The following is a 57,671-nucleotide window of genomic DNA, read 5'->3' as shown; positions in this document are numbered from 1 at the left end:
GACTTCGCGCAGCCATTCCTGGTCGATCGGCTGTGTGCCTTTTTCCGACTCAAAACGGCGGGCGATACCGGATACGGTCAGGTCGCCACTGCTCATTTCGGAAACGATCTTCGTCATCAGGTCGGCGTCGCTCACATTCACCGTGCTGAACAGCTTCTGCTGAATGTGCTGCTCCAGGCGGTTGATGAGCTCCGTCAGGCGGGTCACGTGCTGCCTGATGCGTGGCTGCATGAGCGCCTCTACGGTAGCGGTAAAGATGTGTACAACTGACTTTTCAGAACAGCCCAGGCAGGCGCCATCGCCACTTGCGAAGTTTTGATAGGCATCCTTGTTGAGGAGGAGGGTCTCCAGCGGGCCGATCTTTTCTTCCAGATCGTCAATGCGGTTGTATTCTTCCGGCGTGTTGGGCAGGTCGGTCCAGAGGTCCCAGTTCTGCCGCAGGGTAGCTACGGAGTCTTCGGTCTGTGTGATGGGGCGCAGGGCGTCGTCATCGCAGACTTCGATACATTCCATACAGCCCTTGCAGGTGGTCGGGTTCAGGGTAATGCTGAACAGGCCGCCGCTGCCGGCTTGTTGCTTTTCTTTCAGGTCGTAGTACGGGCGGGTGAGCGCAAACTGGAAGTCGCCCAATTCCTCAAGGAACCAGTCAAATTCCTGCGCCATGCCGTTGGTGTTGCCGCTTTCGCGAACGGTTTTGTCGACCACCTCACGGATCATGGTGTTGACCTTGGCCCGGTCATCGCCCTCGTTGAACAAGGCGCGGATTTCCGGCTCCATCTGACGGACCGCTTTCGGTAGGTAATTGAGCTTGCCGTGGTTGTTTTTCACGCGCTGCACAACGGTGTCGAGCACATCAGACAGTTTGGAAACCAATCCTGGCAGTGCTGTGTCCGGACAGATGGTGTAGCATTTGCCGCAGGCGGTGCAGTTCTCGGCAATCCATTCCGGATGATTGAACCGGATACCGGTCATATCGCGGAACAAAGAGGAGGCCGCAGGCATCACACTCAGCCCGATAAAGGGATCGGTGAGATTATCATTGCCACTGCCCTGCTGGTAGAAGCTGCCCGTCTGCTCCCAGAAGCGGTGGATATCGCTCAGCTTGGATGCACTTTGTGGCGTATCCTTGAGCATAGCGGGAAGCGGGATCGGCTTGACAGCATTCGCTTTGGCATCGTGCCCGGCGCCAACGACCTTGTCCGTCACCTCGCCGACTTCGTCAAAGCCACGGCGTACCACGCGCATGTTGTCATCCACCACGCGCTGCCCTTTACTGCCAAATTTCGACTGCACCTGATCTTCAATGGCCTTGAGCAGGCTGTCTTCGGTCAGGTTGGCTTTCTCCATAAGCGGAGAAGCGGCGAAGAAGGCACCTTGGAAAGCGATACCCTGCATGCGGAGTTGCAGTTCGGGATCGGTTGCTTCCTCGCGGGCAATTTTGAAGCCATCGATGTAGAACAGGCGGATGTTATTATCCACGATGATCTTCTGATACGGCTTGGGGATATCGGCCCAGACTTCCGCCGGGCTGCTCTTGTCGCTCTGTATAATAAAGGTGCCGCCTTTCTTCAGGCCCGCCAGTGCGTTGGTGTGCTTGAAGACGTTGGGATCCGGTGAAAGCACCACATCCACGTATACGTACTCACAGTTGACACGGATGGGCTCCGGAGCAGCAGACAGATAGTAAGTCGTCGGCTGTCCTTTCTTTTCAGAACCATACTTGGGATTGGCTTTGATATCGTACCCGAGCAGGTCGAACAGGGTCATTGCCAGGTTCTTACCTGTGGTAATCGCGCCCCAGCCACCGATGGAGTGGAAACGGACCGTCACGGCCCCCTTCGGCATGAGATTCGGGTTTTCAGAACCCCTCACCGATAGTTCCTTCACATGCGGGTAGGCTTCCTGAATGGATTCCTGATAAGCCCGCTGCTTGGGCGTAAAGGGTACATCGCGGATGAAGTCGATAGACAGGTAAAACTGCTTTTTCTTTTTGCCCGTAGGCAGCATATTCTCTACCGCACCGATAATGCCTTCCGGCTGTAGGTCGCGGCTGCCCATACCAAAGGAACCGGAGTACAGGGGCGGCATATCGCCCGGTCGGTACGCTTCCAGCTCCGGATAGGGGCGGTTGTCTTTGTAGTTGCCGTTTTCCAGGCACTTGGTCAGGCTCGCACGTACTTCCCGCATGAGCGGCAGGTCGGCGGCCAGCGGCTGATCGAGGCGCTCAAGGATAGCAACGCCTTTCTTGCCTTTGAGGATTTTGCCCAGCAGGTCAGCCGGGAAGGGGCGGAACATCACGAGGTCGACCACGCCGACCTTCAGCCCGCGGGTTTCACGCAGGTAGTCGGCTACCACTTCGGCACTCGGTACCACGCTGCCCTGCCCGAGGATGAGGTAGTCGGCATCTTCCACCTTATACGTCATCACGCGCTCGTAGCGGCGGCCGGTGAGCTGATAATACTCGTCCATAGCCTGCTCGGTGAGCTGCCTGATGTGATCGAAGAAGAAGGGGCGCTGTGCCGCAACGGACTGCATGTAGCTGTCCTGATTCTGCACGATGCCCGCCATGACCGGATTATCCACATCCCAGAGCTCGGGTATGCGGCGGCGGGTGTCCCCGTAAATAATGCGTTGGGCTTCGGTCGGCGTTTTGATGATGTCATCGGGCCGGCCGAGGTATTCTTTGATGAGCTCGCGCTCGGGAAGCGTCATGGACTCAATGAGGTGGGTGGTCAGGAAGCCGTCCTGCGCCACAATGCCCGGTGTGAGTGCCAGTTCCGCGATGCGGTGCGCGATGATATTGAGGTCAGCCACGTGTTGCGCCTTTTTGGCAAACAGCTGGAAGAAGCCGGTATCGTCCACGGCGTGGTAATCGTCGTGGCCCGCGTGTACGTTAAGGGTGGACTTGGTCATAGCCCGTGCGCCGATATTCAGCACGTACGTCAGGCGCTTGCCCACCGCCGCGTAGAGGGATTCGTGCATGTAGGCGATGCCCTGCCCGGAGGAGAAATTGGCAGCGCGCAGGCCCGTCATAGACAGGCCGGCGGTGACCGCCGCAGCAGCGTGTTCGCCTTCCGGCTCGATAAAAATGAGGGGCCGGTCGGAGATATTGAGGTGGCCTTTGGCGGCCGCGTCGGCCCAATACTCGCCCATTTGAGTGGAGGGGGTAATCGGATAGGCACCGGCAGCGTCGGAGGACTCCCGCTCGCACATTATCGCAGCGGTGTTCCCGTCCATTGCTACCCGAGTGCCCGGATACTTGGCGGGCTCGGTTTGCTTCTTCATGGTGGATTTTTTTAGTAGGCGGGCGCCTCATCAATAGCGATGGCGCGGGTCTGTTTGGCAATACGCAGGCAGTCAGCCACTTTTTTGACATCCATACAGTAGGCTTCATCCTCTGCATCGTGCTTGCAGCCGATATCGGAAATGTCGATGAGGTTGAAGCGGCCGTCGATATCGCGGCACTTGTCCAACAAGCCTGCCATCGTCATGGGCTCGGGGAGCTCGCTACCATGTTTTTGCAGGTAGGAAGACAAGTAATTGACAATGGATTGGCGGGAGTTGAAACAGACGGCATGGGTGGCAACGTCTTCCTCTGCCCGTTCAATTTCGTGGCTGGCGAATTCAAGGAGCTGGTCAGCTTCCTGAATGAGTAGATCAGCATTTTGCTGGCGCATGGCACTAGGTTTTAATTAAATTGGTGCCCTAAAATTCCAGGTTTACAGTTGGTTTTTAAATGAATATTGTCAGTGGGGATGAGTGATCATTGTCACTTTGCCCGGGATTAAGTGGGTTATGTTTTACTTTTGAGCAACCATAAACAACAAGAGAATGGACGCCATTTTATCCGCCCTGGGAAATTATCATCCGGTTACACAAGCTTTGTTGACCACCTTATTCACCTGGGGAGTGACGGCTCTGGGCGCAGCGGTGGTTTTCTTTTTCCGGCAAATCCGACAGGAGGTACTGGATGCGATGTTAGGCTTCGCGGCGGGGGTAATGATTGCCGCCAGTTTCTGGTCACTGCTGGCTCCGGCCATCGACCTGAGCGAGCGGGTGAGTACTTTGCCCAACTGGCTACCCGCTGCACTGGGTTTCATGGGCGGTGGGTTGTTCATGGCAGGTGTGGACAAAGTGCTGCCCCACCTGCACCCGGGCCTGAAGATGGATCAGGCCGAAGGAATATCAACCAACTGGAGGCGTAGCGTGCTACTGGTACTCGCTATCACGCTGCATAATATCCCGGAAGGGCTGGCGGTGGGTGTTGCCTTTGGTGCGGTGGCCCATGGGCTGCCATCGGCTTCCATTGGGGCAGCGGTGGCACTGGCCGTAGGCATAGGGCTGCAAAATTTTCCGGAAGGGACGGCGGTATCTGTGCCGCTGAGGCGGGAGGGTTTTTCCCGGCGGCGGGCGTTCTGGTACGGGCAGATGTCGGGGGCTGTGGAGCCTGTTGCCGGCATCGTTGGGGCGGCAGCGGTGATGATGATGCAGCCCATCCTGCCCTATGCGCTGAGCTTTGCCGCGGGGGCTATGATTTTTGTGGTGGTGGAAGAGCTTATCCCGGAATCACAGCAAGCGGGCAATACCGACCTGGCAACCATTGCCACCCTGGCAGGCTTTACGCTGATGATGAGTTTGGATGTGGCGCTGGGCTGAGCGCCTACTCCCAAAACTTCCACCAGGCTCCGCCTTTGACCTCGCCCTCTGCACCTTCCGGCAAAAGGGGGCGCAACCGCTTAAGGATAGCCCCTTTGGACACCACACCGGTGCTGCGGTCGACCACTTCCCCATCCTTAAAGTACAGAATCGTGGGCAGGCTGCGGACCTGATACTGCTTGACCAGTTTCTGGTTCTTTTCGGCATCGAGCTTGACGAAACGGGCGTTGTCACCAGCTTCTTCAGCGGCGGCAGCAAAATTGGGGGACAGGGCATGGCAGGGGCCACACCAATCCGCCCAGACATCAACAACAACGGGCGTTTCGGCATTTAGGACCAGAGGGCGGAAGGTTTTACGGTTGACTTGTCGTGGCATAATCGTTCTACATTTTGGGCAAAGGTAAAAGGGCCCGAAAAGAGTTTCAGTGATAAATGCCACTTTGGCTTTTGGGAACAGGTGATGTTCCTTATTTTGGGAAAAAACCAGATAAATGCCCAGGCAAAAACTACCGGACGAACTCAAAGCCGCGATTTCTAAAATGCCCGACAAGGAAAAAGACAAGCTGCTCTTCCGCCTTATCGCCAAAGAGGAAGCCCTGGTCAATCGCCTGACCTTCGAGCTGCTGGAAGGGGCTGGCAGCCGGGAGGAGAGACGCAGCGAACTCGCCATCAGCATCGAGCGGGATGTGACCTACGCCATCCGGGCTTTCTACTCGCCGGGCTTTTTGCTGCTTGACCTGCGCGCCATCAGCGGTGACATCAACCGGCATGTGAAGGCGACCAAAGACAAGTACGGGGAGATCGAGCTCAACCTGCTGATGCTCAATCTGGCTCTGGAAGGCATAGACGGACTGCTCGATCAGTTCCCGGCGGCCAAGGCGCGCACTTTCTCCAATTATGTGGTCAAACGGGCCCTGAAACTGCAAAAGCTGTTGTCGAAAATGCACGACGATATCCGCCTCGATTTTGAAGGTGAAATGGAGCGCCTTGGGCAGTTCATCCGCAACAGCAGCTACCTGAAGAAAACGGCAGAACGGGAGGGGCTGGAGTGGCGGGAGTTGTAAATATCCAATGCTATGAAAGAAGGACAGAAACGCTGGACCCGAGAAGAGCTTATTCTCACCTTTAACCTGTATTGCAAAACGCCTTTCGGCAAACTGCACAGCCGAAACCCGGAGGTTATCGAATTGGCAGCGCTGATCGGCCGGTCTCCAAATGCTGTAGCATTCAAACTGGTAAATTTTGCCAGCCTTGATCCCAGCCTCAAGAAAAGAGGTATAAAAGGGGCTTCCAATCATAGCAAGCTGGACAAACAAGTTTGGGACGCCTTCAATAACAATTGGGAAGAACTGGCTTTCGAAAGTGAGCAGTTGAGGGCTCAATTGTATGGGAAAGGCCAGGGAGCCAACGATTTTGTTCAGGAACCCGGCATCACAGAAGGTAAAGAAGAGCTACGCCTTGTAAAAGCCAGAGTCAACCAACATTTTTTCCGGTCTATGATCATGGCAGCCTATAACCAAACGTGCTGTATAACCGGTATTGGTATCCCTTCGCTCCTGATCGCCGGTCATATCCGGCCATGGGCAGAAGCCCCTAAACTCAGACTGAATCCACATAACGGGCTCGCTCTAAATGCCCTTCACGATAAGGCTTTCGAACTTGGCCTGATTACCATTACGCCAGATTATAAGGTTAGGGTATCTCCCCAGTTGCCCACAGAGGAAGCCAGTACATTCTTCAGCCGTTACGAAGGGCAGCCAATCCGCCTTCCGCAACGTTTTTTACCTGATCCCGAACTCCTAAAATACCACAATGATGAGCGATTCCTTCACTAAAATCGAAGTCCTGTACTTGTACCGGGATGCCGGTAATTACAAGATTTACGACAAGCGGGTTCTGCCCTGCAGCGGACAGTATACGATTGATGAAATGGAACGACGTCTGCGCGATGTACTGATTGATGAGGAATACTTTCTGCCCAGGGCACTGGGAATCTCCCAGTTAGATTTCGGCTACTACGATGCTGAACTGGACCACGATTGGTTAGAGTTCATTGGGCTTTGCCGTACTGATCAGGAGGTGGATACTGACCTAGACTTTTTTAGTTTTGTGGACAACATGAAACGGTTGAAGCAGGAGGTGCTTCCATAACTTACTCAAAGTCTTCTTTTATTTTACTCGCAATAATCTGCGCCAGCCGTACCGGCACCGCATTGCCGATCATTTTGTAGGCCGCGCCGAGGTTCTTGTAGTAAAAGATGAAGTCATCCGGGAAGGTTTGGACGCGGGCTACTTCGCGCACACTGAGCCGGCGGTAGAGGTCTTCCTTGCCGGGCACAAAGCGCTTGGTATCCTTGTCCACGGTTTCCATCTTGGGCGCCTGAGGGTGCAGGGGCGCATGCCGGCCACCCGCCTGAATAGTAAAGGACACCTCGTCCCAACTGCGCACACGGTTGCGCGACATGTAGAGGCTGGAAAAGCCACCGGTAAAGTATTCATGATTAGGCACCCGGCAGGCACTGCCATTGGTGTAATTGCCATCCTTGGCCGGGATAGCCGTATCTGCCAGGTCGCCGATGGCCGACTTCAGGCTGAGTTTCATATCAATTGGGGCAGGGAATTCAAACTTTTTGCCCAGGTCGCGGCGGTAACCGATGAAGAAGACCCGTTTGCGGTCCTGCGGCACGAGGTAATCGCTCGCATTGATTTTTTGGAAAGACAGGTTATAGCCCTCTCCGGCGTTTTTGAACAGCCGCTTGATGCTACTCAGGGCGCGTGCATTGCGGGGCAGCAACATGCCCGCCACATTCTCCGCCAGGAAAAACTTGGGCTGTTTAGCTTCCAGGATACGGATGAAATCGTAGAACAGCTTGCCCCGGTTATCCTTAATGCCCCGCAGCTTGCCCGCGGTGCTCCAGCTTTGGCAGGGCGGCCCGCCAATCATGCCGTCGCAGTCCGGAATGTCCGCAGCGTCCACATCCGTAATACTCCTTTTTTCCAGGTGCGTATGCCCATGGTTTTTGACATAGGTCTCCCAGATGTCCCGGTCGTACTCATTCGCCCAGATCACGTCAAAACCGGCACGCGTAAACCCAAGGTCGAGCCCGCCGGCGCCCGAGAAGAAGGAAACAATTCTCATGATTGATGGACTGCAGCCCAGTAGCGCTGCTCCTGCAAAATTTTATGAGCAAACAAGGTACGGAAATTATGGGAAATCTTTTATCAACTATGTTTTCCACACCCATATGTGGAAAACTATTTTTCCAACCCCTTGTATTCAGGGGTTTACGGGACTTATCCACATTGTGTTGGTAATTATACGCTCGCTTTGCTTGATCGCTCAGCCGGACCTCCGTATCTTGCCCGAACCAACGGTATTGCGTTCAATTCGAGCACACATCAAATGACTTTAAGCGACAGATTAGCCATTCGATATTGAACAGGGAACCGGGTGAAAATCCCGGACAGTACCCGCTGCTGTGAGCCTCATTCACCAGGTTTTGCCAGCAAGCCACTGCCTACAGGCGGGAAGGCGGCAAAGCCGGGGCGAGTCAGAAGACCTGCCGTTGCCAACATATCATTCTTTAACTGCGAGTTTTCGGGAGTTAGGACAGCGCAGTGCCACCGTTCTTGCCCGGGCAAAGCCCGGATGCAGCCTGCCGGTGCGCGCTCCTGCCCTCCCCCACAGCTCGGTAATGCATTAGCCACATGAGCGCGATTTTCAAACCCAGACTAGCGTACAAGCCGTTCGAGTACCCGGAAGTGCTCGACTTTATCAACACCATCAATCAGACCTTCTGGGTACACTCGGAGGTCGATTTCACGGGTGACATACAGGATTTCAAAGTGGAGCTTACGGAAGCCGAGCGCAATGCCATCAAGCGGACGCTCCTGGCCATCGCTCAGGTGGAGGTGGATGTGAAGTCCTTCTGGGGCAACCTCTATCAGCACTTGCCCAAGCCGGAGTTCAACGGGCTGGGCAGTACCTTCGCGGAGTGCGAGTTCCGCCATTCTGAAGCTTACGCCCAACTGCTGACCGTGCTGGGGCTGGCGGATGAATTTGAATCGGCACTTCAGTCTTCTGTCCTTAGCGACCGTATTGCTTTCCTGCGCGACCGCCGGGCAGCTGCACAGCTGGACTCTCCGGAGCAGTCCTTTGGGCTCAACCTCATCCTCTTTTCCATTTTGGTAGAAAATGTATCGCTCTTCAGTCAGTTTGCCACCGTGCTGTCGTTCACCCACTTCAAAGGGCTGCTGAAGAACACGAGCAACATCATCGCCTGGACGAGCAAAGACGAGCAGCTGCATGCCAATGCCGGCATTTACATTTTCAACAAAATCGTTGAGGAAAATCCAGGCTGGCTGACCGACAAGTACCAAAAGGTCATCTACGAGACCGCCCATGCCGCCATCCAACAGGAGGAGCGCATCCTCAACTGGATTTTCGAGATGGGCGAGTTGGAGCACGTCTCCAAGTCTGACCTGCTCAACTTCATGAAGCACCGCATCAATACGAGCCTGAAGCAGATTGGGCTGCAGGACATTTTCGACATCAACGAATCTCAACTCCGCCGCATGAGCTGGTTTGAAGAGGAAATCTACGCCAACACCCTGGACGATTTCTTCGCCAAGCGCCCGGTAGAGTATTCCAAGCATAATCAGTCGTTCACCGCCGACGACCTTTTCTAAATACCCAAAAAACACGCATTGACCATGACCAAGACCATTTATAACAATACCAAGCCCTACCACTGGGTAACGCCTGAGACTGAAACCGTACTGCAGCGGGGCTACCTCCTGCCCGGCGAGACGCCACAAGATGCCGTGCGCCGCGTGACCACCGCCGCCGCTAACCGCCTGGACCGCCCCGATCTGCAACCGAAATTTGAAGCCCTCGTGGCTAACGGCTGGATGTCGCTTTCTTCTCCGGTGTGGGCCAATATGGGCACCGACCGCGGTCTGCCGATCAGTTGCTTCGGCTCCTACGTGGAGGACAGCATGGACGGTATCACCAAGACCCTCTCCGAGTGCATTATGATGACCAAATTCGGGGGCGGCACCTCGGCCTACTTTGGCCATCTGCGCGAGCGGGGCGCGAGCATCCGCAACAACGGCAAGTCTTCCGGGCCGGTTTCCTTCCTGAAGATGTTTGATGCCATGATTGATACTGTGAGTCAGGGCAATGTGCGCCGCGGGGCTTTCGCTGCCTACCTGGATATTGAGCATCCGGATGTGAATGAGTTCCTCAAGATCAAAGACATCGGCAACGCCATTCAGAATATCTTCTTCGGCGTGACCGTGACCAACCAATGGATGGAAGAAATGGTGGCCGGCGACACGGAAAAGCGCGCTACCTGGGCCAAGGTGCTGCACAGCCGTCAGGAGAAAGGCCTACCGTACATCATGTTCAGCGACAACGTCAACGACAACGCGGCGGATGTCTACCGAGACAAAGGCATGCGCATCTACAACTCCAACCTCTGCTCCGAGATCGCCCTGCCGGTGAAGGAAGATGAGAGCTTCGTCTGCTGCCTGTCGTCCATGAACCTCGAGTACTACGAGGACTGGAAAGATACCGATGCGGTGCAGACGGCCATTTGGTTCCTTGATGCCGTGATGGAAGAGTTTGTGCAAAAGTCTGCCAATCAGCCCTACATGGAGCGCACGCACAACTTTGCGAAGCGCCATCGTGCCCTCGGGCTGGGCGTCATGGGCTACCACGCTTACCTGCAGAAAAACAACATCCCGTTTGAGAGCATGGAAGCCAAGCAATTCAACAGCAGCGCCCACGCCCACATCCGCCGGGAAGCCGAGCAGGGCAGCCGCGATTTGGCAGAAGCCTACGGCGAGCCGGAACTGCTCAAAGGCTATGGCCGCCGCAACACCACGCTTATGGCAGTAGCGCCCACCACCTCTTCCTCCTCTATTCTGGGGCAGACTTCACCAGGGATTGAGCCGTACAGCAGCAACTACTACAAGGTGGGCTTGTCTAAGGGCAACTTTATGCGCAAGAACAAGTTCCTGAAAGTGTTATTGCAGGAAAAAGACATGGACCGTGAGGAAATCTGGCAGTCCATCCTCCTCAAAAACGGCTCTGTGCAGCACCTCGATGGGCTGACCGAGCACGAAAAGGCTGTCTTCAAGACCTTCCGGGAAATTAATCCGCGGGAGATCATCATTCAGGCGGCCGGCCGCCAGAAATTCATCGATCAGTCGCAGTCGCTCAACCTCAACATCCCGCCACAGGTGCCGGTGAAAGAGGTCAATGCCCTGATGATCGAAGCCTGGAAGCTGGGCGTGAAGAGCCTGTACTATCAGCGCTCTTCCAGCGTGGCTCAGGAGATGGCGAATAAGTTTAAGGAGTGCGTGAGCTGCGCTTCGTAAGCTGAAGAATTAATTTGCTGATACAAAAGGATGGCCTCGCGGTGATTGCTGCGGGGCTGTTTTAGTTTTCCTCCCTGGTTTGCTGCTTTTGACCTCACGAGGATTCAAATTAAGCGGCCATTTTCCGTCTTCTTTGCAGGATTTTCTGGCTATATTTGCAGTTGAACCTGTGGTTTTGGGCACGTCAGAAAAGAGTGCACTATGCCTCTGGAAAAAAGGCAATTTCGCAGCTCTCTTTTCAGCTCTCCTTTACCGCTCTATACTCGAATATCAAATCTTAATCATCATGTGTAACCTTTACCAAACCAAAGGCTTGCTCTTTGTTTCGCTTTTTATCCTATTGGGTCTTTCTTCCTATGCTCAACCTGTACTCGTGACGGACTTTAACCCCGGTGAGGGAGACGGGCTTGACCAATTCAGCCCAAAGGCTTATCCTTTAGGAGACCTTTATATTATGACGGTCATTGATTCGGCTGCAGGAAAAGAGCTTGGTGCCTTTGAAAACGGCGAGCTTCGCTTGCTGAAGGATATCAATGCAGGCAGTGGAGATGCTAACCTCCGGGACTTTGTTTACTTTAATGACCTATTGTATTTTGTAGCAACGGACGAAAGCGGGCAGACTTCTATCTGGTCTACCGACGGCACTGAAGCGGGCACTGTTTCCGCTCTTTCGGTTAGCGGGAGCCCCAGGCACCTCATCGTTTCTCAGGCTGGTGATTTATTTTTCACTATGGGCGGAAAGCTCTACCGAACCTCTGATGGTAATGAAATTACTGAATTGGCCGACGAAGTAGAATTCGAAGTCCACTCAGGGAATGGGGCAGAAAATTACACCACTTATCAGGACGGGATTGCGTTTTTTCGTAAACCTTCCTCTTCGGTACTACAATTGCTCGCCTATACCGACACCATCGTGCAGCTGGGGTCCGATATGGCGACCGACTTCAGCTCTGAACCTCTTGGCCTGAATGAAATAGAAGGAGGGCTCGTATTTTCGAATTTCAAATCCTTCTCACCTGATCCGGAAATCAACGGCACCTTTGCTTACCGGGCCGCAAATGATGTCATCTCAAAGTACCCTCAATTAGAAAACTGCTCCCGGTACATTGAACTAAGTGAAGATCGAATTATCGGATATGTAAATGCAGATGGGTTTTATACGCTATCCATTTCACCTTTCTCTGCTACTCCATTACTAACGGATGTCAATCCAAGCCCCCTCAGCACGGACCCTATCCCTAATGCCCGTGCAGCAGGAAAGGTAATTTTCCATTCTGATGAAAGCGCTACCAGTTTCTTCGGTGAGCATATTTCCATTACGGACGGAACAACTTCCGGCACCTCTCTGCTTGTCCCAACTGAAGTCCCTTTCATTTCCAACATGATCTCTTCCGGAGATTATGTCTTCTTTGCAGTGGGTACCCAAAATGGGTTTGAACCCCAGATTTTCGGAGTGAATGCAGCAGAAGAATCTATTGATTATACCTACTTTTCACTTGAAGGAGGTTTACCCACAAGTATACAACCACTTTTCTTCCAAGATGGGAAGCTGTACTTCATTGGCCATCTGGACAGCGAAATAGGCCGGGAACTATATTTTGTTGAAACCGGAATTGCCGACCCGCCTCTATCTGCATCAATTATTGAGGTGGCGTCTAATCAATGTGCGGAAGATTCCGATGCCGCCATTGAAGTGGTGACTGCCGGCGGTCTGCCTCCATATATCTATGAATGGTCACAGGCAGGGCTGGAAGGAGCAAACCCTCAGGGGCTTGTTTCCGGGGCTTACAGCGTGACGGTATCAGACCAAAGCATTGCAGCCCCCATTGAGCTTTCCATTGAGATTGGTCCGGAGCCGATTGTTGTCAACTTGGAATCTATAACACCAGAAGTCGACAATCAGCAAGATGGTGCCATAACAATTAGTGCAGAGGGGGGCACGCCCCCTTTTGAATTTGCCTGGGACACTACCCCCAGCCAAAACGGGACCACTCTGAGCAACCTTAGCGCCGGCAACTATACCGTTTCCATAACAGATGCCAATGGCTGCCAAACCGTACAAACGTACACCGTGGAACTGGTTCTGGCACTTAACGAACCTAAAACAGAATGGTTGTCTGGGATTTACCCCAACCCGGTTAATGATATTTTGAATATGGATGTTAAGCCAGGCATTGCTCAACCGGAAGGTCTAAGCCTTTACGATGCGACGGGCAAGATCATCAGGGAGTTACAATTTACTCCTCAACTGGATGTCCGACAGTTACCTGCTGGCAATTACTGGCTGGCCATAACTGGTAAACTAGGTGTTCAAGTTATGCCATTCGTAAAGCGCTAGTACTTGTTCAGCCTCGTATTTTTGTAACCTGTACCCTACTCTCCTCCTGAGTGACCTCATTGAAACAACAGCCCCGTAGCAGTTACTGCGGGGCTGTTTTGGTATACCGTTCTCTCTCGAACCCACCGGATTCAGGTAAAGTATCGGGAAGAAGCTTCCCAACAGGAGCCCGCCCGCTGGTGTAGAGCTTAAGCGTGGTACGTCCGAATAGCTCTGCCCCAGCATTTCCTGGAAGAACCTGCCGCAGAGCAGAAAGCTCAGACGCAAAGCCCGTCACCGAACCACCACCCGTTCCACCCAAGCCTGCCCCTCCATTTCCACGCGCAGGGCATACACGCCCGGCGGCAACTCCGGCAGCTGTAGTGGCACTTCTGGTGCAGATGGCTTTGTCACTGCCCATACCGCCTGCCCCTGCATATTGTAGAGCGTGAAATGCCCGGTGCCCGTGGGCGCTGCCCCCGGCCAGGCGACCGTGAGGTGGCGGGAGGCGGGATTGGGGAAGATGGATAGCTCAGGCTGCGCCGGAGGCGGCAAAAGCTGACCGGCATGCACCAGGTACTCACAGGAATCCTGCCCGATGCAGCCTTCTGAGTTGGTGCGGACGAGCCAGCAGCTGCGGGTGCCATCGCCTTGTGCCCAGCCTCCTACGACTAAATCCCCATTGGGCAGTTCACCAAAGCGGCCAAACTCACCCCGCAGTGCCCAGTTGCCCTCCTGTTCAAAGGGCGGCAGGTAATTGCGGGACCAGAGCGTATCCCCTTCCGGTGTGAACTTGATCAGCCAGCCCGTAAGCTCCTGTTCCCCATTGACTTCGGTAACTATCTGCCCGGAACCGATGATATTGCCATCGGAAACGGGCTTGAGGTCGTGCAGGGTATTAACGCCCCCGTTTGCACGGTACGGATAGCCAATCAAGGTGGACCACTGCAGCAGAAAAGCCGTATCGAGACGGGAGAGCACTGGTTGTACGATCCAGGATCCGTCTTCATTCTGGGATTGAGGCTGCAAGCCATAGGTAATGATACCACCCTCGGGAAGGGTTGTCAACTCTCTTATCCAGCCCATTTCCGGGTCCGTTTCTGAAAGCCATGAGCCAAGAGGGGCGCCATCGGTTATTCTTATTTTGTAAAAAACATTTATGGACTGGTCAAATAGTCTACAGCCCATTATTAGCATGGAATCTCCGACCGTGGCCGCATCACCACAAATTTCAGCCACACCTTCTTCCCCATAGTAGCGCATCCATTCTGTTTCACCGGCGTAGTTTATCCGCCGTACAAAAGGCTCTGCGTAGCCGTCCAGCCCTGTAGCGGTTCCGTACAGCAGATAGCCACCTTCTACCTCAATGGGCTCTACGGCTGAAAAAGAGGAATTAGAGGTGCTGTCCTCGTATTCATACCGGAAAGTTTCCTCCAGCTCACTATCAAGTTTGACCACAATTGCATTAGACCGGCTGGTGACGGCATTAAACAGGTACCCACCGTCTGATGTAGGAATAAGGCCACCGTAAAATTCACCATCTTTAAGCTGATTAAGTATTGTATCAATGTATGATGTATCTGTAAAAACTTGGTGCGCGGTTAGCGCCCCTTCAGGCGTGTACTTCCCAATCAACACCCCAAACTCTGGCCCTTCTCCAAAATTTACCTGGGCGGTACCAAAACCCAGTATTTCGCCTTCATGCCCTACCACAGCATCGTTGTAAAAGTTGAGGATATAGCCAAAGTCATCAACCCGGTTCAGGGGTTGCCCTGTTGTTGTTGTGCAATACATGAAGAAGGTACAAATAAACCCTAAGATGCAGATATATCTATACATAGCAAAATGGTTTTTTAGGAAAGGCATGGAGAAACGCTAAGTGGCTTTACAGATTCACTTAAGCTTTTCGCTGCACACAAAGGAGTCGATTATTGAATGATGATTTTCTGCCAGAAAGGTGCCCCATTAGACGCGGGCTGCACCGCAAACAAGTAAACACCTGATGAGAGGGGTATATCCACTTCAGATAAACGCCCCTGAAGGCTATGCTCCAAAAGCCGCTGCCCCTGAAGGTTGTATACTCGTAAGCATCCTGCTTCCTGTCCGGCAGGGAGCATAATTTGTAAGTGCCTTGTGCCGGATTGGGGAAAATGCGGAATTCAGCCGCCTGTTCCCCCCTTTTAGGCTGTTCTATGGGCGGTTTTATAGTTTGCATATAGGTTCGGAGATTCCACCCTGATAACATCAGATAAATCGGCAAGCGCTTGAAGCCAGGTGTGTGTAAACATGAGGTCCGTTTTTTAGCGGTTAGTGAATAATTGGTAAGATAGGGAATTGAGCGGGCAAACACAATGTCATCGCCAACTATCTATCCCCCTCCTCCCGCAACAACATCAACGGGCTGGCCATAAACCACTGCTCCCGGTCTTTAGTGTAGCCGAAGGTGGCGTGGGGCAGCAGGCCATTAAGGTATTTGGAGACGGCTTTGAGGTCATCGGTGGAGAGGCTGACGGAGATGTCGTCCCCATCGCGCAGCTTGAAGTAGAGGGTGCCGTTGCGCAGGAGCTGAAAGCCGAAGGGCAGCTGCTCGGTGACCACAGAGTAGACCCACACGATCTCTTTGGGGTGGAAGTGCAGGAGGATCATCAGGCGGCTGTTGGCGACATTCCAGTTGCTGATCAGGTGAAAGCAGAAGCGCAAGCCGAGCACAGCACAAATCAGCCCGAATACCGACAGGATAATGCTCTTGGTAAAGAAAGCGTAGATGAAGACCAGCCCCAGCAACAGCAAGGCCACGGCACAGCCCACCTTGAGCCGGTGCTCCCGCCGAAGCCCGCTCAGGATACACTGCATAGCCGGATGCTGATCGGTCTGTTCTGCCTTCATCGTTTTTTTAAGACAACAATTTGTTGTTTCCGTTGTAAATTAATTGTATTTTAGCACAAAAAATTTAAACTCGGTATTCAATTCATGAAATGTGCATAACTTTTGTACGTTTCATTAACAAGGAAAGCGGCTTTTTGCTGACCTTACTTTGTGATTTTTTGCACAATTTCACCCCGAAACCACCCAAGCATTTTAATCCAATGGCAGAAGTTACCTATACTGAAGACAATATCCGCTCGCTCGACTGGAAAGAGCACATCCGCATGCGCCCGGGCATGTACATCGGTAAACTGGGCGATGGCTCGGCGGCCGATGACGGCATCTACATCCTGCTCAAGGAGGTCATCGACAACTCTATTGATGAGTACGTCATGGGCCACGGACGGGACATCGACCTTAAAATTGAAGAGGGCCTGGTGTCCATCCGCGACTACGGGCGGGGCATCCCGCTGGGCAAGGTTGTGGACTGTGTCTCCAAAATCAATACGGGCGGCAAGTACGACTCCAAGGCGTTCAAAAAGTCGGTAGGGCTGAACGGGGTGGGTACCAAAGCCGTGAATGCCCTTTCGGAAAACTTCCGGGTGACATCCATCCGGGACGGCAAAGCCAAAGTGGCGGAATTTGAGCGGGGCGAACTGGTCAAAGACCATAAGCTGAAAAAATCCAGCGAGCCGAATGGCACCCTGATTGAGTTCTTCCCGGATAAAGCGATTTTCAAAAAATTCCGCTTCCGCAGCGACTATGTCGAGAATCAGCTTTGGAACTATGCCTACCTGAATGCCGGGCTCAAGCTCAATTTCAATGGCAAAACCCTGGTTTCCCGCAAAGGCCTGTACGACCTGCTGGAACGCAAAACGGCTTCTGAAAACCTGCGCTACCCCATCATCCATATGAAGGGGGACGACCTTGAAATCGCCCTCAGCCACGGCAACCACTACGGAGAACAGTACCATTCCTTCGTAAACGGGCAGAATACGACACAGGGCGGTACGCACCTTAATGCGCTGCGCGAGGCCATTGTGAAAACCATTCAGGAGCACTTCAATAAAAACTACGACCGGCGGGATATTCTCAGCTCGGTCATTGCCGCAGTCAGCATCCGGGTGGAAGAGCCGGTTTTTGAGTCGCAGACCAAGACCAAGCTGGGCTCAAGCGATATGGGGCCGGAAGGACCAACCGTGCGTACGTTTGTGGTCAACTTTGTCAAGGAAAAGCTCGACAACTACCTGCACCGCCATCCGGATACCGTCAAGGCGCTGGAGAAGCGCATTAAGCAGTCCGAGCGGGAGCGCAAAGAAATCGCCGGCATCAAAAAACTGGCCAACCAGCGCGCGAAGAAAGCTAATCTGCACAACAAAAAGCTGCGCGACTGCCGCCTCCACTTTACCGACAGCAACCGCAAAACGGAAGAGGAACTGCGCAAAGCCACCACCATCTTCATCACAGAGGGGGACTCGGCGAGCGGTTCCATTACCAAAGCCCGGGACGTACAGACGCAGGCCGTCTTCAGCCTCCGCGGTAAACCCCTCAACTGCTATGGCCTGACCAAAAAAGTGGTGTACGAAAACGAGGAGTTCAACCTCCTGCAGCATGCCCTGAATATCGAAGACGGTCTGGACGAACTGCGCTACAACCGCGTGGTCATTGCTACGGATGCCGACGTAGACGGTATGCACATCCGACTGCTGCTGCTTACGTTCTTCCTTCAGTTTTTCCCGGAGCTCGTGCGCAACGGGCATCTTTACATCCTCGATACGCCTCTGTTCCGGGTGCGGGACAAGCAGAAGACTTTCTACTGCTACAGCGAGGAGGAAAAGCAAGAAGCCATCAAGCAGCTGCGGGGCGCGCCGGAAGTGACCCGGTTTAAGGGGCTGGGCGAGATTTCTCCGGGCGAATTCAAGGACTTTATTGGCGATGGCATCCGCCTGGAGCCTGTGATCCTGAATGAGGACACCAATATTGACGATGTGCTGCAATATTACATGGGCAAAAACACCCCTTCCCGTCAGGAATTCATCATTGACAACCTGCGGGTAGAAAAAGATGATGCAGAGGAAGCCCTGGAAGAAGCCGAAGCCGAACTGGAGGAAGAAGCAGTGGCAGCAGAGTAGGAATAAGAACTGCCGAATTGGCAATTCAGCACCGGGCGCGTCAGTTTGTCGGTTCCTTGAATAGTGGCACGAATGTTGGTGCATAGGGAGCACGGTGCGGCTTGGCCCTTTCGCTGCCTTATTGGCATGCGCCCTGGCAGCACGCTGGTGTAAACAAGCACCGCCCGATTAAAAAATACAACAGCTCCGGCTGTAAACATACAAGCATGTTTGACGACTATTATATGCAGCAGCGATTAGATGATGACGGCGACTTTCTCCCTCTATTGTCCATAGAGGAAGAGGAGGGCGAAAACCCCAACGAGCAATTTCCGGAAACCCTGCCCCTCCTGGCCCTGAAGAATACCGTTTTGTTTCCGGGCATTGTCATTCCAATCACAGTAGGCCGTGACAAGTCGATCAAGGCCATCAATCAGGCCCATAATAACGACCGCTTGGTAGCCGTACTTTCTCAGCGGGACAGCGAAGTGGAGGAGCCGGGTGTTGAGGACCTTTTCCGGGTGGGCACGATCGCCCGCATCTTGAAACTGCTGCGCATGCCCGATGGCACCACTACAGCCATCTTGCAGGGCCGGAGGCGCTTTGAGCTCGAAGACCTCATTACCGATGAGCCCTACATGCTGGCTAATGTCCGTACCCTCGAGTACGAGCCCGTGACCGATCCAATGGAGTTTGAAGCATTGATTTCTTCCGTTTTGGAACGGGCGCAACAGATCATAGAGCTTTCGCCCAATATTCCTTCCGAGGCGAATGTGATGCTGAAGAACATTCAAAACCACTCTTTTCTCCTCAATTTTATTGCTTCCAACCTAAGCGCTAAGGTAGGCATCAAGCAGGAATTGCTCCGGGAAGACAACCTTCAGGAGAAGGGGCAGGCGTTGCTGAAGCAACTGAACAGCGAACTCCAACTGCTGGAACTCAAGGACCAAATTGAGAATAAGGTCCGTGTAGATATCGAAAAACAGCAGCGCGACTACTTCCTCAATCAGCAACTGAAGACCATTCAGGAGGAGCTGGGGCAAAACCCGCAGGAAGAGGAGATCAACAATATGGCCAAGCGGGCTAAGGACAAAGACTGGCCCGAAGCCGTTGCCAAAACCTTTGACAAGGAAATCAATCGCCTGCGCCGTATGAACCCGCAGGTAGCAGAATTTTCCATACAACTCACGTACCTGGAGCTGCTCCTCGACCTGCCCTGGGAAGAATTCACACAGGATAACTTCGACCTGAAGAAGGTCAAAAAAGTCTTGGATGAGGACCACTTCGGGCTGGAAAAAGTCAAGGACCGCATTCTCGAACACCTTGCCGTACTCAAGCTCAAGGGTGACATGAAGGCGCCTATTCTTTGCCTGGTGGGCCCTCCCGGTGTGGGCAAGACCTCACTGGGCCGGTCGATTGCCCGGGCTATTCAGCGCAAGTTTGTGCGCATGTCGCTGGGCGGGCTGCACGATGAATCGGAAATCCGCGGCCACCGCAAGACCTACATCGGGGCGATGCCGGGGCGTATCGTACAATCGCTGAAGCGGGCAGGTTCGTCCAATCCGGTCTTTATTCTGGATGAAATTGATAAAGTGGGAAAGGACTTCCGCGGCGATCCCTCCTCTGCCCTCCTGGAAGTGCTGGACCCCGAGCAAAACGGGACTTTTTACGACAATTACCTCGAACTGGAGTACGACCTGAGCAAAGTCATGTTCATCGCTACAGCCAATTCCCTGAACACCATTCAGCCGGCCTTACTGGACCGTATGGAAATCATTCAGGTCAGCGGCTACTCTACAGAAGAAAAAATAGAAATTGCCAAGCGCCACCTCATCCCTGAGCAACGCAAGGAGCATGGCTTGAAGGCGAATCAGGTCAAACTGGGCAAGCGTACGCTGGAAGCCATCATCGAAACCTACACCCGTGAATCCGGCGTACGGTCGCTCAACCGCCAAATTGCCGGCGTCATGCGCAACGTGGCCCGGAAGGTAGCTATGGAGGAGGAATACGAAGTGAGTGTCAAGCCGGAGCACCTGAATGGCATGCTGGGCCCGTCCCGCTTCGATAAAGACCGCTACGCTACGCCCGAAGTGCCCGGCGTAACGGTAGGCCTGGCCTGGACGCAATCCGGAGGCGACATCCTTTTCGTAGAAGCCATTCTCAGCCCGGGCAAAGGCAAACTCACCTTAACCGGCAACCTCGGCGATGTCATGAAGGAATCCGCATCTACCGCATTGAGCTTTATCAAGGCGAACAGTGAAACCCTGGGCATCGACCCCAAAATATTCGAAGAGAAAGATATTCACCTGCATGTACCGGAAGGCGCTATACCTAAAGATGGCCCCTCAGCGGGCATTACCATGCTCACGGCACTGACGTCTGCCTTTACCGGCAAGCGAGCTAAGACTTATGTCGCCATGACCGGAGAGATCACCCTGCGGGGCAAAGTCCTGCCGGTGGGTGGCATCAAGGAAAAGATACTGGCGGCCAAACGGGCGGGCATGAAGGAAATCATCCTTTGTCAGGAAAATGAAAAGCACGTCGCGGAAATCAACCCGGATTACATCAAGGGGATTGAATTTCACTACGTCAGCCGTATGGAGAAAGTCCTGAAAATAACGCTCGGCATCCGGTAGCACCGCCGCAACTGACCTGCTACTTGCCCGTGCCGTAGTTTTCGGCCCAGCTCATCATACCGCCGAGCAGGTTGCGGACATTCTTAAAGCCAGCCCGCTCCATGAATTCCTTTGCGAGCCCGGAGCGGTTGCCAGAGCGGCAGTAGACGATGACCTCGTCTTCCTTATGCTGTTCCAACTCGCCCATACGGCCCATCAGGCTGCCTAATGGAATAAATTCACCGCCGATATTAAAGGCTGCCCGCTCATTGGGCTCCCGTACATCGAGCAGTACAAAATCTTCGTTACCGTCCATTTTGGACTTGAGTTCCTGAACGCGGATATCTTCTGCCATTTTTGTTTTAGTTATTCAGTGATGACGAGCTTGCGGTGCAGGGACCGGTTCGTCGCTGGGTCATAGACCTTTACTATATACATTCCAGGCCGGAATTCGTTCAGCCCGAGCTCTCTGACCAGCATTTGATCCAATACAACCTGCCCCAACGGGTTCACGAGCTGCATACGGTAGTCTTCTGGCCAGCGTACGCCTTCTATGCGTATGTAGGCGCGCTCCTGAGCTGGATTAGGGTACAGACGAAGATCGAGGTCCAGCGCTTCCGCAGAAGAGGTGCCAGAGCTCAGTGGCCGTTCATTGCCCATAACCGGGCGCAGCATTAAAGACCCCGACAGGAAGCCCTCCGGGAAAGGCTGCCAACCTTCATCGTCGTTATTGAAAAACAAGGCAGAGCCGCCAGCGGGCGAGTTGCGGTCAAAGCCTACCGGTATGCAATCGAGGTAGTCGCAGGGCGATACCTGCTCCCAGCCGATATAGAAATCACCAGCCGGGATAAACACCGCCGTCGGCCCGTTATCCCCAAACAGGGGATAGGTAGTGAACGCCTGCAGGCTATCGTAGTAAGAAGAGGGATAGAACGGCCGCTCAAAGGTCATCCGGATTTCCGGCTCATCATCAAGCTCGCCCACCCAAACCTGCAGATGGAATTCCTGTCCGGATACATTGCTGATGATGCGTGGGAAATTGAACTGAACCGCTTGCAAAGAGTCATCGACCGTTGTCGTATACTTTACGGCGACCTGATCACCTTCCTGCACCACTACCCCGTTTTCTGCCGTGCCGTCGTCGTAGGCAAAGTAGTTATCAAAAACAGTGGTCCTCACCGCGCGGTTATTGTTCGCCACAGCTTCGTACCCCTGCCCGTCCTGCTCATTGGTCACATCCGTGAGGTTGTACTCCACCTCAAACTCCAGGCGGGGCTCGGCATCAAAGACCGCATTCCCAAGGGCATCAATAGCATTGCCCAGCCCTTCAAACTCTTGTGCATATCCAATGCTCTCGTTAGCAAAAACCGTACGGCAACAGGCATCCAGCAAGTTGGACTGCAGAACCTGAATGCCGGTGTTTGCTTCGGCAATCCGCAGTACGCCGGCACCTGCGTTGAGCGCCTGATCATTGTCCAGATTGAACAGGAAAGTATTATAGCTTTCCGGCAGGAAGTCAGCTGCACGGCCATCAAAGTGCCTCCAGGGCATGCTCGTATAAGGAATGGTGAAGGCAGCGGGCACCCGGGTGAGGGCCACATCAGTGATATTAGACTGGAAAGTCACGAATTCATTGCTCAGCCAAACGTAGTCGAGGTTCCAGATGTCATCAATCCCATTCCCGCTATTGTAGGCAGAAAAGCGGAACTGAAAAGCGCTATGCTTAAAATTATTCGGTACTTCAAAGGGGAAGAAAAACCCGGCAGGTACGGTATCCAGGTTCATCTCCTCCGGGAAAAACTCATGGATCACCTCCCAGTCGCCACCTTGCTGCTTGAACTCAAGCACCATGTAGTCATCCTCTTCAGGAGACTGCCCCAAGCCTTTTGGCTGCAGCCAGAAAGTGAGGTAGACATTCCCGCTGAGCTGTGTCAGGTCTAAATAAGTGGAGGTAAGGCGGTCGTTTACCCCTTCTGAGCTGTAGGGCCGGCCGTTGCGGTCCAACCCATCAAAAGTGGCTACTCCAAGGCTGGGCTGATCCGTAGCGAACGTACGGTTGATGTATACATCTTCATCCAGCCATAACTCCGTGGGAGGTACGATGGCATCGTAGGCAAAGTCATCCAGAAAGGCTTCCTGCCCTGCACTGCCGCCCAGCTTCAGCGTATCGTGCTGAATACGGAAGGTGAAGTGGTAGACATCGCAAACGGTAAAGGAGTCACAAACGGTGATGTCGATTTTATCTTCTCCGGCATAGCGGCTGGCTACATAGACAAAGCTGCTGTCCGGTGCACTGTAGTTGTTAAAGTAGACCAGCTTATCGCGCCCCTCGTAATCATCGGGGACATCCGTAATCTTATTGCAGGCCAGCGGGCCCGGCAGCTGTGAAGCCTGCACATCAAGAGCGATGGATTCTTCTGACTGAAGGGTGATAGGCGCTATATCGTATTCCTGTGCCACCCGCCGCCCCACCACATCAAAGGAGGTGCTGGCACAGCCGTTCGGGTTACAAAATTCGACAATAAAGAGGTATTCTGCCCCAAGCAGGTCATCAGCTCCGGTAATGACCAGGGTTGCCTGCCCATCTTCCACCTGTAGCTCAGCATCGCCAATGGGATTGCCTTCGCACTCAATGCATTCAAACGCACCGGCCACCTGCCCCAGGCCAAAGGTGTCAATATCCACGGACAGCTCTACGGTCTCACTGGCGTCGATGTAGGTGACATCGGTCTCTTCGAGCTGACAGTTCCGGCTACGAAGTGGACTGTTTGCCCGGTCGTAGCCTTTTGGCAATTGAAGGCCTTCCTGTGCCCGGTAGTGCTCCAGTAGCGCGTTGCCACCGATGGGTACCAGCTGCTGAGCATTGGCGGAACAGGCAATAAAAAGTATGATAGAAAGGTAGAGTAATCGCTGCATGTCTGTAAGTTAATTCGCCTGCCGCGTTTGAGTGGGCAGTATTGGCACCGGTTGCTCCGGCATATTTTGAAAACGGCAAAGTTATTTATTTGTTGCTCGTTTGGGAAACGCCCATTGCAGGAAATCCGGCATTATTTGGCCCCAGGTTTGTGGATTGTGCTCGCCCCCCTTCACTTCAACGTAGCGAATGGCTTTCTTTCGGTCATAACCAATGGTTTCCAAAGCCTTGATCAGGTCCAGCGTATCGTCTATGGCGTCAATAATGCCGTTGTTGTTGCGGTCGGCCTGTTCGTCATCCGTCCCGGCCTGTAGCCAGAAACGGAGTGGCGGAAAGGCTTTGCTTTTTTCCACATAAGTTTGCACAATACGATCGGCATCCGGAGCATCCTTACGGAATGGCTTGGAGCGCCACCAAAGGGAGCCCGAGAACACCCCAACCTGCCCGAAAACCTCAGGGTGGTGCCAGGCGATATCAAAAGCGGAAAGTCCGCCCAGTGAAAAGCCCGCTATGGCGTTGGCCTTCGGGCCTTCAGCAATCCGGTACTGCTGCCTGAGCAACGGCACCAACTCCCGAAGCAAAAACCGGGTATAAGCCCCGGCTTTGCGGCCCCGGTTCATGTAGTCTGCCCGGCCGGCCGTGCCGTATTCCTGCATGCGGTCACCGGCATCTACGGCAACTGTAATAAAATGGCTTACCTTTCTCTTTCGGTATAACCGCTCCAATACCCTGACGAAGCGCAGCGCTTCGAGGTCCTGCCCATCATTCAGGCAAAGCAAGGGGTAGCTACGCTCGGACTCCAAATACCCGGGCGGCAACAGTACGCGCACCCTGACTTCCCGTTTCAGCCAGGCAGACCGCAAGCCAGGCAGTTCCTCCACCTCTACCCTACCCGCATCCGGCGAAAAAAATTGAAAAAAATTCCGAATGGCTTCCCTTTTGAACAACCGCATGAATTTCAAGGATTTATTTTGACATCAGCTCCGCAGGCGCACAAAAATACCACCGATTAATTCGTGTACGAAGTATTAAACATTCAACTATTGCCCTGCTACCTGATAAGCATTTGAACATCAGCAATTTAAAACTTTGAAAAACCGGAAAAGCCCGTATTTTTGCAGAACTTATTGTCAAAAGTACAATTACTCTGCCTTTCGGGGCGGCATCAAGACGAAAAACGTGAGAGAGACTTATCACAAGTGGTACTCCCAGAGCCTTAGCCGGGAGATCGAAATGCTCATCTACGGACATCAGGGCTATCCGGTGATCCTGTTCCCTTCCAGTCAGGGCCGGTATTACGAGGGCAAGGACTTCGGTTTGGTACAGACCGCGCACTGGTACGTGGAGCGGGGCTTTATTCAGATTTTCTGCCCCGACAGCGTGGACGCACTGAGCTGGTACAACAAGGGTATCCATCCGGCAGACCGGGTCAGGAACCATGTCTGGTATGATCAGATGCTCCTTCACGAGCTGGTGCCGAGCATCCGGTGGAATACAGCAGGGGGCAAGGTAGCCGTTGCAGGTGCGAGTTTTGGCGGCTACCATGCGGCCAATTTCGCTTTTAAGCACCCGGAACTGGTCAGCCACATGTTTTCCATGAGCGGCGCCTTTGACATAAAAATGTTTATGGATGGTTATTACGACGATAATGTCTATTTTAACAACCCGGTAGATTTCCTTCCGGGCAACAACCATCCGGCGCTCTGGCAGATGAACATCGTCCTGGGCACCTCTGAATGGGATATTTGCCTGGATGCCAACAAGCACCTTTCGCACCTGCTCAACCAAAAAGGCATCAACCACTGGTTGGACATCCGGGGCTGGAAGGAGCATGACTGGCCGCTTTGGCAGGAAATGTTCCCGCATTATTTATCTCTGATCTAGAACATCCATTTACGCAAGCACTTGTCTAAAAACCATAAACTCCATGAAAAAAATTGGCATTCTCTTCGGTCAGGAACGTTCTTTCCCGCACGCGCTGATCGACCGTATCAACTCCAAGAAGGTGAAAGGGATCCAAGCCGAGCCCGTTTCCATCGACAAAGTGGTACAAGCAGCCCACTCGGGCTACGCGGTGATCATCGACCGTATCTCACAGGATGTCCCCTTCTACCGGGCTTTCCTGAAAAATACAGCGGCCAGTGGCACCGCCGTGATCAACAACCCCTTCTGGTGGAGTGCGGACGAAAAGTTCTTCAACAACACCCTGTCTGAGAAAATCGGAGTGCCTGTCCCTAAAACTGTGCTTCTGCCTTCCAAGGACCACCCGGCGGATACTTCTGCAGAGTCCTTTTCCAACCTGGCTTTCCCATTGGACTGGGAAGGTATTTTTGAGTACGTGGGCTTCCCGGCTTTCATGAAGCCGTTCGCAGGCGGTGGATGGAAGAATGTGTACAAACTGGATAATGCTGATGACTTCTTCCGCGCCTACAACGAAACCCATCAGCTGGTGATGATGCTGCAGGAGGCTATTGATTTCAGCGCTTACTTCCGTTGTTACTGCATTGGCGGCAAGCACGTCCGTATCATGCCCTATGAGCCGCGCAACCCGCATCACCTGCGCTACGCTGCGCACTTTGACGTGGGCGAAGAGATGATGAAAACACTGGAAGACTACGTGCTGCGCCTCAATCAGGCCCTGGGCTACGACTTCAACACCGTAGAGCTGGCCATCCGTGATGGCGTGCCTTACGCTATCGACTTTTGCAACCCGGCACCGGATGCCGATCTACACTCAGTCGGGCAAGCCAACTTTGACTGGGTGGTGGAAACCGCTGCCAGCTACGCTATTGAGCGTGCACAGGCACAGGTAGACGGACAGGACAACCTGACCTGGGGCACCTTTATGAAAGGTGCAGTCAACGGTGCAAAACTTTAAAATAGTCAGCTGACGGCAGGTTTTCTTCCAAAGGCTTGCCGTCAAAATCCTTAGCTTTGCCGCTGTAACAAGCAATTGATATGTCTTCATTACGATTAGCGATCCTGGACATGTACGACAATACGCCCAATCAGGGCATGCGCTGCATTCAGGATATCGTGCGCCGCTTTGAGGCGCACTACGAATGGAAAATCTTCGACGTGCGTGGCAAAGCTGAGGTGCCTGGCATGGACTACGATATTTATATTTCCACCGGCGGCCCTGGCAGCCCCTTTGAAGGAGACGGCATCTGGGATGCCCGCTACTTCGACTGGATGCAGCAGGTCTGGGACTGGAATCAGATTCCCGGCAACCGGAAGAAGCATGTCTTTTTCATTTGCCACTCCTTTCAGATGGCGGTGCGGCATTTCGAACTGGCAGAAGTAACGGAGCGTAAGTCCATGTCTTTTGGGACGTTCCGCTGCCACATGACAGATGCAGGTGCAAGCGACCCCAATTTCCAGGGGCTGCCCAATCCTTTTTTCATCGCGGACTTCCGTCACTGGCAGTGCATACAGCCTAATGAGAAAAGGCTGGCGGAATTAGGCGCGGACCTACTTGCCCTGGAGAAAATCAGGCCTCATGTCCCGCTGGAGCGAGCTGTAATGGCCATTCGGTTTTCACCGGAAATCATTGGCACGCAGTTCCACCCGGAAGCGGACCCCGATGGTATGCGGGAGCACTTTATGGACCCGGCCCGGCAAAAGGCGGTTGTGGAAGAACATGGAGAAGAGAAGTACCTTCGCATGATCAAGCACCTGCGGGATTCCGATAAAATCGGGCTGACGCATGAGATCGTCCTGCCGCTCTTCCTGCACCGCGCCATCAATGCTTTAGAAGAGGCTCCGGCCGCTGTTTGACCAAACGATCCGGAGCCATGACCGCGCATGCCTTTGGCATTGCCGGCGACACATACACCCTTGTTTGACCGATGCCGATGCGGCACGCCGCCGGCACAAAACGCTAAACCTATGGTTCCCGATCTGCGGAAACAATTCAACGATGCGTTCACATCTGAGCGCTATCAGGCGCTGCTCGAATGGGTAGAAAAGCAGTACAACCACCGACCGCCCTTTCGCATTGCCGAGACACCCGTTTTTATACCGGATGACCTGAAAGCTAAACTCTTTGAAGCCTGCGATCAGATTACGGATGTGATCGTCGCTCCCGACTTTGAGGAGCGTTCCCGTAGTGCGCTGCTCGCCGGGCAGGAAGTCCCTAACGAAACGCCGCACACCACTTTCTTACAAATGGACTTTGGCATTTGCCAGGAAGCAGACGGGACACTGACTCCTCAGCTTATTGAAGTGCAGGGCTTCCCCTCCCTTTACTTTTTCCAGGACTTGGTGGCTCGGGGATACCAGGAAATTTACGATCTTCCGGAAGGCTACTCTCACCTCTTTGGTGGCCTGACTTCTGAAACGTACCTCGAAAAGCTGCGGCAGGTCATCATTGGCGACCACGACCCGGAAGAAGTCATCCTGCTGGAAGTCGAGCCGGACACTCAGGTGACCAGAATTGACTTCATTGCAGCTAAGCATATGATTGGCATTGAGTCCGTTTGTGTGTCTGAAGTCAAAGTGGAAGGCAGAAAAGTGTTCTACTTCAAGGAGGGCCGCAAGATACAGGTGAGGCGCATTTTCAACCGTGTTATTTTTGATGAGCTGATCCGCCGCGACGACCTCAAGCGGGAGTTTTATTTCATCCAAGAGCACGACGTGGAATATGTAGGTCATCCAAACTGGTTCTTCCGCATCAGCAAACATACCCTGCCGCTGATTGACAGCCCGTATGTACCCAAATCTTACTTCCTCAACGAGCTGGAGACACTGCCGGAAGACCTGCACAATTACGTGCTCAAACCATTGTACTCCTTCGCTGGTACCGGAGTCATCATCAACATCAATCAGCACGATGTGGATGCAATCAAAGACCCTGAGAATTACATTCTGCAGCGCAAGGTAACGTACGCGCCGGTGGTAGAGACGCCCGGCGAACCTTCGAAGTGTGAAATCCGGATGCTCATGCTTTGGGAACGCGGCGCCCCCCGTCCGGTGATGGTCAACAACCTGGCCCGGCTAAGCAAAGGCCTGATGGTCGGCGTACGCTACAACCGGGACAAGGATTGGGTAGGCGGCAGCGTAGGGCTGTTTAAGGTTTAGACCTTATTGCCAAGATAATTGAGGATTTCCTCCACGTATTTGCGGTGATTGGCCAGGCGGGGCACTTTATGCTGCCCTCCAAACTTCCCTCGGGAACGCATCCAGTCGTGGAAAGTTCCTGGAGGGAGTGCATGCAGGCGCAGTTGCTCCAGGGCGAGGCTTTTGGAGCGCTTCGCTTCGTAGTCTGAATTGGCGGCCTGCAAAGCTTTGTCCAGCATATGAGCAAACTGCGCTTCGTCAGCGGGTTCCCGCTCGAACTCAACCAGCCATTCGTGGCCGCCTTTGCTGTTGCCATTGAAATAAACCGGAGCTACAGTGTACTCGGAGACGATCGCTCCCGTACGGCGGCAGGCCACATCCAATGCCTGATCGGTATTCTCCACCATGACTTCCTCGCCAAAAGCATTGACAAACTGCTTGGTGCGCCCCGTGATCTTGATGCGGTAGGGCTCCGTTGAGGTAAAGGTTACGGTATCTCCAGGCGTGTAGCGCCAAAGACCTGCATTCGTAGTGACCACAAGGGCATAATTTCGACCCGCCTGTACTTCATGCAGGGGCACCGCAACGGGATTGGGCTTATCCCACTCTGTCATGGGCAGGAATTCATAGTACACGCCGTTATTGAGCAGCAGCAGCATATCGTCCCGGCTGAAGTCGTCCTGAGCCGCAAAATATCCCTCAGAAGCATTATAAATTTCCTGATAGCTGATGTCTTCCGAAGGGAAGAAGGCCTCAAACTGCTTGCGGTAAGGGGTAAAGCTGACCCCACCGTGCACATAACCCTGAAAATTAGGCCAGACTTCCAACATATTGCTTTTTCCGGTAAGTTCCAGAATGCGCCGGAACAGCACCACCGTCCAGGTTGGCACCCCGCCAATCATGACCATATCGGGTTCGTTGGCTCCGATTTGGGCCAGTTTTTCCAGCTTCACCTCCCAGTCGTGCAGCAACGCTGTTTTAAAGTCCGGTGTAAAGAACGGGCGCCCCACCGCAGGCATATTCTGAATCATAATGGCAGACACATCGCCATAGGTAGTCTTGGGATAAGGCTCGAAGGGAAATAAGCTCCCACCCATAATCATACTTTTGCACTCAAACTGACGGGCATCGGGGCGGTTGTGGTAAAAAAGCGCCATTGTGTCCCAAGTACCGCGGATGTGGCATTTGCGGAGGTTCTGAGCAGGTACGGGGATGAATTTGCTGCGATCGCTTGTCGTACCGGAAGACTTGGAGAACCAACGGACCTGACCACTCCAGAGCACATCTTTCTCGCCATACATCATCCGCTTGATGAAGGGCTTGAGGCCATCGTAATCATTGACCGGTATCCGGCGGGCAAATTGTGCCGCATCACGGATATCGCGGTAGCCATATCGCCGCCCCCATTCGGTATGTTTGGTAAACTGCAGCAGCTGCTTCAGCAATTGCTCCTGAACCTGATGGGGGTGCTCCATAAAATGCCGAATACCTTTATACCGTTGCTGATAATACCATTTAAAGGCCCGGTTGATCGACTTCCTCATAGAGGCGATGGTGTTGTTGGCGATGTATGTGTTCAAATATAAGGATTATGCGGTGCTTTTGCACCACTGCCTAAGTATTAATCCATGCGCAGCCCCTTACCTTTCGAGAAAAGCTACTTGACCGGTTATTAAAGCTCCAGCTTCAGGAACTGCCCGGTGTAGCTGTCTTTTTTCTTTGCGACCTGCTCGGGGGTGCCTGTACAGACCACCGTGCCGCCCCGGTGACCACCTTCAGGCCCCATGTCAATGATGTGGTCGGCTACCTTGATCACATCCATATTGTGCTCAATGATGATCACGGTATTGCCTTTATCCACCAGCTTATTGATGACGCGCAGCAGATGTCGGATGTCTTCAAAGTGCAGGCCGGTGGTGGGCTCATCCAGAATATAAATGGTATTGCCTGTGTCGCGTTTGGCCAGCTCTTCTGCCAGCTTCACCCGCTGTGCTTCGCCTCCCGACAGGGTCGTAGCCTGCTGCCCCAGCGTGATGTATCCAAGCCCCACTTCCCGAAGCGTGCGCAGCTTTCGGAAAATGTTGGGTACCGGCTCGAAGAACTCGGCGGCTTCTTCCACCGTCATATTCAGCACATCGTTGATCGACTTGCCTTTGTACAGCACCTCCAGAGTTTCCCGGTTGTAGCGGCGCCCCATACAGGTCTCACATTCGACATGTACATCGGGCAAAAAGTTCATTTCAATGACCCGCATTCCGGAACCTTTGCAGGTTTCGCACCGGCCGCCCTTCACATTGAAGGAAAAGCGCCCCGGTTTGTACCCGCGGATTTTTGACTCCGGCAGTTCGGAAAAGATCTTGCGGATATCTGTAAAAACCCCGGTATAGGTCGCCGGGTTCGAACGGGGTGTCCGCCCAATCGGCGACTGATCAATTTCAATGACTTTATCCAGCTTATCCAGTCCCTTAATGCTTTTGTAAGGCATAGGCGGCTTCAGGCTTTTGTAGAAATGCTGCCGCAAAATCGGGTACAGCGTTTCGTTGATGAGCGTGGACTTGCCGCTGCCCGACACGCCGGTTACGCAGGTCAGGGTGCCCAGCGGTATTTTGACATTTACTTTTTTCAGGTTGTTGCCTTCCGCCCCTTTGAGCTCAAAGACTTCTCCGGTGCCTTTACGGCGGGCCTTCGGCACTTCGATCTGCCGGGTGTTGTTCAGGTAGTCGGAAGTCAGGGTATGCCCTTTGATAAATTCCTCCGGGGTGCCTGCACCAACGAGTTCTCCCCCGTGCTTGCCCGCACCAGGACCCAAATCAATAACATAGTCCGCCGCCAGCATGATGTCCTTATCGTGCTCCACTACAATGACGGTATTGCCGATGTCAGACAGCTCACGCAGGGCTTCGATCAGGCGTTGGTTATCGCGTTGGTGCAGACCGATGCTGGGCTCGTCCAAAATGTAGGTGATGCCTGTCAGCTGGGAGCCAATTTGGGTAGCCAGGCGAATGCGCTGTGCCTCCCCTCCAGACAGGGTGCGCGCCGGGCGGTTGAGCGAGAGATAATCCAGCCCTACGTGGAGCAAAAAACCCAGTCGTAGGCGGATTTCCTTCAGGATATCCCGGGCGATCAGGGCCTGACGTTCCGACATTTGGGATTCCAGGCCTTCCATCCAGTCGCGGAGCATGGTGAGGTCCATTTCCGCCAGCTCACCGATGTGCTTGTCGTTGATTTTGAAGTGGAGCGACTCCTGCTTCAGGCGATAGCCGTTGCAGTCCGGGCACGTATCAATGGTCATGAACTCCTCTGCCCAGCGCCGGATTTTCTCCGAGCTCGTGTCTTCGTACCAGCGAGACAGCATATTAACGATGCCCTCCTGCGCCAGGTCGTAAGAATAGTCGTTGTAGTCATTGACCTTGACCTTAAAGGATTTGTCGCCGCCGTGCAGGATGACTTCCAGGGCTTCCTTCGGAATGTCTTTTACGGGGGTGGTAAAACTGAACTTATATTTTTTGGCAATGGCCCGCAGCTGTTTGAAGGTCATATTTTTTCGGGGCTCTCCCAGTGGAGCGATACCGCCCTCGTTGATGCTCCGCTCCTCATCTGGCATGACCTTATCCAGGTCCACCCGGTTGATTTTACCCAGTCCATTGCAGTTGGGGCAGGCACCGTAAGGGGAGTTGAAGGAAAAGCTGTTGGGCGAAGGTTCCTCATAGGAAATGCCAGCATCGGGGTCCATCAGGTTGCGGCTGAAAGTCCGGACCTCCTCCTTATTGTGCTCCATGATAAAGACCAGCCCGTTGCCCATCTTCAGGGCAGCCTGCAGAGATGTATTCAGGCGGGCCGCCCGGTCTTCGGATACTTTGATGCGGTCAATGACCACCTCAATATCATGTACCTTGTAGCGGTCTACTTTGAGGCCGGGGACCAGGTCGAGTATTTCGCCATCCACCCGGACTTTGGCGTACCCCTGTTTGCGGGTCTGCTCAAAGAGCTCGCGGTAGTGCCCCTTCCGCCCCCGGACTAGCGGAGCCAGAAGAAGGATTTTCTTACCATCATACTCCCCCATGATCTGCTCCTTCATCTGCTCCTCGGTGTACTTCACCATGCGCTTGCCCGTGGCATAGGAGTAAGCTTCACTTGCCCGGGCGTAGAGCAGCCGCATAAAGTCATAGACTTCCGTGATGGTGCCTACTGTGGAGCGGGGATTGCGTCCGGTCGTCTTTTGCTCAATGGAAATAACCGGGCTGAGCCCGTTGATTTTTTCCACTTCCGGGCGCTCCATCTCCCCGATAAACTGCCGGGCATAGGAGGTAAAAGTCTCCATGTAACGGCGCTGCCCTTCGGCGTAGATGGTATCAAAAGCCAGGGAAGATTTCCCGCTTCCACTAATGCCCGTAATGACGACCATTTTGTTGCGTGGAATCTGCAAGTCGATATCCTTGAGATTGTGCTCCCGGGCACCAATCACTTCGATATAGTCCTTCTCTTTAATCTGCTCATAGGCGGCTAGCCCGCTCGCTGGGTACTCTGTCATAAGGTGTGAATTATTCGGCACCCTTGTATAACTGAATGGGGGGCGGTAGTGTTGAGGCTTATCCTGAATTATGCGCACCTTTTGCGGGTTGCCATTGCTTCACTATATCCCAGTGCCCGCAGTCCAGCAATTTTAAATGTACCTGAGGCATACCTTCCAGGGCGGCAGTAAGCTTTCGGGCGGGGACCAGGATGTCTTTATTCCCCATCCCAACTTCCACGGGACAGTCCGCGCCGGCCAAAATCTGCTGTGCCCGATTTTTACCAAGCTTAAAGGCCAACAGGCTTTGCCAGGTACCGAATAGCCGTTGCCGGGTGGCTTCGGTAGCGAGTTGCGTTTGCAAATACCGAAGTGCAAACCGGTCGATCACGCCCCAGTCCCGGAGCAGGCTGGCCAATTGCAGGAACCGCATAGGGCGCTTTAGCCAACGGGCTGTCCGGTAGCGCATTCCTGCCGGCGTATGATCGATCAGCCCGCCCCAGCTGCTGCCTAATCCATCAGGTGCCAGCAGGTAGAGGCGTTCGGGCCGCTGCTTCAGCTCCGGCAACAGGCTGATCCAGAGCCGCCCACCCAGGCTGTGCCCCAGCCCTTCCCAGGGCCGGCCCGCCGTAAGCTTCCGGATGACCTGCATTAAATCGCCAGGTGAAAAAACCGGGTCTTCCCACTTCGTTTGTCCATGAAAGGGCAGGTCGATGAAATAACAGGTGTACGCCGCTTCCGGAAAAGCACGCATCAGGGGCAACAGCACTGAGCCGTCCTGTCCAAAACCATGGAAGGCCAACAGGCACTTTGGGCCATAGCCCAGCTCACGGTAAGCTACCCGCCCGTTCAGCAACTCCAGAAAGCGGACCGTTCCCTGCATTATTTTTCACCTATGACCGTGCCGTCAGGGATGTGGACGCCTTTTTTCAGTACGATGATACCATCCCGGACCACATAAGTCTCGGTCTCTGTGTCTTCCATATCGGGGCTGCCCTTGATTACCACATTATCACCTACCCGGCAGTTTTTATCCACAATAGCCCGGTGGATGACGCACTCGTTGCCGATCCCCATTGGCTGTATCGCCTTCTCCATTTCGTGCAGGGTCTCGTAGTAGTCGTTACCCATTACAATGGCCTCTGAAATTTCAGTGCCTTCACCGATACGCGAGCGGATACCGACCACAGAACGTTCAATCTTCTTGGCATGAATGATGCAGCCTTCTGCGATCAGTGCTTTATTGAACCAAGTACCGTACACCTTGGAAGGTGCCAGCAGTCGGGGCCGGGTGTAGACCAGCTTTTGATTGTCGAATAGATTGAAGTCGGGGATGTTGTCCGTCAGTGCAATATTGGCTTCAAAGAAGGAGCGGATAGTCCCGATATCGGACCAGTACTCATCAAAAGCGTAGCTGGCCACTTTGTAGCCTCCGGTAATGGCGTTAGGAATGATCTCTTTGCCAAAATCAGTCGCATCCGGGTGGTCGTCGAAAAGCTTAGCCAGGAACTCGCGCTTGAAGATGTAAATACCCATAGAGGCCAGGTAGTGCTTCTCCTGGGAAGCATACTCCTCCGGCACGGCTGATTTCCAATCCGGTAAGAGGTCAGGGCCGGGCTTTTCTGTGAAGTCCTCGATAAAGCCCTCTGCATTGACCTTCATAATGCCAAAAGCCGGTGCGTCTCTGGCAGTGACAGGAATAGTAGCGATGGTAAGGTCGGCCTCCTGATCAATATGGTAGTTCGCCAAGACACCAAAGTCCATTTGGTACAACTGATCGCCTGATAGGACCAGCACGTAATCGTGCTCATGCGCACGCAGATGGTGCATGGTTTGCCTTACGGCATCGGCTGTTCCCTGGAACCAATTGCTGCTCGACGGAGTCTGCTCTGCTGCCAGGATGTCTACAAACCCATGGGAAAACATATCAAAGTGATAGGTATTCTTGATATGCTGATTGAGGGAAGCTGAGTTGAATTGGGTAAGTACAAACATGCGACGCACCCCGGAATTCAGGCAGTTCGAAATCGGAATGTCAATCAGGCGGTACTTACCGGCAATCGGCACAGCGGGCTTGGAGCGCTCACTTGTAAGTGGGTAAAGGCGGGAGCCTGCGCCGCCCCCCAGGATCAGGCTTATCATTCGGATCATAGTGCAAAGTGGTTAGGTGGTTTATATCATTTGTTCATACACTTCCTGGTAATCCGCAGCGGAGCGCTCCCAGGAAAAGTCAATTTCGGTAATTCGCTGCCGGATATCTTCAAACACAGCACGGTTATGAAACAACTCTACAGCCCGGTAGATCGCGATATGCCCATCATCCAGATTGAAGTGGGTAAAGCGGATGCCACGCCCTTCGTTATTCGGTACTCCGATATCAGGCACGGTGTCTTTCAGCCCGCCCACTGATCGTACTATGGGCAGGGTTCCGTAGCGCATAGCGTACATTTGGTTCAACCCACAGGGCTCCACGCGGGAAGGCATCATCAGGAAGTCAGAACCGGCATACAGTTGATGCGCTAACCCTTCATTATATTCCAGCACCACGTCAAAGCGCCCAGGGTAGCGGTTGGCCAGATTTCGGAAAGCATCGTGTATCCAATGTTGCCCGGTGCCCAGCACAGCAAAAGCGACCTGCATGCCTGACTGCAGGACGCGGTCGATGAGGTCCGGCAGTAAGTCTGCGCCTTTCTCACCCACCAGCCGGCCGATGAAAGTCACCAGCGGCAGCTTAAGGTCGATGCGAAAACGAGGGCCCAGTGCTTCTTTGCTGGACTGCTTAAACTCCGCAAGGCTACCGGTCCAGTTGTACAGCAGGAAGGGGTCTTCTTTTGGGGACCACACCTGCGTATCAATCCCGTTGATGATGCCCAGGCATTTGTGGCGTTCATGCTGTAACAGCGCCTCCATGCCGTTGGAATCTTCACGCAGCTCTTCCAAGTAGGAAGGCGATACCGTGGTCACCCGCCACGCACACTTGATCGCTGTTGCCAGCGGATTGATGGTATGCCTCCAGTCGAGTAAGCCCCGGGCTTCGGCATCAAAAAACGGCAGCAGGTACATTTTGTCCCAACCGTAGTTGCCATGGTAAGCACCGTTGTGAATGGTAAAAACGGTAGGAATATGTTGCAGGCTCCGGTACTCCGGGCAATGCTTCACCATGAAAGGGATCAGCCCGGTGTGGTGGTCATGGCAGTGCAGGAGGGCCGGCTTGCCCGGGCTGTTGACGATCCATTGCAGCACCGCCTGCTGAAAGGCCAGGTAGCGCTCCACTTCATCACTATACCCTTGCCCGCCCGGGTCTGCATAGACGCCCGGCCGGTCAAACAAGCCTGGGATGTCCGCAACAAAGAAAGGGAACCCAAGGCTGTCGCCTGTAAATTGTTGTATGCTGAATGGGATGTGGCGGTTGTGCAGACGCACGACGCCCTGGTAAACCGGCTGAAAGGTTTTGCCCTCAAACCACTTGAGGCGGTATTTGGGGATGACGACGCCCGTAGACAAACCTGCCTGATTGAGATACTTAGGCAGTGCACCTACTACGTCGCCCAGCCCGCCTGCTTTGGCGGCCGGGTAGCACTCTGCGCTAATGTGTAATACCTTCATAGTTGGTTATCGTTGCTGATACCCGCATTAACGCAACACGGGACGCCCGGAAAATAAGAAAATTTCCAGCAGCGGAGGGCATAACAGAAGGATGTTTCTGTAAAAATGAAGCGCGCCTTGCGGGACATGTCCTGCAAGGCGCGTATTGAAGTTTAGCTATTTTTCTGCTTCTCTTCTTTCTTCTTCTTTTCGTCTTCTGGCTTTGGACGGCTGTTGCCGTAGGAGCCACTCCAGCGCTTGCCTTTTTTCGTGCGCTTATCACCTTTTCCCATCTTTATATGAGTTGATGTTAATAAATATCAATTATCGCCGCAAAGATAAAAAATCCTTTGAAGGAGAAGAAACTGCGCTACGGCCTATTTTCAGGGCGTGTGCAGCACGCGGCGGACCAGGATTCGCCCATCGTCCAATCTTGCCCGTAGCAAGAATAGCCCCGGTCCAAAGCGGCTGAGGTCTACATAAGGCAATTCCTGCACAGCAGGGGATGCCCAAACCAGCCTGCCCTGAGCATCCAACACTTCCAGTGTGGTGCCGTTGCTGCCGCCCTGTGGCAGCTGAAGGTAGACTTTTCCGGTGGTGGGATTGGGGAAAGCGCCCAATTCACCAACCGGGCCCGGCAAGACTTCGTCATTAGCCAACGTTTGGTCGAAAATGACGAGCGTATCTCCACCTGGCAGGTCATAATCAAGCGTATCGCCCGCTGCATCAATAAGGTACACGCCGTTTACCTGAGTGGGGAATGGGGTTTCGGGCACGGAGCGTCCCATGATGATATCGGCACTCACGATGAAGTTCACCGTGGCCAGGCGGCTGTAGCCACTACTCCCCGGCCCACTCTTCTGACTCCAGGCCAGATCGTACCGCCCCTGCCCAAACTCTACCAGGTCCCGGCGGACGGTCAGCAGGTCTTCAGAATGCCCCAGAAAGGCATCATCGTTATAGTCCACTGTGATGGAATGCGGTACCGTCAGCCCGATTGGATAATCAAAGTTCAAACTGATGCTATGGAGGTTTTCTGCCAAATGATCCGCATCCCCTACATAAAGCCCTGCACTAAAGGAGAAGTACTCCGGTGTATTGTTGTCAATAGTGAAGCTTTCCTGATCAAACTCCAGATAGACCGGTACAGCCCCGGGGGTAGGGGCGCTGACCACGGCATTATCGGGCATATAGTTAAAGTTGATTGCGTCGACGTCCCATTCATCAATAAAGCCATCCCCGTCACAGTCCAGGTGCTTGAAATCAACCGCACCAGCGTACTCCTGCCAATCGTCGCTAAAATTAGGCGCCCAGGCAATTGGATTGTTGGGATCAGGGAAGACCGTCCGCTCCGGGCCGGCACTACCGTAGCCCAGCCCGATATTGACCAGGTCATATATGTTAGGCAGGCGGTCCCCGTTTGCATCACCGGGCCAGACACAGTCGGTTTGGGCACAGAGGTCGTTCGGGGAATCAGCGAAAATAGCCTCACAGTAAGTATCCGTACAGCCATCGGCCGTCCAGATGGTCAGGCAAACGGTTGCCGTATCGCCAGGCAGCTCAAGGAAGGCACTATTGCCCATTGGAAAGTTAGAAGCATCGAGTACGCCATTAATGGTCACGATGGCGCTATCGAAAGCCGTTGAAGTATTGAACAGGTAAACATTAGCGTCCGACACAAAGCTAAACAGGAAGCTGGCCTGGCAGGAGGTTGGCGGACAGGCACCTGGCGTCCAGGAAGTCACGCCATGCCAGGTCTCTGCCACACACGAATTAACATAGGTCTGCCCATTGCACCCACAGACCGGGTCTGCAATCGTAGGACAGATGACAGTTTCGTCAATTTGAAGGGAATCAATACAATTTTCCTGGCCCGATAGATCGCTGCCAATGAAAAAAATAAATCCCCCCAAGACCAACCAAAAACGTAAGCGTTGCATGTGAATCATTTTATCTAGACCATCCATGTTTCAAAAATGCACATAATTGTACTTGCGCCAAAGGACAAAAATTGTATTTTGTCAGCCACTTGATTACCCTAAAATAACATAAACACTTGATTTAAAGCAATATACAAAATCAAGGCGTCAAAATTGTTCGGACCCAAAATGATCAGCCCTAAGCTCATCTCCTTTCTTTCCGCTCTTTCAGCCAGAGACCGGCTGCAATTTGAGCGATTTCTGCGCTCTCCGTACTTCAATGAAAGCGAGACTTTGCTTTTGCTTTTTCGATACCTAAATGACCAGTTGAGCAGCGACAGGATGCACGAGCTTCAACGAGACAAACAATTAGACAAAGCGGTTGTTTGGAAAAGTTTGTATGGAAAGGCGCCTTACAAAGATGGTACCCTGAGGCGGATTTGCTCCGAGTTATTACAGCTAGCCTACCGCTTCACCTACATAAACACCTGTGCTTCAAAGGAAAAGGAAGAGGTATTAAAAACACTGGGAACAGTGGTGGAACCTCATCAGGACAAGCACTTCAGAGGGCTTTCCAAGAAGTTTAACACCCTTCAACAAAACGCTGAGCGCCCGGAACAGGACCATTACCGCCAGCTTTACGACTACCACCTGGCCTGCCATCAGCAACTGGAAGCCCGTGCCGAAAAACAGACCGATTTCTCTCATCTGGAGCGAGCCGACTATTACCTGAATTGCTCTTACTACCTGCATAAGCTACGACACTACTGCGATGCACTGGGCTATGGCTTGTTCTCCGCGCAAAAACCAGACATCCGGCTGCCGGGCCACCTTTTTCAGGAAATGGAGCAGGGCGGTTATGCCAGGCAGGAACCCTGGCTGCGCGCCTACCTCTTGGTTGCGAGGCTCTTTGAGGCTGAAGACGGAGAGGAATTATTCTACCAGCTCAAATCTGCTTTCTTTGAGGATATTGTCCAGCAAGTCCCCGAGCCCGATGCCAACGCGCTGTGCATCCACCTGAGCAACTACTGCATCATCAAAAAAATCAATGCCGGAGAAGCCCGGTTTTTCCATGAGCTGTTTGATGTCTACCGTCAGGCGATCGAAGCGGGCCTGCTGATGAAAAACGGGGTACTCAGCTATCAGGATTACAAGAACATCATCACCGTGGGGCTGCACATCAAAGAGCTGGACTGGGTGGAGTACTTCATCCAAAACTACACTGAAAAGCTACCCGAAGAGCACCGGCGCAATGCCCTGACTTATAACCTCGCAAAAGTTTATTTCCACCAGGAAAAGTACGATGAGGTGATTGCCCAATTGCGGGAGGTGGAGTATGAGTCCATTGTTTACACACTGGGCAGTAAGCTGCTCCTGTTGCTGACCTACTTTGAGATGGGCGAATTTCTGGCGCTGGATTCTTTGCTCGATAGCTTCCGCATTTACCTGAGGCGCAACCGGGAAATTGCCCGCGACGTCAAGGAGCAGTATGTGAATGTCATCCGGTTTACCCGCCGGCTGTCGAGAGTCAATCCGGGCGACGACAAAGCGCTCGACAAAATTGAACAGCAGGTTCAGGCTTGTGAAGCCCTCGCTTCCCGACAGTGGCTGCAGGAAAAAATTGCGGACATGCGGAATTGAGCCCTACTCCACCGCCTTCAACCGCCAGGCCAGGGCTACTGCGAGCAAACTCATGACAATAGCGATATAGCCAACGTATTCATAATCAACGAGCGAACCATCCGTATTTTCTTGTACAATCAGGCCCGCCACAAAAGAGGAAAGCCCCATCGCCATTTGGTTGATGGAAGTCCGCACACTCATGAAACTGCCCCGGCTCTCGGGCCGCACCACTGAAGTCACCATCGTTGTAGCCGGCACATTCCGGCCGCTGGCCACCACAAAGAAGCTGGACGTCACGCACAAGGCCAGTGCAATGGAAGCCGTATCCAGATTGGTAATGGCATAAATAGACGCCAACGCGCCTAAACTGGCAAAGGTGAACACGCGCGCATGCCCAAACCGGTCTGCCAGCCGCCCGAAGAACGGCAACAGAAATATAGTGAGCGCCCCGCCAACCGCATAAATATAGGTCACCTGATGATCCGAAAACCCGATATTGAGCTGCATATACGGGGCAATGAAAGGGATGATGGTGAAATGCCCCAACATCAGGATAGTCGTAAACAACAGCGCCATTCGCTGATTGCCGTCCTTGAAAATATTGCCCATAACCCGAAAGGGGTTGCGCTGTATACCTTCTCCCCGCAGGTGCCGGTTGAGGGCCGGAATGAAAAAGAAAATCAGTACCAGGACGACCGCAGCGATGCCGCCAATCACGAAGAAGGTGGCCCTCCAGCTAAAAGATGCCGCCAGGTAAAGCCCCGCCGGCACGCCCACAACAGAGGCCGCAGAAAAGGCGGTCATTACCACCCCCATTGCCTGCCCGCGCCGCTTGAGCGGAATGGCATCGCCAATGATAGAGAGGACCAGAGCGGAAAGCACCCCACCGAAAGCGCCAGTGATGCTACGCGCTGCCAGGAAGATGTAGTAATCATCGGCCAGCCCACAGGCAAACGTCCCCAGGGTGAAGCCCAGATAGGTAAAAGCGAGTGCCTTTTTCCGGTCAAACCGATCGATGTACATTGCACTCAGAAAACCTACAGCGAAAGCACTTAGCGCATAGGCCGATACAATGACGCTAAACTGCTGCGGGCTAATATCAAACAGCTGCATAAACTGTTTGCCAAGCGGCATGATGATCATGAAGTCGATAATGTGGGTAAATTGCACCATGGCCAGGAGGAAAAGCAGCAGCTTCTCGTTCATGACGGGTGTTTCGGGGGCATTCAGTGCAGGTTTAACCATTTTTAGCAGCTTTCGAGTTCCAACACAAACCCTTAACGGCGGGCAATAGTTTCACCCGGGCTGCTAAAGATCAGAACTTAATCTTGGGGTAACAGATATAGTGTTTGCGCACCGCTTTGGACTGTATGTTGTAATCCGTACTTTCTGACATCGGCCGCACTTGCCCGTTTTTGCGGAGGATTTTGATCTCGTCTTTGCTTTTGCGGTAGGCGGCATTGGCTTCTTCACCCTGTATAAAAAGGTAGTCCAGCGCACTTGGGTCCAGCTCGCTCCAGTCCAGCACGGCCTGTTTGACCCGCTCCAGATAAGCGGCATCAAAGGGCTCGTGACTGAACTCCAGGCGGAACAAGCGGCGGTTGATGAGGCACTGCGACAGGTAAGCCAGCACTTTGTCTGAATGGTGCTGCCAGTACTTGAAAGCGGTCATGACATCGTAATCGTCCAGGGCAGCAAAGCGTTGGAGCAGGGCACTGCGGTTTTCCGCAAAATCAGCAGCAGCAGGGGCGCCGTTGAGGAAAAAACTTAGCGCCGGGGGCGCTTCCACTGCTTCCCCCTGTTTGACCAGGTCTTTGGCGCGCTTCAGCGCAACGATCATCATTTGTTCGGCCGAGAGGACCGTTTTGTGAAGGTACACCTGCCAGTACATGATGCGGCGGGCAATGAGAAATTTCTCTATGGAATAAATGCCTTTTTCCTCTACCACCAGCTCACCATCCCGTACCGCCAGCATCTTGATGATGCGGTCATACCCGATCACGCCCTCATGCACCCCGGTGAAAAAGCTGTCCCGGTTGAGGTAATCCATGCGGTCCATATCCAATTGGCCCGAAACCAGTTGATGCAGAAAAGGCTTTGGATATTCATCTTTGAAAATGGACATGGCCAGCTCCAGCCTTCCCTGAAAAGCTTCGTTGAGCTCTTCCATAAAGTAGAGGGACAGGTCTTCGTGCGTGACCTGCATGAGCGTATGCTCCAGGGTGTGGGAAAAGGGGCCATGCCCGATATCGTGGAGCAGAATGGCGATGCAAACGCCCTCGGCTTCTTCCTGCGTGATGTGCACATCTTTGGAGCGCAGCACTTCTATAGCCTGCTGCATCAGGTGCAGAGCGCCCAGGGCATGATGAAAGCGGGTGTGCAAGGCGCCGGGGTAAACCAAGTGCGTAAGGCTCGTCTGCTTGATGCGCCGCAAACGCTGAAAGTAGGGATGCTCTACCAGATTGAAGATGATGCCGTAGGGAATCCCAACGAAGCCATAGACCGGATCGTTGAGGATTTTTTTGTTCTTCATTTGAGGTCTTTCTGCTGTTTGTCAGGTGAAACGGCTGGTTTTGGATAAAGTTAATATTTTAAACCCACTCCGGGGAAAGGCTGTGCCAATCAGTGCCCTTTTTCCGAATAACACCCGTTAGCAGATAATAAACTTACCGCTATACAACGTTTTCCTTCAATATGCGCTTATTACAATAGACCAAGGCGAAGAAACAGTCAAAAAAGCAATATGGAAAACATCACCATTCTCTGGGCAGATGACGAAATCGATCTGCTCAAACCTCAGCTTATGTTTTTGGAAAAGAAAGGCTACGAGGTCATTACCGTTACCAACGGGTACGACGCGCTGGAAGAGTGCGACGAACGCAATGACATCGACGTTGTCTTTCTCGATGAAAGCATGCCGGGCATTACCGGGCTGGAAACCCTCGCAAAAATCAAAGCGAAACGGCAGCACCTGCCCGTCGTGATGATTACCAAAAATGAGGCAGAGAATGTGATGGAGGAAGCCCTCGGCGCTCAGATTACCGACTACCTCATCAAGCCGGTCAATCCCAACCAAATCCTGCTGACCCTCAAGAAAATTGTAGACAACAAACGCCTGGTGCGGGAAAAGACCTCCTCTGATTACCAGCAGGAGTTCCGGCAGATTTTCATGGAAATCAACAGCGGGCTCAACTACGAGGAGTGGGTGGACATCTACCGCAAAATCATCAACTGGGAGATCAAGCTCGACGAATCCAACTCAAGCGGCATGTGGGACATCCTCTCTGATCAGAAGAGCGAAGCCAATGCGGCCTTCTCCAAATACATTGAAAAGAACTACCTGGGCTGGATCCGCGATAAGGACGGCCCGGTAATGTCCAACGATTTGCTACGTTCTAAGGTGTTTCCGAAAATGGATAGCGATGCCCCTACCATTTTGCTGCTGCTCGACAACCTGCGCTATGATCAGTGGCGTATGCTCGAGCCCATCTTCAACGAATTTTACCGCACCGAAGAGGAGGACTACTTTTACAGTATCCTTCCTACCTCTACGCAGTACAGCCGCAATGCGATCTTTGCCGGGCTTATGCCTTCCGAAATCGAGCAATACTATCCTACCTGGTGGAAAAATGATATCGATGATGGCGGTAAAAACTTACATGAGCATGATTTCCTCACGGAGCTGATTGGGCGAACCATCCGCAAAGAGATCAAGTTTGACTATGTCAAGGTCACCAATGCCAACCACGCCAAACAGCTCAACGATAACATCCTTAACCACCTGAATAACGACTTCACAGTCATCGTCTACAACTTCATTGACATGCTGTCCCACGCTCGTACGGAGATGGAGGTCCTCAAGGAACTGGCGGGTGATGAGAAGGCCTATCGTTCCCTCACTCGCTCTTGGTTCCGCAATTCTCAACTTTGGGAGGCTTTGCAGCAGGCCGCTGAAAAAGGAGCGCAGCTTTTCGTGACTACCGACCATGGCACCATCCGGGTCAAAACACCGAGCCGGGTGATCGGCGACCGGGACACCACGACCAACCTGCGCTACAAAGTGGGCAAGAACCTGCAGTACGACCGTAAGGATGTCCTCGATGTGCGCGACCCCAAACACGCCAAGCTTCCGCGGCCGAACGTTAGCTCTACCTTCATCTTTGCGAAGGAGGACAAATACTTCCTCTACCCCAACAACTACAATTACTACAACAACTACTACCGCAATACTTTCCAGCACGGCGGCATCAGCCTGGAGGAGATCATCTGCCCGGTTGTAAGGATGAGCCCCCGGTAATCAAAAATTGGCGGCCACCTGCGCCCGGCCAGTGTGGACGACATTCGCCTCCCCCGTCTTCCGCCCTTCGTAGCTGAGGCGGAGCTGTATGTTTTTGGCCAGCTGCTGGTCAAGGGTCAGGCTCCATAGGAAATTGCGCCCATCCTGCAGGCCATTGAGAATGGCAAAACCCACCGGAGAATTTGCCGGTCCGTCAAAATCCACAGCGACCAGAGAGGTACGGAGCTGAATGGACGTCTGAGTGGATTGATTGTACCGGGCTTCCGCTTCAAAGCTGTGCCGCTGGGCAAAGGCATTCCCATCCGGTAGCTGGTCATCATCCTGACGGAACTCATACGATAGCGTGGCCCGAAAAGCCCGGGAGGGGATCAGCGTCACTTCGGGCCCCGCCTCGTAATAGCGGATATCGAAATCCTTATTATTGAAAAACTCAGAGTCATTGGTGCGGCGGCCCTGGGACAGCGCAAACTCAGTGCTCACCGCCCTGGAGATATTCCAGCGGCCCCGCAGGTACTGCTCGCTGTTGCGGCGGCTTTCGAAGCCTGAAGTCTGTACAAATTTGTTCCGCACATCGCTCATGCCGACCTGCAAGTCATACGTAGGGTCCGCCTGATTAAAAAAAAGCACGTTCCGGATATTAGAACTAACGGCCACCAGGGAGGAATCCGCTACATCCAGCTGAAACGGGTTCCAGGCCGACACACTTTCCGTGGCCTGGGTCTTCCGGTTGATGGTTAGGTTGGACAGCGTGGAAAAGCGGGCCAGCGTCGCCTTCCAACCCTCTTCGTTGTACCACACGGCTTTGGGGGTAATGCGCAGGCTTTGGTTCAGGCGCACATCATCGGTGCGGATAAACTCATCCGTCACAGCCGTCACCCGTACATAATCAGCCAGGTCCTGAAAGGGGGCAATTTCCATTTCATTTTGCTGAATGACACCATCATTATTATAGAGCGAATCCAGCCAGATGTAGGTACCCTCGCCCGGCCGCACTTTCACGTAGGTGAATTCCACCTTGGCCTCCTGCCCTGAACCAATCTCATAGGTGTTTGACGATTGCACCACCCCCTTCAGGATGGTAAAGTTAAGGTCGCCCCGCCCCAGGAAGGTCTCCCCGGCTTCCTGATTGGTCGTTTCTGGCCGGCTGATGCCCAGGCGGCGGTAGGTAAAATTGCCAGCCAGTTGCAGCCGGTTTCGGGCTTTTTGGTAGCGCCATTTGCCATTGATATTCGCCTCGCTTGCCCGGGCGCTTTGCAGAAAGCGCTCCCCTACCGGCGCATAATCGATCCGCTCACTAAAGCTGCTGCCCCACTGCCAGTTGTCCTGCTCCGGCGATTCCAGGAAAAACCGGTAGCGGTTGTAGTAAAAACTGCTCGCATCGAGGGTGTCTATGCCGGTGGCAAAGCGTTCATTGCGCTCCTGTTCGCCATACGCCCCCAGGCGGGTACGCCCCAGCCAGGGAATGGCGTAAGCAATGGTCCCTCGCGGGCGCAGAAAGCGGGTACTTTGCGTAGTGCTCTCCGTGCTAAGCAGGCTGCCATCCAGTTCCACCTGCCAGTCTTCGAGCTGTTCCCGCACCTGCAAGCGGTGTTGCCATCCCTGATAGAGGGTATCTCTGCGAAAGCCGCTCAGTTCGTAGCTCAGCTCCCCAACGCCTCGCTTGCGCAGATCAAAACCACCTCTTCCAATTTGCTCTTCTGCTTCCGGCACACTGCCCTGCCCCTGTACATTTGCCAGGCTCCAGTCTCGAAGGAACTCGGGGTTGCGGTAGGGGTTGAGGGGTTCGAAATCGGCCTGTACCCACTCATAGCTCAATCGGGTATCCAGCTGCCATCCACTGCTGTCGCCCCCCGGGAGCAACCGGTGCTGCAACTCGGTGTAGGCCGAAAACCCTAAGTCGTCTTCGCTGTCCAGGTCCGAAAAGCGGTTGAGGTCATTGCGGCTCATACCTACCTCTGCCCTTACTTTGGTATATTCAGAAAAATCATAGCTGCCTCCCAGGGTATAGAGCTGCTGCTGCCGGGGGGGCGTCAGCTGAATTACCGGTGCAAAGTCCCCGGCAGGTTGACAATTCTCATCCAGCCCCACCCAGCGATAGACGCGCTCATTGGCGGGCTGACTGGCATCAAGGATGTACTGCCCGTTGCCCTGCCCCACAAAAGAAAAGCGGGCCGTAAGCAGGCTGTCCTGAGGCTCAGTGGTAAAGACCAGGTATTGCAGCAACGTATCCTGCAGCCCGCAACTAATCAGTGTGTCGACCTGCCGGTAAGCCACTCGTGACGGAGAAAACTCCCCAAGTGTATCCAGACTCGGCAGCAAAGCTCCACCCTCCCGGTCGCCCGCCTCACTGAGCAAGCGTTTGTCCTCATCGGTAAGCTGCAATTCCCCGGTGGCATTTCTACTGTCCTGCTGATTGAAGAGATTGAAATTGAGCTTAAAGCGGTCCTTTTCATAGGCGGAGCTGACCGCATAAAGGGAGCGCACATAGTTTTGATCGGCGTACTCAAACTCCACGACAATCCGGCTGTCCTTAGTGATCAGGCGCTTATTGGTGAAGGTGAGCTCGCCCCGGTTGTAATCTATGATGTAGTCTTCCTCCAGCCCCCGCACCAATTGTTCGCCATCCAGGAAAACCCGTTCCGTACCGGAAAGGACAATGATGAAGCGCTCCCCTTCCCCACCCCGTAGTTTGTAGGGCCCCTGATTCCCTTCGATGGCATCAATGAAATTGCGGGTAAACTGCCCCCGGCTGATGGCCACACTTGCCTGAGACGATAGCTGCCCGCCATTTTCAAAGTTGGATACGTTGGAAAAAGTCGCGCCCTGCAGTTTTTTGAAATAATTCATAAAATAGCTGTCCGGCCGCTGCAATTCATAGTCTCCAGCTGTGAGCTGATTCTGCCCTTTACGCAACTGAATAAAAATGCGATCGAACTCCCGAAGCTGTTGTGTATTGCCTTCCGGCTGAATGGGGATGTTCTCGTCTGTAATGGCCGCCACGATCTCCACCCCGTCGCCAAGTTCGCCCGCGAGTTGCAGGTTGAAACTGGAGTTGAGGACCAGGTCCTGATTGTTGCCGAAGGAAATGCCCCGGGTGAAGTTGCCGTTGTAGTTGAGCCCCCGGAAGTCGAGTAGCTGCTCATCGCGCTCATAGGGATTGTACGCCAGGCCGATGCCTCCGTCATCCAAAGGCTTGGCCAGGCTGGTATCCAGGCGTTGCTGCTCGGCACCCAGCGCAAAGGGCAGCACACGATAGGAAAGCTGCACTTTGGGGTACTGCAAAATGGCAGTATCAAACCTAATCTGTCGGTCCGCCACCTTAAACCAGGCTTTGGGAAGCGGTTCTCCAAGGGTATCCCTAACCAAAAGGCTGCCCGGCACGATAGTCAGCGAATCCGACCATAATAAGGAAGACTCCGGAGTATAGTCCACTGTGCGCAAATTGTTGGCAGGTGCCACCTGAGCGGACAGACTGGTAAACAGGGACAGGAACCAGCAGAAGGCTATCGCCCGGCAGGCCATACCTCCCCATGCTTCAATCCATTCCCATATCCTGAATGCCTTTGGCATGCGTGTTTACTTGCGTTGCGTTTCCCGAAATAACGAAATAAAAGCAGTTGGCGTACACCGGGACGGAGAGGATGTCCGGGTAAAGTCAAAAACGAAAGGGCAACCAAAGCTGCCCTTTCTTCAAGAAATCACCCGACTGTTGTATGGCTATTGAGTGTAAGGCACTCTTGCCATACCACTCATTAGCCGTAGCGGTTGTTAAACCGATTCAGGCTAGGATTTATTCGCTAAGTAGGAAATTTGGATGTGTAAATTAATACAATTTAACATTTCAGTGAAAAATCAGGGCAAAAAAGCCGCTGTGAATCGCAACAGAGTTTAGCCAAAGCTGGTTTTAAGTGGGTCTGGACAGACAAACTGAATGCAAGGAGTAGAAAAATCTAAAATATTTAGTTATTTTCGCCTCAGATTGCAACAGTCTAAAATCCCCCCTCGTAAACTATGTTGAAAGAGCCTTGCCAAAAGGCTAATTTAGGTACAGCGTAAAAGAATCGGGTTACGCTGACTCGTCTGCATACCAAAACAAATAAGTCTGGTCATCTACCCAAAACAGGCTACGGCTCCCTTAAATTTTGGCAGTAGCTTAAATTTTGTGTTATTGGTTTATTGTTACTTTGACCGAGGTATAAGTCATAAATACCCATGAGCTAAATTATCGCACTATGCAAAGACGATCTTTACAATTAATGCTACTTGGAGTCCTGGTCTCAACGGCACTATTCGCGCAGCCGCTGAACGTAGACCTTTATCGGACCTACGATGGCTCCTTCAACAACCCGAACCATCCGGATTGGGGGCAGGCACACACCAATCTGCTTATTTCCGGCGATCAGGTTGCCTATGAAAACCTCATTGACGAGCCAGCTGGGCCCAACCGCCCTAATCCACGGCGGGTCAGCAATTCGCTATTCTCTCAGGGCGCTCCCCTCTTTGACCCTTTTGAACTGAGCGATTTTGTCTGGGCATTCGGACAGTTTCTTGACCACGACTTTGGCCTCACCCCTGATGGGACAGAGCCTATGAACATAAGCGTGCCTCAAGGCGACCCTATGTTTGACCCGTTCAATACTGGTCAGGCGATTATCCCTATGGTCCGGAATACATTTGATCCTTCCACCGGAACTAATACGTTCAACCCACGCCGCCATCCAAACGAAATCACTGCGTTCATTGATGGTTCTGGTGTTTACGGTTCTGATGAATTCCGGGCCAATTGGCTACGGAGCTTTGAAGGGGGCAAACTGAAGGTATCTGCGGGCAACCTTCCGCCCTTTAATACTTTCAACGGCGAATATGATGCCCCCATCGACCCGAATACGCCACACATGGACAACCCTGTCGGCCTGACGGAGAAAGTCTTCGTATGCGGCGACCCCCGTGCCGGGGAGAACCCTTTGCTCCTCGCCTTCCATGCGCTCTTTGTACGGGAGCACAACCGACTGTGCGACGAACTGGCACAGGAATATCCGGACTGGAACGATGAACAGCTTTATCAGCATGCCCGCAAGCTGGTGGGCGGCTTGATTCAGTCTATCGTTTATGACGAATGGCTGCCTGCTATGGGCGTTCAACTGGAACCTTATCAGGGCTATGATGAAACCGTGCACCCACAGTTGTTCAACGTCTTCACCGCTGCTGCTTTCCGCCTCGGTCATACCCTGCTCAACAGTCAGCTGCTGCGCGTAGATGAGAATGGCAACGAGATCCCTGAAGGGCACATGTTGCTGCGCGATGCCTTCTTCAACCCTTATCCGGTTATGGAGGTGGGCCTGGAGCCTTTCTTCCAGGGCATGGGAGAGCAGATGATGCAAACTTTTGATTCCAAGGTAGTCGATGATGTCCGTAACTTCCTCTTTGGCCCTCCGGGCTCAGGCGGGCTTGACCTGGTGTCTATCAACATTCAGCGGGCACGGGAGCGTGGTGTGGCAGACTTCAACACCATCCGCCAAAACTTTGGGCTCAACCGCTACTCTTTCTTCCAGCAGATCAACAACGATCAGGAGGTGTATGCCCGGTTAATTGGTCTGTATGGAAATATTGATGAGCTTGATCCATGGGTGGGCATGCTGGCCGAAGAGCCTGCACCAGGATCCATTCTCGGGCAAACGCTCAACCGTATTCTTCAGGTTCAATTTACAAACCTGCGGGACGGAGACCGTTTTTACTACGAAAACGACCCCGTACTGACCGATGCCGAAAAGGACTGGATCAAGAATACGACCCTGCACGATGTGCTGATGAAGAATACTACCATCAAGCTCATGCAGGATAAAGTATTTGATGCCATGAGCCACGATGAGATTTGTGACCACATGACTTCTGATATTACCGGCGAGGTAGTCACAGAGTCCGGCGAGGCTGTTCCTTCCGTGATGGTGAATGTCATCAACACCACCGGCCCGATGAACCTGATGACCAATGACGAAGGCCGCTTTGACTTCTGGGGCGTACCGGCATGTGATGTAACGATGATCGGCATGGAACGGGACGATGACCTTACCAACGGCGTGTCTACGGCTGACCTGATACGTATTCAGCAGCACATCCTTGGTGTCATTAACCTGGACAGCCCCTACAAGCAAATTGCCGCAGACGTTAACCGCAGCGGCACTATTACAGTACTGGACCAAATTTACATCCGCCGGGTCATCCTGGGGCAGGCAGACTTCTTTCCCAACAACTTCTCCTGGCGTTTTGTAGATGCTAAATACGAATTCCAGACGGACGAGCCGCAGGGGGAAGACTTCCCGGAAACCATTACGGTGGATGACGTCCTATCTGAAGATATGGACCTGCAGTTTATTGCGGTTAAAGTTGCGGACGTTACCGGCGATGCCATTCCTAATGGTTTCCACTCCGGTGAAGTCGGTGAGCGTAGCCTGACCCTCTTCCAAATGCAAAATATGAAGCTTGAGGCCGGGCAGGTTTATGACATCCCGGTCACCTCAGCCGCTATTGCCAATCTGGAAGGCTACCAGTTCGGATTCAACTTCGATACGGACATGCTGGACTTCCAGGGCATGAAACCCGGCAGCCTGACTAACCTGACCGAAGACCACTTTGGCATCTTCGAAGAGGAAGGTCAAATCACCAACAGCTGGGTAAAACCTTCCGGCTTTGAAGCAGAAGCGGATGAACCTTTGTTCTTCCTCACCTTCCAGGCCAAGCGCCCGGTACAGTTGAGCGAAGCACTGGCACTGAGCGAGCAGAAAGTAAAGGCAGAAGCTTACAGCAATGGCTTGCAGGTATCTAACCTTGGCTTGGTATTTGAGCAAGGCACCGGCGCTGATGCGAGCGGCTTTGCCCTTCAGCAAAACCAGCCCAATCCGTTCCGGGAGTCCACCCTCATCAACTTCCGCATGCCGGAGGCTGGATGGGCGCGCCTGACCGTGACGGACATCAGCGGCAAGGTCCTCCTGGTACAGGAAAACGACTACGATGCCGGCGAGCAGCAGTGGCAGCTCAACCGCAGTGACCTGAAGGGCAGCGGCGTCCTCTTCTACACCGTGGAAACAGCTAACGACCGCGCCACGCAGCGCATGATTGTGGTGGATTAAAAGTCTACCTGCTAAAATAAAAAATGACAGGAGCGGATTCGCGTGGGCGGGTCCGCTTTTGTTGTTTTCAGGAGGAGAGGTTTGGAGAGGGGAAGGCAGGTGGCTTTGTAGAGAAATTAATATGGTGTGTTAAACTATCATCTTAAGTCAAATTTCGACTTTGGGGTTGCCACCTGACAGGATATTACACCTCCCGTCCTAATTCCATGATCACTACCTCCTGAGTTTTTTATACAAGCCATCCATCTACCCCGTGTAAACAAGCAAAGCAGTTGGGCATCAACTCAACCCAACTGCTCCGTTAACTAGGCCGAAAAACCATCGCCAATCCTTACGAGCTAACCGTGTAGGGAGGGTTACTCGATTTCCAGGATCATAGCCGATTTACCGGGCACATTGATGGTTCCCGAAGTTTTGTACGCTTTTCCGGTCATTATGTCCTTGCCTTGCTTGGTACCGCCCAGCATTTCTGCAAAGCGGTCGAGCTGCAGGGGCGTGGCTTCCTCGTTTTTATTAAGAATGGTCATGACTTTGCTGGTATCGGTATAGCGGAAGGTGACGTAGAAGCCGCCGTCCGGCACAAACTGCATAAGCTTGCCATGGTGAATCGCCTCGCTGGTTTTGCGCCAGTTGAGCAGCTTTTTAATGTAGGCTTTGGCTTCTTTCTGGTCCTCGGTGAGGCCTTTGCCGGTGAAGCCGTTGACCTCATCGCCTGCCCAGCCACCGGGGAAGTCGGTGCGGATGATACCATGGTCGCCCGGATAGCCTTCATTGTCCATTAGTATCTCGGTGCCGTAGTACAGCTGAGGCGTTCCGCGCAGGGTCAGGATGTAGGCAACGCCCATTTTGAAGAGGCCGAGGTCTTCGTTCACCTGCGTGTAAAAGCGGTCCATGTCGTGGTTGTCCGGGAAGGTCACAAGGCTGTAGGGGTCCGCGTAAAGGAAGTCCTGCGTCAGCATTTTATACAGCTCGATGAGCCCGCTGCCGTATTGCTTTTCCTCCTGTACCAGCCCCTGCGTAAGCGCAAACTGAATGGGGAAGTCCATCAGGCTCGGCAGGCAGGAGGTGTAGTCATCGTGGTTGTCTTTGCCTTCCTGCCAGTAGGATACGATCGCCGGATTGGTCACCCACTCTTCGCCTACGGTATTGAAATTGGGGTATTCGGCACGCAAGGCACAGGTCCATTCTGTCATAAAATCTTTATCCGGATAAGGGTAGGTGTCCATCCGGATACCGGCAAGGCCGGAGTATTCAATCCACCAAATGGTATTCTGTATCAGATAGGTGGCCAGTAGTGGATTACGCTGATTCATATCCGGCATGGTTTCCACAAACCAGCCATCGGAGAACATGCGCTTGTCGTACTCGGAAGCGTGGATGTCCTGCACGGTATTCCGGCGGTGGGAGGTGTTGACGTATTCCCCTCCGAAGTTGATCCAGTCATCCGTGGGCATATCCTTTACGAACCAATGCTCGGAGCCGCAGTGGTTGAGGATCATATCCATGATGATCTTGATATCCTTATCTTTTGCCCGCTGAATGAGGTCGAGGTACTCTTCATTGCTGCCAAAGCGCTGGTCCACTTTGTAAAAGTCCGTGGCGGCGTAGCCGTGGTAGGAGTAGTCAGGCATATCATTCTCCAAAACCGGATTGAGCCAGATCGCCGTGAAGCCCATATCGTCAATATAATCCAGCTGATCGATGATGCCCTGAATATCGCCCCCGTGGCGCCCGCCTTTGAAGTCGCGGTTGGGCTTTTCCATCATGCCCGCCACCGCGTCATTATCCGGATTGCCGTTGGCGAAGCGGTCCGGGGTAATGAGGTACATGACGTCCGCCGGCGTGAAGCTCTCGCGCAGGGCAGATCCCGGTTCGCGCTCCTGCAGTTCATAGTCGTAGGAAGCCACGACATCCTTACCATCCAACAGCTGCACCTGAAAAGTGCCCGGTTCCACGCTCTCCGCCAACTCCAGATTGACAAAGAGGTAGTTGGGGTTTTGCACCCGCACCGTGGAGGTGATTTTCACGCCCTTGTAGTCGCTCAGGGCAGCTTTGTACTGCGCCAGGTTGTCTCCGTAGAGCAGGAGTTCGAGCTCAGGGTTATGCATACCAGCCCACCAGTTGGGCGGCTCTACGCGCTGCAGGGGAGATTGGGCGAAAAGAGCGGCACTCCAAAGAGTCAGGAGCGCCAGGATTGTCAGACGTTGCATGTAATCGGTCATTAGTTTGATTTCGGGAAAAATAGGCATTTTTTGCAGAATTTCACTCCTGAATAACCCCACGCAACCCCAAATGCACCCGCTCCCGCCAGTAGCGCTCATTATGGTCGTGGCCAGGGTAAGCCTGTGTCATCCAGTTTTGCCCCGCCTGATAGCCCTGCGCCTGCAAGATGGAGTCTACCTGTTGCTGATAGGGTGCATAGAATTGGTCCAGTCCCTCTGTGCCGTAGTCGAAGTACAAGCGCTTGCCTTTCGGCAAATTGGCGGCAAAGTAATCAATGATGGCCTGAGCTGCTTCCGGAGTGTCATTCTGAAGGGAAACCGGCCAATGCGTAGACAGGCAGAGGGCACCGGCGAAGACATCCGGGTACTCGCAAACTGCATACATGGATATCAGCCCGCCCATACTTGAGCCACCGATGTAGGTATGCCCCTTACCTGGTTTGGTATGGTAAGTGCGATCGATGAAAGGCTTCAGCTCGCGGGTGAGAAACTTCAGGTAAGCATCAGAAAAGGCAGTGCCGCCCACCCGGGCCTCAAGCAAGCTGTCGAAGCGAGCGGTAGGCTTTTCAGGCAGGTATTCCTGAAACCGCTTTTCGCTGGCATGGTTGACCCCAACGATAATGACTTCAGGCATTAGCCCTGCAGTGGAGAGGCTGTCTGTAGTACGGTGGATCTGCCAGGCGGCACCACCGTAGGCCAGGCTGTCAAAGAAGAGGTTCTGCTGGTCCATCATATAGAGCACGGGGTACTGCCGCAGCGTATCCGTGAAGTAGGAAGGAGGCAGGTAGACCTGCCCGCTTTTCGGCCCGATAAACTCAGAGTTTTCATAAGTAAAAGGCTGAAAGCGGGACGGTTCAGCGGAAGGCTTCTCCTCCTGACAGCCCAAGATAAAAAGCAGTAAAACAGGAAGAATGAAGTATCGCATAACAGGCGTTTTACATATTTTTCAACCGCCCGCCGTCTACCGCCAGGGCCACACCTGTGATATAGGCGGCGGCAGGTGTAGCCAAAAAAGCAATGGCAGCGCCGATTTCTCCAGGCTCTGCGAAGCGCTGAAGGGGGATGCTGCTCTGCATGGCAGTCGTCACATCTTCTATTGACTTTCCGGTTGCAGAAGCCTTTTTCTCAATGATTTCCTGTAGGCGGCCAGTGTTGGTCGCACCGGGAAGGATGTTATTGACAGTGATGCCATCTGCCCCCACTTCATTGGCGAGGGTCTTAGCCCAGTTGCCAACGGCTCCACGTACTGTATTGCTTACGCCCAGGCCAGGCAATGGTGCCTTTACGGAAGTGGAAATGACGTTGATGATGCGGCCATAGCCTTCCTTGCGCATGCCAGGGAGTACAGCTTTCGCCAAAAGGTGGTTGCAGATGAGGTGTGTGGTGAAGGCTTTGGTAAATTCCTCCAGTTCAGCCTCAGTAATCGGTCCGCCGGGAGGGCCGCCAGTATTGTTGACCAAAATGTGGATAGGCTTGGTAGCAGTGAGCCCCCGGACCTTCTTACGCAGATCAGCGGTATCGGTAAAGTCAGCAGCAAGAAAGTCATGCTGCTGCCCTTTGACCCGTGCCATTTCCTTGGTGATGGCTGCCATCTTATCAGCAGAACGGGAAACCAAGGTTACGTTAGCGCCCAACTCTGCCAGTTCAAAGGCGGCAGCCTTTCCAATACCTTTGCTGCTGCCGCAGACGAGCGCATTTTTTCCTTTCAAGTCTAAGTTCATGGAGTGTGTTTTGTATATTCCGGCTAAATTTAAAGAATTTCATACAAACCTTAATTTATGCCACTAGCCAAACCTTTCAACCTTCAGCAATGGGTAGATGACAACCGCCACCTTCTTAAGCCCCCCGTGGGCAATCAGCAAGTCTACAAAGGCAACGATGACTACATTGTCATGGTTGTAGGCGGGCCAAACGGGCGTAAGGATTATCACTGGGAAGAGGGGGAAGAGCTCTTCTACCAAATTGAAGGCGACATTACCCTCAAAATCATCAATGAAGCCGGAGCGCCGGAAGATATCCCAATCAAAGAGGGCGAAATGTTCCTATTGCCACCGCGTATTCCACATTCACCGCAACGCCCTGCAAATACCATTGGGCTCGTCATTGAGCGCTACCGCCGGGAGGGTGAGATGGACAAGCTGATGTGGTTCTGTGAAAATTGCAACCATAAATTGCACGAGGAGGCTTTCCCGCTGGAGGATATCGTTGTGCAGTTGAAGGCGGCTATTCAGAACTTCATGGGCTCGGAGGAGCTGCGTACTTGTGATCGTTGTGGGACGGTTATGGAGGGGGAGTAGGGGAGTTCTTGAGTGGGGAGTTCTTGAGTGGGCAGTTCTTGAGTGGGGAGTGGGCAGTTCTTGAGTCGGCAGTTGGCAGTTCTTGAGTCGGCAGTTGGCAGTTCTTGAGTCGGCAGTTGGCAGTTCTTGAGTGGGGAGTGGGCAGTTCTTGAGTCGGCAGTTGGCAGTTCTTGAGTCGGCAGTTCTTGAGTCGGCAGTTCTTGAGTCGGCAGTGGGCAGTGGGGCAGTTGGGGAGTTTTATTACTTTTGTGGGGGTAGATGATAGCCTATGCAAAAAGTATACTTTGCTTCTGATTTTCACTTGGGGATTGATGGCCGTTTGACGAGTGGTGAGCGGGAAAAGCAGATTGTCCGCTGGCTGGAGCATATCCGGGGGGATGCGGCGGCGATTTACCTGGTGGGGGATGTATTTGATTTTTGGTTTGAGTACACGACTGTAGTGCCTAAAGGGCATGTGCGGCTGTTGGGAAAATTGGCGGAGCTGCGCGATCAGGGTATTCCCATTTATTTTTTTACCGGCAACCATGATATGTGGGTTTTCCGCTACTTTGAAGAAGAGCTGGATATTCCGACCTATCGCAAGCCGATCCGCCGGGAGATCATGGGCAAGCAGTTCCTGATTGGGCATGGTGACGGGTTGGGACCGGGCGATTATGGCTACAAGCGCATTAAGAAAGTCTTTGCCAATCCGGCATGCCAATGGCTGTTTGAGCGGCTTCATCCAAACTTTGGGATCGGGCTGGCTAACTTTTGGTCACAGCGTAGCCGGGCTGCGGACCATCCTGAAGAAAAGGACTTCCTGGGTGAGGACCGGGAATGGCTAATCACTTACGCTAACCGCAAGCTGGAAACGGAGCCTATCGACTACTTCGTGTTCGGACACCGGCATCTTCCTATCGAATACACGCTAAAGAACGGGTACAGTCGTTATGTTAATCTGGGGGAATGGCTCTTTAGTAATTCTTACGCTGTCTTCGATGGCGATTCTGTCAATTTAGCTTTTTTTGAAAATGAAGAAGGTCGGGTTTTTGGTGGTGGGTAGTTTTTTGGTGGGGAGTTTGGGCGTGGGGAGTTTTGGAGTGGGCAGTGGGGGAGTCGGCAGTGGGGCAGTGGGCAGTTTTGCAGTCGGCAGTTCTTCAGTGGGCAGTTTTGCAGTGGGCAGTTTTGCAGT

The 57,671-nt window shown here is 53.3% G+C and carries 41 protein-coding genes and 1 riboswitch (1 of these 42 running past the window's edge); of the genes, 18 read left to right on the top strand and 23 right to left on the bottom strand.

Annotated features, from left to right (window positions below; genetic code table 11):
* Both MRY86_RS21960 and MRY86_RS21955 read right to left on the bottom strand, forming a co-directional pair.
* On the bottom strand, positions 1-3,285 hold the 5' portion of the coding sequence (locus MRY86_RS21960) for a 2-oxoacid:acceptor oxidoreductase family protein (RefSeq protein ID WP_293563208.1). Its footprint begins 1,644 nt before the window's first position; 3,285 of the gene's 4,929 nt are visible here — the first part of the coding sequence; the start codon lies at positions 3,283-3,285; its stop codon lies beyond the left edge, outside the window.
* An 11-nt stretch (positions 3,286-3,296) separates the two neighbouring features.
* Entirely contained in the window at positions 3,297-3,677 is a 381-nt protein-coding gene (locus MRY86_RS21955) for a hypothetical protein (protein ID WP_293563209.1), read from the bottom strand.
* Between the two features lie 154 nt (positions 3,678-3,831).
* Between MRY86_RS21955 and MRY86_RS21950 the strand changes: the two genes are divergently transcribed.
* Complete coding sequence (locus MRY86_RS21950) at positions 3,832-4,656, top strand: ZIP family metal transporter (protein WP_293563210.1); 825 nt, start codon at positions 3,832-3,834, stop codon at positions 4,654-4,656.
* Positions 4,657-4,660: 4 nt separating this feature from the next.
* Here MRY86_RS21950 and trxA read toward each other — a convergent pair whose 3' ends face one another.
* On the bottom strand, positions 4,661-5,032 hold the full coding sequence (trxA, locus tag MRY86_RS21945; RefSeq protein WP_293563211.1) for a thioredoxin: 372 nt from the start codon (positions 5,030-5,032) through the stop codon (positions 4,661-4,663).
* Positions 5,033-5,147: 115 nt separating this feature from the next.
* Here trxA and MRY86_RS21940 point away from each other — a divergent pair, with 115 nt between their 5' ends.
* From MRY86_RS21940 to MRY86_RS21930, 3 genes are read left to right on the top strand one after another with little or no spacing between them, the layout of a single operon-like run.
* Positions 5,148-5,720, top strand: a complete 573-nt coding sequence (locus tag MRY86_RS21940; RefSeq protein ID WP_044216985.1) for a hypothetical protein — start codon at positions 5,148-5,150, stop codon at positions 5,718-5,720.
* A 12-nt stretch (positions 5,721-5,732) separates the two neighbouring features.
* Positions 5,733-6,491, top strand: coding sequence for an HNH endonuclease (locus MRY86_RS21935; protein ID WP_293563212.1), 759 nt, complete (start codon positions 5,733-5,735; stop codon positions 6,489-6,491).
* Positions 6,472-6,807 (top strand): hypothetical protein, encoded by a 336-nt coding sequence (locus tag MRY86_RS21930; RefSeq protein WP_293563213.1) that lies wholly within the window; start codon positions 6,472-6,474, stop codon positions 6,805-6,807. The genes MRY86_RS21935 and MRY86_RS21930 overlap by 20 nt, the downstream gene beginning before the upstream one ends.
* A gap of 1 nt (position 6,808) precedes the next feature.
* Here the strand turns inward: MRY86_RS21930 and MRY86_RS21925 are convergent, their stop codons facing one another.
* Complete coding sequence (locus tag MRY86_RS21925) at positions 6,809-7,795, bottom strand: DNA cytosine methyltransferase (RefSeq protein WP_293563214.1); 987 nt, start codon at positions 7,793-7,795, stop codon at positions 6,809-6,811.
* Positions 7,796-8,053: 258 nt separating this feature from the next.
* Positions 8,054-8,239: riboswitch (cobalamin riboswitch) on the top strand.
* A 125-nt stretch (positions 8,240-8,364) separates the two neighbouring features.
* Between MRY86_RS21925 and MRY86_RS21920 the strand changes: the two genes are divergently transcribed.
* From MRY86_RS21920 to MRY86_RS21910, 3 genes are all read left to right on the top strand, one after another.
* Complete coding sequence (locus MRY86_RS21920) at positions 8,365-9,345, top strand: ribonucleotide-diphosphate reductase subunit beta (RefSeq protein ID WP_044216996.1); 981 nt, start codon at positions 8,365-8,367, stop codon at positions 9,343-9,345.
* Positions 9,346-9,369: 24 nt separating this feature from the next.
* Positions 9,370-11,040, top strand: coding sequence for a ribonucleoside-diphosphate reductase subunit alpha (locus MRY86_RS21915; RefSeq protein WP_293563215.1), 1,671 nt, complete (start codon positions 9,370-9,372; stop codon positions 11,038-11,040).
* A 286-nt stretch (positions 11,041-11,326) separates the two neighbouring features.
* Positions 11,327-13,378 (top strand): T9SS type A sorting domain-containing protein, encoded by a 2,052-nt coding sequence (locus MRY86_RS21910; protein WP_293563216.1) that lies wholly within the window; start codon positions 11,327-11,329, stop codon positions 13,376-13,378.
* A 273-nt stretch (positions 13,379-13,651) separates the two neighbouring features.
* On the opposite strand, the gene MRY86_RS21905 is transcribed toward MRY86_RS21910, so the two are convergent.
* The 3 genes from MRY86_RS21905 to MRY86_RS21895 all read right to left on the bottom strand — a co-directional run bounded on the left by MRY86_RS21905 (position 13,652) and on the right by MRY86_RS21895 (position 16,243).
* On the bottom strand, positions 13,652-15,196 hold the full coding sequence (locus MRY86_RS21905; protein ID WP_293563217.1) for a T9SS type A sorting domain-containing protein: 1,545 nt from the start codon (positions 15,194-15,196) through the stop codon (positions 13,652-13,654).
* An 89-nt stretch (positions 15,197-15,285) separates the two neighbouring features.
* A complete protein-coding gene (locus MRY86_RS21900) occupies positions 15,286-15,474 on the bottom strand; it encodes a T9SS type A sorting domain-containing protein (RefSeq protein ID WP_293563218.1) in 189 nt (62 codons plus the stop codon).
* A gap of 247 nt (positions 15,475-15,721) precedes the next feature.
* Entirely contained in the window at positions 15,722-16,243 is a 522-nt protein-coding gene (locus tag MRY86_RS21895) for a hypothetical protein (protein ID WP_293563219.1), read from the bottom strand.
* 200 nt (positions 16,244-16,443) lie between these two features.
* Here MRY86_RS21895 and MRY86_RS21890 point away from each other — a divergent pair, with 200 nt between their 5' ends.
* Together MRY86_RS21890 and lon are read left to right on the top strand one after the other, a co-directional pair.
* Positions 16,444-18,354 carry a DNA topoisomerase IV subunit B gene (locus MRY86_RS21890; protein WP_293563220.1) on the top strand — a complete coding sequence of 637 codons (1,911 nt, stop codon included), beginning with the start codon at positions 16,444-16,446 and terminating at the stop codon, positions 18,352-18,354.
* Between the two features lie 206 nt (positions 18,355-18,560).
* Complete coding sequence (gene lon / locus MRY86_RS21885) at positions 18,561-20,969, top strand: endopeptidase La (protein ID WP_293571936.1); 2,409 nt, start codon at positions 18,561-18,563, stop codon at positions 20,967-20,969.
* 19 nt (positions 20,970-20,988) lie between these two features.
* On the opposite strand, the gene MRY86_RS21880 is transcribed toward lon, so the two are convergent.
* The 3 genes from MRY86_RS21880 to MRY86_RS21870 form a co-directional block, all read right to left on the bottom strand.
* Positions 20,989-21,303, bottom strand: a complete 315-nt coding sequence (locus tag MRY86_RS21880; RefSeq protein WP_293566718.1) for a rhodanese-like domain-containing protein — start codon at positions 21,301-21,303, stop codon at positions 20,989-20,991.
* Positions 21,304-21,314: 11 nt separating this feature from the next.
* Positions 21,315-23,864 carry a T9SS type A sorting domain-containing protein gene (locus tag MRY86_RS21875; protein WP_293566719.1) on the bottom strand — a complete coding sequence of 850 codons (2,550 nt, stop codon included), beginning with the start codon at positions 23,862-23,864 and terminating at the stop codon, positions 21,315-21,317.
* Positions 23,865-23,945: 81 nt separating this feature from the next.
* Complete coding sequence (locus MRY86_RS21870) at positions 23,946-24,815, bottom strand: alpha/beta hydrolase-fold protein (protein ID WP_293566720.1); 870 nt, start codon at positions 24,813-24,815, stop codon at positions 23,946-23,948.
* A 226-nt stretch (positions 24,816-25,041) separates the two neighbouring features.
* Between MRY86_RS21870 and MRY86_RS21865 the strand changes: the two genes are divergently transcribed.
* The 4 genes from MRY86_RS21865 to MRY86_RS21850 all read left to right on the top strand — a co-directional run bounded on the left by MRY86_RS21865 (position 25,042) and on the right by MRY86_RS21850 (position 28,941).
* Complete coding sequence (locus MRY86_RS21865; protein ID WP_293566721.1) at positions 25,042-25,746, top strand: alpha/beta hydrolase-fold protein; 705 nt, start codon at positions 25,042-25,044, stop codon at positions 25,744-25,746.
* 43 nt (positions 25,747-25,789) lie between these two features.
* Positions 25,790-26,740 carry a hypothetical protein gene (locus MRY86_RS21860; protein ID WP_293566722.1) on the top strand — a complete coding sequence of 317 codons (951 nt, stop codon included), beginning with the start codon at positions 25,790-25,792 and terminating at the stop codon, positions 26,738-26,740.
* An 80-nt stretch (positions 26,741-26,820) separates the two neighbouring features.
* Positions 26,821-27,639 (top strand): GMP synthase, encoded by an 819-nt coding sequence (locus tag MRY86_RS21855; protein WP_293566723.1) that lies wholly within the window; start codon positions 26,821-26,823, stop codon positions 27,637-27,639.
* Positions 27,640-27,750: 111 nt separating this feature from the next.
* The gene (locus MRY86_RS21850; protein ID WP_293566724.1) at positions 27,751-28,941 is read left to right on the top strand and encodes a hypothetical protein; all 1,191 of its coding nucleotides are present in this window, start codon (positions 27,751-27,753) and stop codon (positions 28,939-28,941) included.
* On the opposite strand, the gene MRY86_RS21845 is transcribed toward MRY86_RS21850, so the two are convergent.
* The 7 genes from MRY86_RS21845 to MRY86_RS21815 form a co-directional block, all read right to left on the bottom strand.
* Complete coding sequence (locus MRY86_RS21845; protein ID WP_293566725.1) at positions 28,938-30,500, bottom strand: GH3 auxin-responsive promoter family protein; 1,563 nt, start codon at positions 30,498-30,500, stop codon at positions 28,938-28,940. The two genes, MRY86_RS21850 and MRY86_RS21845, sit on opposite strands and share 4 nt — an antisense overlap.
* A 92-nt stretch (positions 30,501-30,592) precedes the next feature.
* Positions 30,593-33,451 (bottom strand): excinuclease ABC subunit UvrA, encoded by a 2,859-nt coding sequence (uvrA, locus tag MRY86_RS21840; protein ID WP_293566726.1) that lies wholly within the window; start codon positions 33,449-33,451, stop codon positions 30,593-30,595.
* 58 nt (positions 33,452-33,509) lie between these two features.
* Entirely contained in the window at positions 33,510-34,313 is an 804-nt protein-coding gene (locus MRY86_RS21835; RefSeq protein ID WP_293566727.1) for an alpha/beta fold hydrolase, read from the bottom strand.
* Positions 34,313-35,581 carry a glucose-1-phosphate adenylyltransferase gene (locus tag MRY86_RS21830; protein ID WP_293566728.1) on the bottom strand — a complete coding sequence of 423 codons (1,269 nt, stop codon included), beginning with the start codon at positions 35,579-35,581 and terminating at the stop codon, positions 34,313-34,315. Before MRY86_RS21830 ends, MRY86_RS21835 begins: the two co-directional genes overlap by 1 nt.
* 21 nt (positions 35,582-35,602) lie before the next feature.
* Positions 35,603-37,036: a glycogen/starch synthase gene (locus MRY86_RS21825; protein ID WP_293566729.1), complete on the bottom strand. Its 1,434-nt coding sequence runs from the start codon at positions 37,034-37,036 to the stop codon at positions 35,603-35,605.
* A 152-nt stretch (positions 37,037-37,188) separates the two neighbouring features.
* Positions 37,189-37,308 carry a 30S ribosomal protein THX gene (locus MRY86_RS21820; protein ID WP_063777922.1) on the bottom strand — a complete coding sequence of 40 codons (120 nt, stop codon included), beginning with the start codon at positions 37,306-37,308 and terminating at the stop codon, positions 37,189-37,191.
* Positions 37,309-37,398: 90 nt separating this feature from the next.
* Positions 37,399-38,955: a T9SS type A sorting domain-containing protein gene (locus MRY86_RS21815; RefSeq protein ID WP_293566730.1), complete on the bottom strand. Its 1,557-nt coding sequence runs from the start codon at positions 38,953-38,955 to the stop codon at positions 37,399-37,401.
* A 168-nt stretch (positions 38,956-39,123) separates the two neighbouring features.
* On the opposite strand from MRY86_RS21815, the gene MRY86_RS21810 reads away from it, so the two are divergent.
* Entirely contained in the window at positions 39,124-40,575 is a 1,452-nt protein-coding gene (locus MRY86_RS21810; RefSeq protein ID WP_293566731.1) for a hypothetical protein, read from the top strand.
* A gap of 3 nt (positions 40,576-40,578) precedes the next feature.
* On the opposite strand, the gene MRY86_RS21805 is transcribed toward MRY86_RS21810, so the two are convergent.
* On the bottom strand, positions 40,579-41,802 hold the full coding sequence (locus MRY86_RS21805) for an MFS transporter (RefSeq protein WP_293566732.1): 1,224 nt from the start codon (positions 41,800-41,802) through the stop codon (positions 40,579-40,581).
* A gap of 70 nt (positions 41,803-41,872) precedes the next feature.
* Entirely contained in the window at positions 41,873-43,090 is a 1,218-nt protein-coding gene (locus tag MRY86_RS21800; RefSeq protein ID WP_293566733.1) for an HD domain-containing protein, read from the bottom strand.
* Between the two features lie 210 nt (positions 43,091-43,300).
* On the opposite strand from MRY86_RS21800, the gene MRY86_RS21795 reads away from it, so the two are divergent.
* Positions 43,301-44,854 (top strand): response regulator, encoded by a 1,554-nt coding sequence (locus MRY86_RS21795; protein ID WP_293566734.1) that lies wholly within the window; start codon positions 43,301-43,303, stop codon positions 44,852-44,854.
* On the opposite strand, the gene MRY86_RS21790 is transcribed toward MRY86_RS21795, so the two are convergent.
* Entirely contained in the window at positions 44,855-48,424 is a 3,570-nt protein-coding gene (locus MRY86_RS21790) for a hypothetical protein (RefSeq protein ID WP_293566735.1), read from the bottom strand. It lies immediately after the preceding gene.
* Between the two features lie 662 nt (positions 48,425-49,086).
* Here MRY86_RS21790 and MRY86_RS21785 point away from each other — a divergent pair.
* A complete protein-coding gene (locus MRY86_RS21785) occupies positions 49,087-51,981 on the top strand; it encodes a peroxidase family protein (protein WP_293566736.1) in 2,895 nt (964 codons plus the stop codon).
* A gap of 356 nt (positions 51,982-52,337) precedes the next feature.
* On the opposite strand, the gene MRY86_RS21780 is transcribed toward MRY86_RS21785, so the two are convergent.
* From MRY86_RS21780 to MRY86_RS21770, 3 genes are read right to left on the bottom strand one after another with little or no spacing between them, the layout of a single operon-like run.
* On the bottom strand, positions 52,338-54,191 hold the full coding sequence (locus MRY86_RS21780; RefSeq protein ID WP_293566737.1) for a glycoside hydrolase family 13 protein: 1,854 nt from the start codon (positions 54,189-54,191) through the stop codon (positions 52,338-52,340).
* A gap of 52 nt (positions 54,192-54,243) precedes the next feature.
* Positions 54,244-55,128: an alpha/beta hydrolase-fold protein gene (locus tag MRY86_RS21775; protein WP_293566738.1), complete on the bottom strand. Its 885-nt coding sequence runs from the start codon at positions 55,126-55,128 to the stop codon at positions 54,244-54,246.
* Between the two features lie 10 nt (positions 55,129-55,138).
* Positions 55,139-55,924: an SDR family oxidoreductase gene (locus MRY86_RS21770; protein WP_293566739.1), complete on the bottom strand. Its 786-nt coding sequence runs from the start codon at positions 55,922-55,924 to the stop codon at positions 55,139-55,141.
* Positions 55,925-55,981: 57 nt separating this feature from the next.
* On the opposite strand from MRY86_RS21770, the gene MRY86_RS21765 reads away from it, so the two are divergent.
* A complete protein-coding gene (locus MRY86_RS21765; RefSeq protein ID WP_293566740.1) occupies positions 55,982-56,500 on the top strand; it encodes a 3-hydroxyanthranilate 3,4-dioxygenase in 519 nt (172 codons plus the stop codon).
* A gap of 268 nt (positions 56,501-56,768) precedes the next feature.
* The gene (locus tag MRY86_RS21760; protein WP_293566741.1) at positions 56,769-57,542 is read left to right on the top strand and encodes a UDP-2,3-diacylglucosamine diphosphatase; all 774 of its coding nucleotides are present in this window, start codon (positions 56,769-56,771) and stop codon (positions 57,540-57,542) included.
* Positions 57,543-57,671 lie beyond the last annotated feature (129 nt).

Source organism: Phaeodactylibacter sp., assembly GCF_022763345.1.
Taxonomy (GTDB): Bacteria; Bacteroidota; Bacteroidia; order Chitinophagales; family Saprospiraceae; genus Phaeodactylibacter.
Note: the sequence above shows the minus strand (reverse complement) of the source record. Positions and strands in the feature narration are given on the sequence as shown.

What these genes read in the sequence shown, in the direction of transcription:
- MRY86_RS21955 (WP_293563209.1), bottom strand. Translation starts at nt 3,677, where the DNA reads ATGCGCCAGCAAAATGCTGATCTACTCATTCAGGAAGCTGACCAGCTC.
- MRY86_RS21950 (WP_293563210.1), top strand. Translation starts at nt 3,832, where the DNA reads ATGGACGCCATTTTATCCGCCCTGGGAAATTATCATCCGGTTACACAA.
- trxA (WP_293563211.1), bottom strand. Translation starts at nt 5,032, where the DNA reads ATGCCACGACAAGTCAACCGTAAAACCTTCCGCCCTCTGGTCCTAAAT.
- MRY86_RS21940 (WP_044216985.1), top strand. Translation starts at nt 5,148, where the DNA reads ATGCCCAGGCAAAAACTACCGGACGAACTCAAAGCCGCGATTTCTAAA.
- MRY86_RS21935 (WP_293563212.1), top strand. Translation starts at nt 5,733, where the DNA reads ATGAAAGAAGGACAGAAACGCTGGACCCGAGAAGAGCTTATTCTCACC.
- MRY86_RS21930 (WP_293563213.1), top strand. Translation starts at nt 6,472, where the DNA reads ATGAGCGATTCCTTCACTAAAATCGAAGTCCTGTACTTGTACCGGGAT.
- MRY86_RS21925 (WP_293563214.1), bottom strand. Translation starts at nt 7,795, where the DNA reads ATGAGAATTGTTTCCTTCTTCTCGGGCGCCGGCGGGCTCGACCTTGGG.
- MRY86_RS21920 (WP_044216996.1), top strand. Translation starts at nt 8,365, where the DNA reads ATGAGCGCGATTTTCAAACCCAGACTAGCGTACAAGCCGTTCGAGTAC.
- MRY86_RS21915 (WP_293563215.1), top strand. Translation starts at nt 9,370, where the DNA reads ATGACCAAGACCATTTATAACAATACCAAGCCCTACCACTGGGTAACG.
- MRY86_RS21910 (WP_293563216.1), top strand. Translation starts at nt 11,327, where the DNA reads ATGTGTAACCTTTACCAAACCAAAGGCTTGCTCTTTGTTTCGCTTTTT.
- MRY86_RS21905 (WP_293563217.1), bottom strand. Translation starts at nt 15,196, where the DNA reads ATGTATAGATATATCTGCATCTTAGGGTTTATTTGTACCTTCTTCATG.
- MRY86_RS21900 (WP_293563218.1), bottom strand. Translation starts at nt 15,474, where the DNA reads ATGCTCCCTGCCGGACAGGAAGCAGGATGCTTACGAGTATACAACCTT.
- MRY86_RS21895 (WP_293563219.1), bottom strand. Translation starts at nt 16,243, where the DNA reads ATGAAGGCAGAACAGACCGATCAGCATCCGGCTATGCAGTGTATCCTG.
- MRY86_RS21890 (WP_293563220.1), top strand. Translation starts at nt 16,444, where the DNA reads ATGGCAGAAGTTACCTATACTGAAGACAATATCCGCTCGCTCGACTGG.
- lon (WP_293571936.1), top strand. Translation starts at nt 18,561, where the DNA reads ATGTTTGACGACTATTATATGCAGCAGCGATTAGATGATGACGGCGAC.
- MRY86_RS21880 (WP_293566718.1), bottom strand. Translation starts at nt 21,303, where the DNA reads ATGGCAGAAGATATCCGCGTTCAGGAACTCAAGTCCAAAATGGACGGT.
- MRY86_RS21875 (WP_293566719.1), bottom strand. Translation starts at nt 23,864, where the DNA reads ATGCAGCGATTACTCTACCTTTCTATCATACTTTTTATTGCCTGTTCC.
- MRY86_RS21870 (WP_293566720.1), bottom strand. Translation starts at nt 24,815, where the DNA reads ATGCGGTTGTTCAAAAGGGAAGCCATTCGGAATTTTTTTCAATTTTTT.
- MRY86_RS21860 (WP_293566722.1), top strand. Translation starts at nt 25,790, where the DNA reads ATGAAAAAAATTGGCATTCTCTTCGGTCAGGAACGTTCTTTCCCGCAC.
- MRY86_RS21855 (WP_293566723.1), top strand. Translation starts at nt 26,821, where the DNA reads ATGTCTTCATTACGATTAGCGATCCTGGACATGTACGACAATACGCCC.
- MRY86_RS21850 (WP_293566724.1), top strand. Translation starts at nt 27,751, where the DNA reads ATGGTTCCCGATCTGCGGAAACAATTCAACGATGCGTTCACATCTGAG.
- uvrA (WP_293566726.1), bottom strand. Translation starts at nt 33,451, where the DNA reads ATGACAGAGTACCCAGCGAGCGGGCTAGCCGCCTATGAGCAGATTAAA.
- MRY86_RS21835 (WP_293566727.1), bottom strand. Translation starts at nt 34,313, where the DNA reads ATGCAGGGAACGGTCCGCTTTCTGGAGTTGCTGAACGGGCGGGTAGCT.
- MRY86_RS21830 (WP_293566728.1), bottom strand. Translation starts at nt 35,581, where the DNA reads ATGATCCGAATGATAAGCCTGATCCTGGGGGGCGGCGCAGGCTCCCGC.
- MRY86_RS21825 (WP_293566729.1), bottom strand. Translation starts at nt 37,036, where the DNA reads ATGAAGGTATTACACATTAGCGCAGAGTGCTACCCGGCCGCCAAAGCA.
- MRY86_RS21820 (WP_063777922.1), bottom strand. Translation starts at nt 37,308, where the DNA reads ATGGGAAAAGGTGATAAGCGCACGAAAAAAGGCAAGCGCTGGAGTGGC.
- MRY86_RS21815 (WP_293566730.1), bottom strand. Translation starts at nt 38,955, where the DNA reads ATGCAACGCTTACGTTTTTGGTTGGTCTTGGGGGGATTTATTTTTTTC.
- MRY86_RS21810 (WP_293566731.1), top strand. Translation starts at nt 39,124, where the DNA reads ATGATCAGCCCTAAGCTCATCTCCTTTCTTTCCGCTCTTTCAGCCAGA.
- MRY86_RS21805 (WP_293566732.1), bottom strand. Translation starts at nt 41,802, where the DNA reads ATGGTTAAACCTGCACTGAATGCCCCCGAAACACCCGTCATGAACGAG.
- MRY86_RS21800 (WP_293566733.1), bottom strand. Translation starts at nt 43,090, where the DNA reads ATGAAGAACAAAAAAATCCTCAACGATCCGGTCTATGGCTTCGTTGGG.
- MRY86_RS21795 (WP_293566734.1), top strand. Translation starts at nt 43,301, where the DNA reads ATGGAAAACATCACCATTCTCTGGGCAGATGACGAAATCGATCTGCTC.
- MRY86_RS21790 (WP_293566735.1), bottom strand. Translation starts at nt 48,424, where the DNA reads ATGCCAAAGGCATTCAGGATATGGGAATGGATTGAAGCATGGGGAGGT.
- MRY86_RS21785 (WP_293566736.1), top strand. Translation starts at nt 49,087, where the DNA reads ATGCAAAGACGATCTTTACAATTAATGCTACTTGGAGTCCTGGTCTCA.
- MRY86_RS21780 (WP_293566737.1), bottom strand. Translation starts at nt 54,191, where the DNA reads ATGCAACGTCTGACAATCCTGGCGCTCCTGACTCTTTGGAGTGCCGCT.
- MRY86_RS21775 (WP_293566738.1), bottom strand. Translation starts at nt 55,128, where the DNA reads ATGCGATACTTCATTCTTCCTGTTTTACTGCTTTTTATCTTGGGCTGT.
- MRY86_RS21770 (WP_293566739.1), bottom strand. Translation starts at nt 55,924, where the DNA reads ATGAACTTAGACTTGAAAGGAAAAAATGCGCTCGTCTGCGGCAGCAGC.
- MRY86_RS21765 (WP_293566740.1), top strand. Translation starts at nt 55,982, where the DNA reads ATGCCACTAGCCAAACCTTTCAACCTTCAGCAATGGGTAGATGACAAC.
- MRY86_RS21760 (WP_293566741.1), top strand. Translation starts at nt 56,769, where the DNA reads ATGCAAAAAGTATACTTTGCTTCTGATTTTCACTTGGGGATTGATGGC.